A 49563-nucleotide genomic window follows, 5' to 3' on the forward strand; every position below is an offset into this window, starting at 1 on the left:
CCCAATTCGCCATTTCACTGAAATCACCAAACAGATATACCTAAAAAATGCTGATTTTTCAGTTATCTTCCATAGTTTATGGCCATTATTTATCATTGCGATAATCACCAGTTCAGTGGCTTATTATTTATTTAGGAAGAAAATAGCGTGATCATAAAGAAATAACATTACGCTTTGGAAGTGCAACTAAAAGTGCAGAAACTACCATTAACATCTTGAATTACAAACAAACTAATAATATTCAAATCATATTTTACGATAGTATTTAGATCAAAAAACCCTTGCTACCGAAGTAACAAGGGCTTTCAATTTTAACGACTGCTATCCCCTCATTTCATGGAGTAATGAGGAATGCCAACCAAATTAGCGGCGGTCACCAAAGATACGCAGTAACATTAAGAACAGGTTAATGAAGTCTAAATACAGAGATAATGCACCCATGATAGAGTATTTACGCATTGTTTCTCTGTCGTTTTCATCAATTTGTGAACCCATTTCTTTCAGTTTTTGTGTGTCATACGCGGTTAAAGCAGCAAACAGTAAAACACCACCGTATGTGATCACCCAATACATCATGGTGCTTTGCAGCCAGATGTTAACCAAAGAAGCGACAACAATACCAATCAGCGCCATAAACAGGAAGTTACCCATACCTGTTAAGCTACGTTTAGTGGTATAGCCGTAGAAGCTTAATGCACCAAACATTACTGCTGTAATGACAAATGTGCCCGCAACGGACTCACCGGTATACGCCGCAAGAATAACTGAAATCGTTAAGCCGGTGAGCAATGAATAGAGCATAAACATGCCCGTTGCTGCCATGCCACTAATTCTTTGCAGTAGGAATGAAATCCCCATCACTAAACCGAGCTCAGCAATGATCATTCCAAAAAAGAGAATTTTATTGGTTGCAATGGTGTAGTACAAACCACTGCTAACTGAATACCATGCAACAAAAGCTGTCAGCAGTAGACCGACTGTCATCCAGCCGTATACTTGCGACATAAATGCCTGAACGCCAGTATTGGCACCCTGGACAAGAGAATCATTACGTTGATCAAACTGACCCATGATGGTTACCCTTTCGCTAAAAGAAAAATCGACCCAGTAAAAATACTGCAATCGGAGAAATTAACCAAAGTCTAACACATTCTTTTGACAATACCATTCAGCAAATTCGTATTTTTCAGAGGAAAAAGTGCGATTACCAGCGGTTTGCAGACGCCTCGTCGGTTTCTTTCGCTTCCACCCAACGCTCATTCTCAGGTAGTGTTTCTTTTTTCCAAAATGGTGCTTTGGTTTTTAAGTAATCCATAATAAATTCAGCGGCTTGAAATGCTGCATTTCGATGGGCACTCGTCACCCCAACAAAAACAATTTCTTCGCCAGGTTGTAAGGTACCAATACGGTGGATCACACTGACTCGCTGCAATGGCCAACGCTCTTTTGCTTCTACAACTATATTTGTTAACGCTTTTTCTGTCATTCCCGGGTAGTGTTCGAGTGTTAATGCCGCAACACTGTCACCTAAATTATGGTTACGTACTTTCCCCGTAAAAGTCACAACTGCACCATCACTATCGCATTGAGCAAGCCATTGGTATTGCTCACCAACACTAAAATTTTCTGTTTGTACTGCAATATGGGTGTTTTCCATATCATCCCCCAGTGACTGGTGGGAAAAAGGCCACTTCGTCCCCTTCTGAGAGTGGGTGGTCAAGTGAAACAAATGATTGATTAACAGCGGCAAGTAATTTGCCATCTTCAAGTGCCAACGCCCAGCGATCGCCTTTTTGTGAAAGCGCTTGACGTAAGTCTTCAACTTTTTGATAAGTGTCAGTGAGTTCTAAGCGTTCTGTTCCGACTAGCTCACGTACTTGAGCAAAAAATAATACTGTGATCATTATTCCACCTTAAAATGTCCAGACTTACCGCCTGTTTTTTCTAATAAACGAACAGGGCCAATCACCATATCTTTTTGCACTGCTTTACACATGTCATAAATCGTCAAAGCAGCAACGGATGCAGCAGTTAATGCTTCCATTTCTACCCCTGTTTTCCCTGTTAATCGGCAACAAGTTTCAATACGAACTCGGTTATGCTCAGGTTCCGCTTTGAGTATCACTTCAACTTTGGTTAACAGCAGTGGGTGGCATAATGGGATAAGCTGCCAGGTATTTTTTGCCGCTTGAATACCCGCAATACGCGCCGTGGCAAACACATCTCCTTTATGATGGCTACCGTCAACAATCATCGTTAGAGTTGCTGGGTTCATAGTGACATAAGCTTCTGCGCGAGCTTCACGGACAGTTTCAGCTTTGGCTGAAACATCAACCATATGCGCCTCGCCCGACGCATTGAGGTGAGTCAGTTGGGACATATTTTCTCCTGAAATAAAAAAGAGTTAACCGCCGATTACGGATAAATTTGGTGTAATTCCGCTATCACCCATATGCAGAAAATGGGTTTCTCGTTTATGGTGTAAGCCTCGCTGAATACGGGCTTTTAACGCTTCGTTTTGGTCATCTGCCCCCAATAAATCACGCAGCGGAATACCATTTTCACCAAATAAACATAAATGTAGGTTTCCTAGTGAGGAAACTCGTAAGCGGTTACAACTTTGGCAAAAATCTTTTTCATACGGCATGATAAGCCCGATTTCGCCTTGGTAATCTGGATGACTAAAGACTTGAGCTGGCCCGTCACTACGAGAGCGAGGAAGCATATACCAGCCTTCTTCAATTAAGCGATCGCGAATGGTTTCGCCCGAAATATGAAATCGCTGGAAGATGTCACTGCCGTCGCCGGTTTCCATTAACTCAATAAAGCGTAATTGAATAGGACGATGTTTGATCCAGTTTAGGAATGACTTCAAAGCGATATCGTTGACATTTTTCATTAATACCGCGTTCACTTTGACTTTTTCAAAGCCAGCTTCAAAAGCAGCATCAATACCTTTCATCACCTGAAAGAATTTGTCTTGTCCCGTGATCGCCGCAAATTGGCGTGGATCTAAGCTGTCAACGCTCACATTGATCGCGTTTAACCCTGCGGCTTTCCATTCATGCACATCTCTCGCCATACGGTAGCCATTGGTTGTCACGGCGATTTTTTTGATCGATTCATTTTCATTGATGGTAGCAATAATATCACTGAAATCTTTGCGCATAGTCGGCTCTCCGCCCGTAATACGCACTTTTTCTGTGCCTAATTCTGCGAATGCCGTACTGATACGACGAATTTCATCTAATGTTAAGAATTCATTGCGACCGCTTGGCTTGTAACCATCGGGTAGGCAGTATGTGCAACGAAAGTTGCAAACATCTGTTATAGAAAGCCGGAGATAGTAAAATTTCCGGTCAAATTGATCGACGAGTTGCTGCATAATCACACCTTTCCAAGTACGGGAGATGCAGACATTTCTATCTTGCACCCTGGTGGCTCTAGGCCACGGCCAGTGCATCATATTCAGTCGTTCAAACTTAGACGCAAAGGCTAGGAGTTTTATTTGGAACCGAGTCACTGATTTTAAACTGTAAAATGCGTCACTCTGTTCACTTAATTTATGTAAGGATTCTAGCCGATAGAAATTGAAAAAGCGAATTACAATTCGATATATACTATTACATACAACGACTTACAAAAGATATTATAGAATCACCGAAGCTATTATTATCACTGATAATTTTGCATTTTAGATGGCTTTAAAAAGCATAATTTCATGCTAATTGATTAACATCTCTAACTATTTAATTAAACATTTATTGATATAGATCTAAAATGGGGAGCAAGCTCCCCATCTAATTGTTTACGTTATAAATATCAGCACTCAACGCTTATCAAACCGATATTTCAAACTGAATAATTGGCATATCAATTAAAAATAAATAGTAAGGCACAAAATTTATTAACCAAAACGCCACAGCGTAATGTATGACGTGTATTTAGAAACGGTACTCTATCCCGCCCGACACTGTTCGCCCTCTACCTAACGTATTGGCCAAGCTTTCCCCATAACTAACCACGTACGCCCGGTTGGTCAAATTTTCAACATTTCCTCGAATAGTTAAATTATCGGTTAACGCATAACTTGCGTATAAATCAATCAATGTATATTTAGGCCAGTCAGCTAAGTAAGGGTAATTTGATTCCGCTGAGTAGTCTTGAAAACCTGGCGTGAAACGAACGACTACACCACCATCGAGTTTTCTATCAAACGCTCGCCCCCCTAATGTAAAGGAACCACGGTCACCGGGTAGGTTCGCTGCACTACTAAAAATGGCGCTGCTGTCACAATCCACATGGTTGTTTGATGCCTCATTTGGCTCAACATACCAGTTACCGGGACCAACGTCCTCACCATACTTCAATACGCCGCCTAACCATGCGGGATGTGAACAGAATTTATTTTTGCCAATCATATGGGTAAAGGTCAGGTCTGCATACACAAAACCTGCGTCGTAATTTAGTTGATATTCAACCCCTCTAAAACGGGTCGCAACCAAGTTGTTGCTATAAGCCGCATTTCCAATATTAGGGCTAACCATCCCTGGCTTTTTACGGTCAATCGCTAAGTTAATGTAGTTATCTACACGTGTATCAAAATAGGCAATTTTCGCCACAAATCGGTCTTCTTCGATAAACAATTGCGGATAATTGATGTTCATACCCACTTCCCAAGCATTTGAACGCTCAGGTTTTAAATACGGATTGGGGAATTGAGTCGAACTACTGTGAGCACTTCCTGTGGTTAACGTTTCTGTAATCGCTGGCGGGCGCCATGACCGCCCATAACTGGTAAACAATTCCATCCATTCCAGATTAGGACGTACCGCTAAGCGAATATGGGGTGAAAATGCCCCTTCTGAGTTATCAACATCCCAATTTTCCGTCGTCATGACAACCTTGCAATCACGTAATCTTCTTCCTGTACATGGATTGTCTTTGGTATAAGGAAGCACTGCATAACTCATGCTAGTTTGGCCTTTGAGAGAATAATAGTCATAACGCATTCCCCCTTCTAATGTTAACCAATCATCGTATTCATAAGTTAAATTAGTGAAAAGTGAGCTCAATGAACGTTTTCCGTCCGGTGTCACTCCACTAGCCGCTTCACGTGTCGAACTACTACTCGCTTTGTCTTGGAACGTTTCCAAACCATAATGCGCTTTTAATACATTGTTATGGTTAAATTCAATTTCTGAATGATTTTCAAGCTGTATCCCTACCGTTTTGACTCGAGTGTCCATCTGGTAGCCATTATTATAAATTTGGCTAGTGGAATAGGTGTCTGTATTGTCTTTAGTATCAACAAAATACACTTTTCCTTTTAGCTCGGTGCTCCATGGGTTATCGCTAAATTGAGTGTAATCAAGGGAATAATTCTTGGCTGTTACATCACTGAAACCGCTACTTTTCCACCCTAGCTTATAAGGCCACGAGCTACCTAAGTTCGTTAACGTTCCTGCATTTGGTGTTGCCACTTTGGTTTCTAAGTAATTGAATTGCAAACGCTGCTCGTTGCTTATATTCCAGCCGGCCTTTGCCAAATAAGAGGTCATTCGGTAATTACTGTCATTTATACGAGTGTGTTTTAATTGGTGCGCAAGTTCATCATAATGCCCTGCTCCATTATTGACTCGAATATTACCAATATCACCGTGAGTTCCTGGTTTATAATCCCCAAGACGTCGTTCACTTGCCGCAAACAATAAATCCGCGTTTTCATTCCCTAATGCCAGCACACTACTGCCAATAAAGTGAGTATTATTTGACCCCGTACTCGCATGTAATTTTCCACCAAAGGTTTTATCTTTTGATAAAAAATCAGACGCGTTGACAGTATTGAAGGTTGCCACACCACCTAAGGTTCCACCGCTTCCCATTCCACTTGTATTGCCCTTTTGTATCTCCACACCAGAAAGCAGTTCTGAGTCGATATACATCGAACCATTGCGCTGGCCATGACCACTTTTTTGAAAATTTTGCCGCATCCCATCAATATTCATATTCACGCGGCCATAATCCTGTATTCCACGGATATTCACAGATAAAGAAGGGTCTTGTTGGCTAACACTCGAATAGACACCTGTCGTTAGCTCTAACACATCAGCTATGTGCTTTGGTGGGCGGTCATCAATTTGTTTTTTACTAATCACACTGACGGATGATGGACTGTTATATACCCAATCCCCTTGTTGGATCTGGCTTGCTGTGACAGTAATATTATCTAGCTTAATCACCGAATCACCAGTAGTAGGCGCGATACGCTCAATGGTTATTCGGTTATTTTGTAATTGATATTGCACAGGGTTTGAACCAATTAATCGACGTAATCCCTCCTGTAGCGTAAAGCTTCCTTTCAAGCCTTGACTTTGTAAGTCATTAATTTCTCGGCTCTGAATGATAATTTCTACCTTTGCTTGCCAGGCGAATTGCAGCAAAGCATTTTCAAGTGAGCCTGCAGCAACAGAAAATGTTATTTCCTGCTGTGCGGATGCTACCGCTGAGTTAGCCTGTGCTAGATTGAAAAATGAAAATGCAGGTAACGTAAATAATGCAAGGTGAACACAGAGTGTTGCTTTTTTATAGTGGTGCTTTTTTTGAGTCATTTCCCATCCCTAAAATGATAATGGTAATAAAAATCATAATCACTTAGATTAAGACGCAGAAATTAGGAAAACCCGTAAATAAATATTTATAAAATAATTTATTATTATTCGATATCTATATTAATTATTAATAATCAATATATTAAAGTGAAAAATGGAATTTCATAAACGGATAAGCCATACGATGACACCAAATTCGTTAGCCCACTATCAAGTGTATTAATTTGCAGTACACCACTAATGTGCCCTACTCTTTCCTCAGTCAATAAAATAATTTGCTTGTCACGGTATCGATTTATTTCAGCGATAACCTCCGGAAAGGTTTGCTGCTGAAAAATAATTTGTCCTTCTCGCCATACCGCAGAATGTGAGTTGACCATGGAAGTCATAGGCGTTATATCTGATTGATATTGAGTAAAATTGCCTGCTGGAATGACCATTTCCTGCCCTGATAATAGTGACACCTTTACACTGTGTTGATAAACGCTGACCGCCACTTTGCTATTTTCATTATCAACTGAAAACTCAGTGCCAAGTGCCTGAGTTATGCCATTTTTCGCCATAACCTGAAAAGGCCTTGGTTCCGTATCCGTTTTTGGTGCAACAGTAAAATAAGCACGCCCTCGTAATAAATTAACTTGCCGATACTGCGGGCTAAATGCTAATTGCAATTGCGCACCACTGTCGAGGTCAACACGGCTACCATCAGGTAAGGTAATATGCTGTATTTCACCGGTTTTCGCATAGTAATCCGCTGGCTGTGTATATTGAAAATACCAAATTGACATGGATAACACACTCACTAGTACAACCGCCGCTATTGATAAACCAATATAGCGAGGCTGCCTCTTCTTATTCATTCCCTGTTGATTATCTGCTGTTTGTTGTCGCGGTTTATTGGCCGTTAATGCCCATAATTGCCGTGCACGATAGTATGTAGACGTATGTTGCTCTGACGCATTCAGCCAAGACTGAAAGTCTTCATTTTCTTGCGACGTCAGCTCTCGTTGCGTGGTTTTAACAACCCACATTGCGGCTTTGTTTTCAATTTCAGATGGACTATCAGATGGCTTCATGACTAGTCTCTCCATTTATGAATTAGCATTGCCAATGCATTGGCTAAATGTTTTTCGACTGTGCTTAATGAAATATTTAAGCGCTGCGCCACTTCCGTTTGAGCTAATCCTTCTTCTCGATGCAAGCGAAATATCTCCTGAGTCCTGGGCGGCAAAGATTGAATAATATTCTGAATTTGTGCGAGTTGTTGATCATGAATAACAGTGGCTTCAAGGCCTTTTACCCGTGATGGGATCTCTTGCCATTGTTGGTCACTGATCGCCATTAATTGTTGTTTTTTCTGTAGCCGGAAATGGTCAATCATCAGGTTTTTCGCAATTCGATACAAATACGCGTCAACATCTTGAATAGTTGATGTTTTCATTAACTCTGCCATTCGAGCAAAGCTTTCCTGCGTGATATCCATACTTAAATTATGGTCTTTAAGATACATATTCAGATAACGGCATAACGACGATGAATGGCGAGCAAACAGGCGCTGTAATTCTGAATCAGACATATTGATCCATAAATAAACAATGAAAATGAGAATTATTTACATAATATAGATAATAATTTAAAATGAAAACTCCCTAGTGCATTTTTCCTTCTAAGACTCACATCAATACAGAATCGTCTCTTTTATTGTTTTTTGTCACAGTACTTAAGCTAAGAATGATGTTTTATGGTAGATTAACGCCCAATTTATTTTGGTCGCCATAAAACGGGCTTAGCGTAAAAAAACGCATTTCGTAACTCGCTGGTTTACTTGCTTTTATAAGTACTGAAAATTAACTGATATAGGAACACTATGCCGAATTGCAGTCTGGCGGATCTCAGGCATGTTGTCGCTCTAGGTGGCGGGCATGGACTTGGTCGCGTGATGTCTTCACTTTCTTCTTTAGGTTCTCGTTTAACGGGTATTGTCACCACAACCGATAATGGGGGCTCAACAGGTCGTATTCGTCGCTCTGAAGGCGGGATCGCTTGGGGGGATATGCGTAACTGTTTAAATCAGCTAATTACTGAGCCATCCATTGCTTCTGCGATGTTTGAATATCGTTTCAGCGGTAATGGTGAGCTTTCAGGGCATAATTTAGGTAATTTAATGTTAAAATCATTAGACCACCTAAGTGTACGCCCGCTAGAAGCCATAAATCTTATCCGTAATATGCTAAAAGTTGATGCGCAGTTGATCCCGATGTCAGAATCCCCTGTTGATTTAATGGCTATCGATGAAATGGGCAATGAAGTATACGGTGAGGTGAATGTTGATGCCCTGCATGAAATCCCGCAAGAATTACGCTTATACCCGACAGTAAAGGCAACGAAAGAAGCCTTACAGGCTATCCACCAAGCAGACTTAATTATTATCGGCCCCGGCAGCTTTTTTACCAGTTTAATGCCATTATTGCTTTTGGATGAAATTGCAGCTGCACTGCGCGAATGTAAAGCCCCGATGATTTATATTGGTAATTTAGCGAAAGAAATTAGCTCCCCAGCAGCAAACCTGTCTTTGCCTGACAAACTAAAAATGATGGAACATTATATTGGTTGCCAAAAAATTGATGCGTTAATCCTTGGTCCTCGCACACAAACAAGCAATATCAGCCCTGAACGCAAAATAATTCAACGGGTACTCGAAGCTGACGATATTCCCTATCGCCATGATAGAAAGCTGTTACTGCAAGCCATCGAAGAAACCATCAACTTGTTATAATCCCCAACCGCCATTCCGCTGCTAAATACCCGCAGCGGAAAACCTTCCCTAAAATTAGCCCTTTGTTTCCCGTATTTCCACAAAATCTATTTTCAAAATACTTTGCGTTGTGGGTAGGCGGCAAGTGTTGGCAGCTCGGGGAGCATACATAAATATGTGACCCGAGTGACTAAACGCAGCCAACACCCCCACAGCGTGAAGTATGAAGAAAATTATGAATTAGCGATAAACTGGGAGCGAATCTCCTGCAATTCATCTCGGACTCGCGCAGCCGCTTCAAATTCAAGATCTTGAGCATGCTTATACATTTGCGCTTCAAGTTGCGAAATCCGTTGCTCCAGCTCTTTTGTCGACATCGATTGGATATCAACCGAATTATTATTTTTACCATTGTCTTTCGTGCGGTTTTTTCCTTTACCACCCACTTTGTGACCAATTTGCAGAATATCACCGATTTTCTTATTCAAACCTTGTGGAACGATGCCATGCTCTTCGTTGAACGCCATTTGTTTAGCACGGCGACGCTCTGTTTCTGCAATCGCTTTTTGCATGGAGTTGGTTATCCTGTCTCCATAGAGGATTGCCTTACCATTTAAGTTACGAGCCGCACGCCCTATGGTTTGAATAAGCGAACGTTCTGAACGCAAGAAACCTTCTTTGTCCGCGTCCAAAATAGCCACTAGAGAGACCTCTGGCATGTCCAAGCCTTCTCTTAATAAGTTGATCCCAACCAGTACATCAAACTCACCAAGTCGCAGGTCACGAATAATTTCCACACGCTCGACTGTATCGATATCTGAGTGAAGATAACGCACTCGCTCACCGTGCTCTTCGAGATATTCCGTTAAATCTTCTGCCATGCGTTTTGTTAAAGTGGTGACTAATACACGCTCATTTTTCTGCACACGGATACGGATTTCAGACAATAAATCATCCACTTGGGTAGTAACTGGGCGGACTTCAATAATCGGGTCAAGTAGGCCAGTAGGCCTAACAACTTGCTCAATCACTTCATTGCCTGATTTATCGAGCTCGTAGTTACCCGGAGTAGCCGACACATAAATAGTTTGAGGGGCTAAGGCTTCAAATTCTTCAAAGCGCATTGGGCGGTTATCTAAAGCAGAAGGGAGACGAAACCCATATTCAACTAAGGTTTCTTTTCTTGAGCGATCCCCTTTGTACATCGCACCGATTTGCGGGATGGTAACGTGAGATTCATCCACCACCAGCAAGCCATCTGCGGGTAAGTAATCGAATAGTGTCGGCGGCGGCTCGCCAGGAGCACGACCCGATAAGTAGCGTGAATAGTTTTCAATACCTGAACAATAACCGAGCTCATTCATCATTTCTAAGTCGAATTGCGTTCGTTGAGTAATACGTTGCTCTTCAAGTAATTTATTGTTTTCTAGTAATACTTTTCGTCTATCCGCTAATTCAACCTTAATTTGTTCCATTGCTTCGAGAATACGCTCCCTCGGTGTGACATAGTGCGTTTTTGGATAAACGGTGAAACGAGGGACACGATGTTGTATTTGCCCTGTCAATGGGTCAAATAATGACAACCGTTCAACTTCGTCATCAAACAACTCAACACGTAAGGCATACTCGTCTGATTCCGCAGGAAAAATATCGATAACCTCACCACGAACTCGGAAAGTCCCTCGCGTAAAAGCTTGGTCATTCCGCGTATATTGCAAGTCTGCTAAACGCCTTAAAATTGAGCGTTGGTCGATAATCATGCCATCCGTCAGGTGCAGCATCATTTTTAAGTAGCTGTCAGGGTCACCCAAACCGTAAATAGCCGAGACAGAAGCCACCACAATCACATCACGGCGTTCGAGTAAGGCCTTGGTCGCAGATAATCGCATTTGCTCAATGTGTTCGTTTACAGACGCATCTTTTTCAATGAAAGTATCTGAGCTTGGGACGTAAGCTTCAGGTTGATAATAGTCATAGTAAGAAACGAAATATTCCACAGCGTTGTCTGGGAAGAAGGCTTTCATTTCGCTATAAAGCTGTGCCGCTAAGGTTTTATTATGCGCCATTAACATGGTAGGCCGGTTCTCTTGCGCAATAACGTTGGCAATAGTGAACGTCTTACCGGACCCCGTTACCCCTAATAGGGTTTGATGAGCAAGTCCATCTTGTAGCCCTTCCCTTAACTTATGGATGGCTTCGGGTTGGTCCCCTCCCGGCTGAAAATCAGAATACAGCTTAAAATCCTTACTCATATTAACGCCCCTTAACTAGTTTCTCCCATTATGATACTGGATAAAAAACCAGCTTCAAGTATTGAAGCTAAATTTTCTGTTATTCTCCGTTCTAATATGTTTATAGAAATGTTATCCCCAAAAAAGTGCTTGACCTTTTTGAAACTTTATATTTTATGCTATTGCATTTTTATGCCGTATCTCAAATACAAATTGAAGGCTTGATTTTATTTAACCACTTGTATTTATTATAAATTAATTTAAAGTCCAGAATCACATCAAATAAAGTCAAAGCCGCTTGTCGCCTAGCGTAGAACTTGTTTTATAACGTTAATACACAAGGTTATCCACAGAAATGGTGGATAACTCTTGAAGCCCTTTAGGCCCATGGATTCACAAGATCCCTAAGATTTGTTCAATAGAGGCTAAATGACAAAAAGATGGCAGTTTAATGAAAAAATTTTTACGTAGTAACTGCGATGAAAAACAGATTTTATATTTTTTATTAAGATCTGAGTGGTATTTTTACTGAAATACTTGACAGTATTTCAGTTGAGAACGTTAAAAAAGATCGGATCTCTATTTAACAATTGATCAGCCCCAAGCACTTGACTTACTTGGGGGGAAATATTTATAAATTTTATATAATCAAAGAGTTAATAAAGAAAGATCCAAATAGCTGCCTAATTCACCGTTAAGTGTGTCTTGATGTGGGATCACACCTAAACAAGGTGCCTTAATCATTCGATTAAGTGTCAACAAATATTGTGCTTGAAAACGACCAGCAGGTTCAACTTCATTGGCGACCCAACCAACCACAGGCAAACCTGAAGCTTCGATAGATTCCATGGTTAACAATGCATGGTTTATACAACCTAACTTAACACCAACCACTAAAATAACGGGTAACTGCTGCTCAATCACCCAATCTGCATACGTTTTTTCTACGGATAACGGGGTATACCAGCCACCAGCACCTTCCACTAATAACCAATCAGCTTGAGATTTCAAATAAGTCAACCCTTGATTGATTATTGAAAATTCAATAGGTTGATTTAGTTCTTCACTAATAATATGTGGCGAAGTAGGTGCTTCAAACACAATCGGGTTAATCGCCTGATAGGGTAATTTTACTCGGCTATAGGCTTGTAATAATAACGCATCGCTATTACGCAACCCATCCACCGTGAGTTCACTTCCAGATGCAACGGGCTTAAAGCCCACCGTATTCAAACCTTGATAACCTGCGGCTTGCAGTAAAGCACAACTTACAACGGTTTTCCCTACTTCTGTATCCGTTCCTGTTACAAAATACACTTTAGTCACGGTAAATCACTCCAAACACCGTATGATAAGTTAAAGGTAAGCCTTGCTCTGTCATTGGATAGAGCAAGGCAAGTTGCTGCAAATGCTGCCGGGTCACTAGCCCTGCTTTACGCCCAGTGCTCAAATGTGTCGCGCCAATTCCTTTCAATGAATGAAGCAGTGCTATTAACTCAGGGAAATAGAGTGTATCCTTCTGAAAAATAAGTTTATGTCTCCATGACTGGCAACTATTTCGTATCTGTTGAACACTGAGAAAGGAATTCACATGCGAATAGCCGTCAAGTGAATGCCAAGCTGAAGATAATTCGGTGAGAGAATGCTCTGCAAGCGTAGTGAACACCACAACTCCACCCGGTTTTGTCACCCGATACAATTCGCTTAATGCTTTACTCAGATCTTGGCACCATTGGACCGATAAATTTGAAAAAACCACATCAAAGGTTTGTGAATCTAATGGAATGGATTCTATATCCGCACATAAATAATGATCGGCCACAGCTTTCGTTTGTGCCATTTCAAGCATTCCCACAGAAAGGTCTAATGCGGTGATGCGATGTCCTTGATTTTTCAATTTATGGCTAAAATAGCCCGTACCGCACCCTGCATCTAAAATATGCAATGGCGCCGTTGATTGTGAGCAATTTAAGACTGAAGTCAGTTGATCAAGGAGTTGTGTTCCTGTTGATCGTTGATAACTTGCCACTGCATCATAACTCTTAGCTGCACGGCCAAATGCCGCTGCAATTTTATGCTTTTCACGACTGAGCGATAAAGTCATGTAAAGCCTCCAATAATTGATCGATATCTTGACGTTGGTGTGCAGCACTTAATGTGATCCGTAACCTAGCACTACCAGGCGGAACCGTTGGCGGCCTGATAGCTTGCACCCAAATATTTTTTTTGCGTAAAAAATTGGCTAACTGTTGGCTAGCTTGGTTTTCGCCAACAATTAATGGCTGAATAGCCGTCGTTGAATGGGTCAGTTGCATGCCATGAAAATCAGCATTATGTCTAAAATATTCAATATGTTGCTTAAGGTCTTCTCGTGCCTGATCTGCGAACTGAATTTGCTCAACGGCCGCCAGAAGAGCAACGGCCTGAGCCGGAGGCATCGAAGTGCTATAAATTAAATGGCGTGCAGATTGGATAAAAAATTCAGCCGTTGGCTCATCACACAGCACCGCTGCGCCACTTAAACCAAATGCTTTACCAAATGTCACGACTAAAATTTCAGGTTTAACCCCACTCGCAAAGCAGCTACCACGGCCTTGTTCTCCGATAACGCCAATACCGTGTGCATCATCAACCATCAGCCAAGCATGCTGATTTCTTGTTATTTCTTGTAATTGTTGAAGAGGAGCGCTATCACCATCCATACTAAAAACGCCTTCTGTAACAACAAGCGTTTTACCCGAAATAGGCTTGCGGATTAAGTTTTCGAGTGATAACGGGTTATTATGATGAAAGCGCCTTAATTGAGCCCCCGAATGAATTGAGGCTTCCATGATCGATGCATGGCTGAGCTTATCCGCTAAGATACGATCATTTTCCGTCATTAATGCCGTGATCACCGCATGGTTCGCAGCAAAGCCAGAAATAAACAATAAGGCTTTTGGGTAGCCTAGCCAACCCGCGAGCGCTTGTTCTAATTTATCATGTGCTTTGGTGAACCCTGTGATATGTCCCGATCCCCCACTCCCCACGCCATATTCATCGGCACCACGTTGCCAAGCGGCAACCACTTGGGGATGGTGAGATAACCCTAAATAGTCATTGGATGAAAAGTTGAGATATTCTTTTCCGGAAAAATAAAGAGACCGACCATTCGCATGATCAATGCACTGACGTTGACGCCAGATAGACGCCTGCTTACGCTGCGCTATCTGGTTTTGTATAAATGATTGCCAAGTCATTATACTGCAGCGTTATAAAATTGAGCGTTATCAGCAGTTAACAACGTTTCGGCTAACTTAGCAGCTTGATGGTTATCCCCTTCGTCGGTTTCAATACGCTCAGGGTTAATATTCAGTTTTCTAAATAGTGCCAAGTCTTTGTTTTCATCCGGGTTTGGCGTCGTTAATAATTTACACCCGTAGAATACGGAGTTTGCGCCGGCCATAAAACATAATGCCTGAGTTTGCTCATTCATGTATTCACGGCCAGCTGACAGCCTAACGTATGACGTTGGCATCATGATGCGTGCAACGGCAATAGTACGAATAAAATCAAATGCATCGACATCTTCGTTATCTGCCATTGGGGTGCCTTCCACTTTCATCAACATGTTGATCGGCACACTTTCTGGCGGTTTCGGTAAATTGGCTAATTGGACTAATAAGGCCGCTCGGTCACTAACTTTTTCACCTAAGCCTAAAATCCCACCCGAGCAGACTTTGATCCCTGCATCTCGTACATTTTCGAGTGTATTTAAGCGGTCTTGATAACTGCGAGTCGTAATAATATTGCCGTAGTATTCCGGAGAAGTATCAAGGTTATGGTTATAATAATCTAACCCTGCTTCTGCTAAGCGTTGAGCTTGGGCGTTATCAATCATTCCCAGAGTCATACAGGTTTCCATCCCGAGTGACTTCACTTCTTTCACCATCATTTCCAAATAGGGCATGTCACGTTCTTTTGGGTTACGCCATGCTGCGCCCATACAAAAACGAGTTGAACCTGCTTGTTTCGCTTTTTTCGCCGATTCCAAAACTTGCTGAACTTCCATTAATTTTTCAGTTTCTAGCCCTGTTTTATAGCGGGCGCTTTGCGCGCAATACTTACAATCTTCAGGGCAAGCCCCAGTTTTAATCGATAACAAAGTACTGACTTGCACTTGCTGAGGGTCGAAATGTTGGCGATGAATTTGCTGTGCCTGAAATAATAATTCAAAAAAAGGCATTGAAAACAGTTCATTAGCTTGTTTTATTGTCCACTGTTTTAATTGGCTCACGGAAACGCTCCAGTTGAAAAAGTTGTTGCCAGTTTAAATATTGCGATTATCATGTCAACTAAAATGATCTAAAAAAGTTGACGATGATAGCAAATGGATAACGTAGATATTCAATTTGATGCCAAACATATTTGGCACCCTTATACCTCGATGAGCCAGCCAATTCCGGCTTATCCGATTGTTGAAGCCCATGGAGCCGAGCTAATCATGGCCGATGGGGAAAAATTAATTGATGGGATGTCTTCATGGTGGGCAGCCATTCATGGTTACAATCACCCTGTATTAAACCAAGCGGTCACAACGCAATTAGCGAAAATGTCCCATGTGATGTTTGGCGGAATTACACACCCACCCGCAGTGAATCTATGCAAACAGTTGGTAGCAATCACGCCAGAGCCACTCGAATGTGTCTTTCTTGCCGATTCAGGCTCCGTGGCGGTTGAAGTTGCACTGAAAATGGCATTGCAATATTGGCAAGCCAAAGGGGAAAAGCGTCAACGGATCCTCACATTACGTCACGGATATCATGGTGATACCTTCGGTGCAATGGCCGTATGCGACCCTGATAATTCAATGCATGGCCTGTATAAGGGGTATTTACCTCCGCATATTTTTGTGGAAGCCCCACTATGCGGTTTTTACGATGAATGGGACAGTGCAGATTTGCACCCTCTTGAGGTACAACTTGCCGAAAATAGCCATGAAATTGCAGCGATCATCCTTGAACCGATTGTTCAAGGCGCTGGCGGAATGCGCATCTATCACCCTGAATATTTAAAGGGAGTTCGCCATTTATGTGATCAATATGGTCTATTATTAATTGCCGATGAAATCGCTACGGGGTTTGGTCGTACCGGCAAATTGTTTGCTTGCCAGCATGCAAATATATCGCCCGATATTATGTGTTTAGGAAAGGCATTAACCGGTGGTTATATGACCCTTTCTGCAACAATCACAACCCGCCACGTTGCAGAAACTATTAGCAATGGGGAAGCGGGTTGTTTTATGCATGGCCCAACCTTTATGGGTAACCCACTTGCCTGTGCCGTTGCGGATGCTAGCCTGACCTTATTGCTCAACAGCCCTTGGCAGAAAACAATTGCCACTATTGAACAACAACTTAAAGCTGAGCTAACACCATTAGCAGCCCATCCTAGCGTAGCAGATGTGAGAGTTCTTGGTGCAATTGGCGTGATTGAAATGAAGCAGCCAGTCAATACTGCTGTTTTACAGAAAGCATTTGTGGAAAATGGTGTTTGGGTTCGCCCATTCGGCAAACTGATTTATGTAATGCCACCGTACATCATCACCCCAGAGCAACTGAGCAAAGTGACGAATACGATGGCAAAAGTGTTGGGATAACTCAATAAATTCAATCTTAATCTAAGTCGATTTTTAACTAGATTTTTAACTAGATTTTTAACTAGATTTTTAACTAGATTTTTAACTAGATTTTTAACTAGATTTTTAACTAGATTTTTAACTAGATTTTTAACTAGATTTTTAACTAGAGAATCTTCTAAATAATTCGAGTTATAGCAAGGCGGCAATCGAGGATATCTTGAGGAGCATACACCAGTATGTGACCCAAGTAGCCGAGTGAAGCCAACACCGCTATAGCTCGAAGTATGACGAAGATTAAAGGATGGTGACCCACATAGGTCCTTTCCCTACCCCATAGCGTGCTAATAAACGCAATTTTCCCGTAATCGGGTCAATTTCAGAAACTGAAATGTGATCTGATTTTTGCCCACTGGAAATTAAGAAACGACCTGCCGTATCAATATTAAAGCCCCTTGGGTGCGTCTCTGTTGGGTAACGTGCTTCTAATGTTAGCTCGCAACCGTCATCAGAAACCAGATAGTGGCTGAGGTAGCTTTCAGAACGTTCACTAACATACAAATGGCGGCCATCTGGCGTAATATGGATATCGGCAGCCCAGCGCTGGCTTTCGTTACCTAATGGGTAATTTGCCAAGGTTTGCATGTTACGATAGCGAGTGAATTTACGATATACGCCTACCGTTGAATCTAACTCATTCACACAATAAATGACCTTTTCAGTCGGATGGAAGGCCAGATGGCGAGGACCAGATTTTTCAGCCGTAGTAATTTGGTCTGCAGTTGCTTCGGTTAAATAACCATTTTCATGTAAATCGAATAAACGGATATGGTCTTCACCTAAGCAAGGCACCCAAAGCTGTTGATTATCAACATCAACATGAGACGAATGTGGATTTTGCAATCCTTCAATCACTTGAACGACTTGGTTTGGTACACCTTCATCATTGATAGTCAGAACTGATAGATTATGTTGATGATATGAAGGAACAAATAAATATTTGCCCGTGTTATCCAATGATAAGTGAACTGGCGTTCCCGGAACGAATGTTTCTGCTTTTAAACGCAGTGTCCCTTTGCCTTCAATTTCATAGGTTACGACACGAAAATTCGGGCGCACACCAATATAAAGGTATTTTTTATCATGGCTTAATACCATAGGTTGCACTTGGCCCGGTGTTTTTACTGTTTGTAAAAGAGTAAGTTCCCCAACCTCATTCATCGACCATACGTGAATTTGCTGACTTTCGGGACTCGCAATATAAACAACCTGATTCATCCTGACTCCTTAATTCATGATAAAAATACAAAACCGCATCTATAGTCCACTACATTGGCTTCACTATACCCTATATTATGCAAATCACAGTGAGTAAATAGCGCCAAAGTTCAGCGTCATGAATTTAAAGCTACAATTAATTCATCCAATAACTCAGAGGAGGATGCTGACACCAAACTTCCCCCATTGATCACGTTTGTTTTATTACCATTAATATTTGCATAATAAACTCCAGCTTCAGTAAGGCAAGGTAAAATAGCAGCGATATCCCATGGTTTCATTAACGTATCAATAGCACAATCGATCCTTCCTGCTGCTACCATTAAATGCTGATAACAATCATTTATAAAAACCATATCTTGAGCAGAATTAACGACATTTGATAGATTGTAAGCTTTGTTACCTTCTCTGTTATCAAAATTGGTACTGTGTATACCTGATATCGAAACAACAGCTTCGCCTAATTTTTTCGTTTTTTTTATCTGAGTGCATATCCGTTTTGGTGCAAGATCACCTTTTTTAGACCAACACCCGTTCCCTAACGATGCATAATATATAGAATCAATAGCGGAAAATGATATAACTCCGACAAGGGGAATGCCACTTTCAACATAAGCAATTAACGTACTAAATAATGGAACGCCATACAAAAATGCTCGTGTTCCATCAATAGGATCTATTATCCATCCGGTAGAAAATTCACCTTCAATATTTGTTCCGAACTCCTCCCCTAAAATAGGAATATGTGGAGTTCTCGCCTGAAGTACTTCTCTTATCACATTTTCTACTTTAAGATCTGTAGCAGTAACAATAGTGTTATCTATTTTTCTGGTAAATGTACCAGCTTCGTAAAAACCTTTTAGTAAATATTTACTAGCAGTATTAGCGGCTTCTAAAGCAATATTTAACACTGTAGAACTCCTTAACTAGCTTTTTGGTAACTTTTTGAGCGTTCGAAATTTCAACTCTGCAATTTACTAAAAAAACTCCTCATTATCTTAAAATTTTAAAATCATAGTCGATATTGAGCTTTTCACATCAAAAGTATCTACCTAAACAATATGGAATATCTGTCTCTGACAGACAACCTCAACACCACTATATATATCGTGCCAAGAACAAATAATAGTGATACTAAAACGGTTCAGTTCGTTACTATTATCCGCTATGATGATAAAACAACCTTAGCTTACTAACATGAATATGGTAGTTTATAGCTGTGCTCAATATATCCTCATCTCCTATACTGATGCTGCCAATCATCGTATAGATAACTCTAAAATCACGTGGAGCCGTTTATGTCATACCGCGTTATTGCGCTCGATCTTGATGGAACACTGCTTGATCACCAAAAGAAAATTCTACCGGAATCTCTAGCTGTCTTACAGGAAGCCCGTCGCCAAGGCGTTAAGGTCATCATTGTGACAGGTCGTCATCATGTCGCTATTCATCCGTTTTACCAAACCTTAGACCTTGATACCCCCGCGATCTGCTGCAACGGAACTTATCTATACGATTATTTAGGCAAAAAAGTCCTAAAATCTAATCCAATGACTCTTGATTCAGTCACACAAATGATCGACAAACTGCGGGGTACTGATATTCAGCATTTAATGTATGTTGATAATGCGATGCTCTATAACGCACAAACAGAAGGTATTAAACGTACATTAAATTGGGCTGAATCCTTACCTGTTGCACAGCGTCCAACCATTGAATTTGTTGAAGATTACGCTAATGTGATGCATAACTATGATTCTATTTGGAAATTTGCTGTTAGCTCACCAAATACAGATCAACTTCACCAAGTCGTTAGTGAAATTGAAAATGACTTTGGTTTAGATTGTGAATGGTCTTGGATGGATCAAGTGGATGTCGGTCGTAAAGGTAATAGTAAAGGCCAACGCTTAAAGGAATGGGTTGAGTCCCAAGGGATGACAATGAATGACGTCGTCGCTTTTGGCGATAATTTCAATGACTTAAGCATGTTAACAACAGCTGGCTTAGGTGTCGCGATGGGCAATGCAGTTGATGAAATCAAACAGCAAGCCAAGCTAGTAACCCGCATCAATACTGAGCCAGGTATTGCGGAAGTGATCCGTAAATACGTTCTGTAACGTCCAATTATTTTATCAATTCAAGGAAAGCTCAGCTTTCCTTTTTCTGTTTTCTATTGCCACAGCGCCAAGGACGACGAGTAATTATAGATGACGTGATAGTGATACAGCCTTCACTTGCGCATACACTTTTCGCCCCTTGCGAATAGACAGCTCATCCCTTGCCCAGCGGGTAATACGCGCCCATAAATAATGTTCTTCGCCTAAATCTAATTTCACATCCACTTGTTCGCCGTTTTCAATCCATTCAACCACTTCTGCGGCTAAAATATTTCGAATACTGCTCACTTGTGGTTTTTCAAGCACCAAAGATACATCCGATGCATCAATACGTATCCGAACGTTAGTGCCTGGTTGTGCCTCAACACGTGGGATCCACAGCTTTTGGTTACCCACAACCACCGCTGTCATCTCATAATCAGGGTGCTGACTATGTACAGTTGCACTTACCACACTGCTTAACGTTTCTTGCTGTAACCAAGGGCGCAATGCACTACTAGCCCAAACCTCTTCAAGGGGCCCAAATGCCTTAACCTTGCCCTGCGCCATCACAATGACTTTATCTGCAAGGCGTAAAATTTCATCAAGACTATGACTGACGTACAAAATGGGAATTTTCACGTCTTGAGAGAGTTTCTCTAAATACGGCAATAATTCCCGTTTTCGGGGTAAATCCAAAGACGCTAACGGCTCATCCATCAGCAAAATTTCAGGCGCGGTAAGCAATGCACGTCCAATCGCGACTCGTTGTTTTTCACCACCAGAAAGGGTTATCGGGTAGCGATTGAGTAATTTTTCAATACCAAGCAGCCCGACGATATCGTCGAAGCGGGCTTTCATTTCAGGCGCCATGCCATAACGCAAATTGCTTTTCACCCGATAATGAGGAAATAACCGTGCATCTTGAAATACATAACCGATATGGCGTTGTTCCGGCGGTAAACAAATTTTCTTTTCAATATCCACTAACGTACGGCCATTGAGTACAATGCGCCCTTTATTCGGTTTAGTTAGCCCACCGATTACATTGATAAGCGAGGTTTTACCTGCACCAGAAAGCCCAAAAACCGCAGTAATACTTTCCGTTGGCAATTGCGTTTTAACTTCTAACTGTAAGTCGCCTAATTTTTGCGAAAAATCGAGTTCTAACATATTAGGCCACTCCCAAACGCTTTTTACCCCAGCGGGTTAGCCACTCGGAGATCAATAATGAAATCAAGGCTAAAATAATCGCAATGACACATAACCGTGCAGCGTCTACTTCCGCCCCTGGTGTTTCAATTAAGGTGTACATCGCTAATGGGATGGTTTGTGTTTCACCTGGTATATTCGAAACAAAAGTAATTGTGGCGCCAAATTCACCAAGTGAACGTGCAAATGCTAACACTGTTCCGACAATAATACCGGGAAGAGAAAGCGGGATGGTTATCGTGAAAAATACCCGTAATGGTGTCGCACCTAGTGTCCTCGCGGCTAATTCCAATTTTTGGTCAACCGCTTCAAGCGCTAAACGAATAGCACGCACCATTAGTGGAAATGCAACCACGGCAGACGCAAGCGCAGCACCCCGCCAACTAAAGGTAAAGCTAAAGCCAAACCAGTTATATAGCCATTCACCGATAAAACCGCGTTTACCCATACTGATCAATAATAAATACCCCACTACCACTGGTGGCAATACCAGTGGTAGATGGATAATACTATCAAGCAGTGTTTTTCCAGGAAAATTACAGCGAACCAATACCCACGCCATTAAAATACCTAATGGTAAACTGAAAATTACAGCTACACTGGATACTTTTAGACTTAGGTAAATCGCTTCCCATTCATAAGGACTTAACATCTGCAAAAAAATGCTCTCTTAACGTTTATTTAGTACGAGGTTCAAAACCGTAACGTTTGAATACTTCTGAAGCCGCAGGGGTTTTTAAGTATTCATAGTAATCACGCGTTGCTTGGTTATCTTGATCTTTAACAATTGCCATTGGGTATTCAACAGGTTTATGGGTATCTGCTGGGAATACACCAACAACTTTAACTTTTTGGCTAGCGACAGCATCCGAGCCATATACAATTCCTAAAGGGGCTTCTTGGCGCTCAACCAATGCCATACCACTACGTACGTTATTAGTACGTGCTAATAGTGGGTCAACCGTTTCCCATGCACCTAAGTTGCTTAACGCTTCTTTTGCATAAATACCAACAGGCACGTGATCAGGGTCACCGACTGCTAACCGACCACCATCTAACAGTTTTTTCCAATCAGTTTGTTTATTAATTTCGACTTTATCAATTTTTGCATCTTTCGGTGCGATTAACACCAATTCATTACCTAATAATGTATAGCGTGTATCTTCGACCATCAACTTTTTATCGATAGCATAATCCATCCATTGCTGGTCAGCCGAAATGAATAAATTAGCGGGGGCACCTTGCTCAATTTGGCGTGCCAACGTTGAGGACGATGCATAAGAAGCAACAACCTCAACCTGGGTGTCTTTCTTATATTGTTCTGAAATTTCATTCAATGCATTCGTCAAAGAAGCCGCTGCAAAAACCGTAATTTTATCTGCTGCAAAGCTATGGCTAGCTATAGATAACGTCAATGTTGCGCCCGCGAGAAGTGATACCAAACCTTTTTTCATTTTTATCTACCCTAGTATTAATCGACACGTTATATATAACAGGACACAGCGATAACTTAAAGTCAAACTCGCGATAAAAGTGTGCTGGCGCAAGAAATGATGCAATTTTGTTGCATGTTTTCCCTAAAAGATAAATTAACTGTTCAAAAAACACACAAACATTCAAATCGTTTTTCTATAGAAAACTTTCTATTCCCCTTATAACTTTATCGGCACAAGTTGTGCATATTTCAGTATTCCATTCCACTTTTACAAACCACATAGCAAAGGTAATTATATGGTGTCCTTTCCGACAAAGCTTAGTACGCACTTTATTGCAGAATTAACAGTCGAACAGTTTAATGGACTGTTTGATAAAGAAATAGCATCTGAAACCTTAGCTTCTTTAGCAAAATCGGCTAGTGATGGGAACTTAGAGAGTATCGATTTATTACACAATATCGCTCTACGACAAGACAGCGAAGGAAGAAAAGCAGAAAATATTCTGTTTGATTTATTTAGCGGAAAGCTGCCTGCAAAGAAAGGTGTAGATAAAGAAATACAAGAAACTAGCAAAAAATTATATCAATTACACCTTGATACAAAAATAAAAAAACACCTAAAAGACTCGAAACTAACGACCCCTTCTAAGCTGCTTTATATTGTCGGATCTGCAATAGAAAAAGTTATTGATAGACTTGGTTTAACAAAACTATTGATGAAAAATGAACCCACGGAGTCCACTCTTTGGGATAATAACAGGATGATAACAAGTGATGAGATTGACGCAAGCAATAAAAATAACCCAACTTTGCCATCAAATATGACAGTCAATGCCTCAATAGGCCTCATCCAAAGCGGATACAATTTATTAGCCGAAATAATTGAACAAAAAGTCTTAAATAGCAATACATTAAACCAATTCGAATTATTCCCTATCAATGTTAATGATAACCATTGGATCTTGTTTGTGCTCTATCAGGCAGATCCAACACATCAATCAGCGAATAATAAAAAAAAATGCACTCTATTTAATTCATACGATAACGTGAGTACCGATATTCGAAAAGAAATAACAGTGGCAGCCAAAAAGGCCGGTGTTACTGAAGAAGATATCACTTACATAGAAGGAAACATCCAACAGAACGTACCTAATGGTTGTGGATTATTTGTCCTTGCCGCAATGAAACAGTTAACTGAAAATATTCAGCACGATCCTGAGAAAACGCTCAAACAATTCCACCAAGATTTCTTAGATAAAACAATTCATGAACAAGAGCAATTTAATCTTCATGAACGTCGGCAATTATTTTCTACTTACTACGATAACGAATACCGACCATCATGAAATTCCTCTCCAATATGAAAAACCCCCTGACTGCATTTACAGTCAGGGGTCTATAATCAGTCAAACAATAAATTTTGTTAAAAATTACTTGTTTTCAGTGTTGTGATGATGAGGTACATGTGCTTTAGACAGTAAGTTAAAGAACGCGCCCAAACCGTAGATCAACCCCATGATCAAAAACATAACGACTGGAACCATCATCAGGGCAAAACCCAAACTTTTAATTAGTTCAAACATAGGAAAAAGCCTCTTCAGTGATACTGTGCCCACCAGCCTACAAGATACGCCGACGAGGGAAAACTTGACTCTCAGTACATTGAGTATAAATCAAATCAAAATAATAACGCACAATTACGTTATAATGGAGACTATTTTAGACAAAATATTATACTAACGACATACTAAACGTGCTTTTTACGTCTGTCATCACCAGCCACGCCGGAAGGGAGAAATTTATGCAGGCCGAAATTTTACTCACACTGAAACTACAGGGCAGTTTATTTGCGGATCCTCGCCGTATCGCGCTACTAAAACAAATTAAAGCGACAGGGTCAATCAGCCAAGGCGCTAAACTCGCAGGGATCAGCTATAAAAGTGCTTGGGATGCCATCAATGAAATGAACCAACTCACTGATGATATCCTTGTTGATAGAGCGACAGGTGGCAAAGGCGGTGGCGGCACCACACTCACTCACTATGGTGAAAGATTACTCCAACTTTATGATTTGCTTACACAAATTCAACAAAAAGCCTTTGATGTACTTAAAGAAGATAATCTCCCTTTAGACAGCTTATTAGCTGCTATTTCACGGTTTTCATTACAAACCAGTGCCCGTAACCAATTTTTTGGTACCTTAATTTCCCGTGACCATATGCAAGTTCAACAACATGTACAAATTCGCTTAGCTGATAACAGCACTGTGATTAATGCCGCACTAACAGAGCAAAGCGCTAACCGTTTAGGGTTAACGGAAGGGAAAGAAGTTCTCGCATTGATTAAAGCACCTTGGGTAAAAATTACTAAACAACCCAACCCAACAGGCTTTGATAACTACCTTGCAGGGAAAATTACTACTTTAGAGAGAGGTGATGAGAACAGCGAAGTAATAGTGACACTCACAGGCGGTGAAACTTTATGCTCAACCATGCCAAACAGTGAAATTGATAGCCAATCTTTGAAAATGAATAATAGTGTTACTGCACTATTTAATGCTGACCAAGTGATTATTGCCACCCTGTGCTAATTTGTCCTGCTTACTTACTATAAAAGTAAGTAAGCATTCACCTTTTTTTCCTGCCATGCTGTTCAGTTGTTGACTTTATCTTCAATCCTGATTATTTGTGATAGATGACAAGGTAAATAATCATGATAAGGAAGCTTGATGAGCGCAATAACAATACAACATGGCAACTTTAAGCTCAGCGAAATACAGACTTTAGACATTCAGCAACTTAACATCGAAAAAGGAGAAAGTTGGGCTTTTATTGGTGCCAATGGCAGCGGTAAATCTTCACTCGCTCGAGTGCTTTCCAATGAGCTCCCTCCTCTTTCTGGTGTCGTAAAAAATACATTCACCTCTCCAGTTCGTCTATCATTTGAACAATTACAAAAAATCATCAATGAAGAATGGCAGCGCAACAATACGGATATGCTCAGCGATGATGAAGATGACACAGGGTATACCGCTGCTGAAATCATTCAATTTAACCATAAAGACAATGAATATTGTCTCGAGCTGGCCGCACGCTTTGGTATCAGTGACTTACTTTCGCGTCGCTTTAAATACCTTTCCACCGGTGAAACTCGTAAGGTTTTATTATGCCAAACATTAATGGGCAATCCTGACTTGCTAATCCTTGATGAGCCATTCGATGGTTTAGATGTCTATTCAAGAAATCATCTTAGTGAGCTACTCTCTAGTTTGTCTGAAAAAGGCCTCACCTTGGTGTTAGTGCTAAATCGCTTTGATGAACTCCCTGACTTTATTGAAAATATGGGTGTCGTCGCAGACTGCAAGCTGACGATGGCGGGAAATAGAGAGTCAGTACTCGCTAACACGCTAATCACACAATTACAGCACAGCGAGAAAATTAAACAGCTTTCCATTCCTGAAACCGAAGACCCAACCACAGACGAAAAATTGGATGATACGACGCCTCGTATTATTTTGAGAAATGGGACCGTTAGCTACAATGACAAACCGATACTGCACGGTTTAAATTGGCAGGTAAATCCAAACGAACACTGGCAAATTATCGGGGAAAATGGCGCAGGAAAATCAACGTTACTGAGCTTGATTACAGGAGATCACCCTCAAGGGTACAGTAATGACTTAACCTTATTTGGCCTCCGTCGTGGGTCAGGAGAAACCATATGGGATATTAAGCGCCATATTGGGTATGTCAGCAATAGCATTCACCAAGAATACCGAGTCGCAACCAGTGTACTCAATGTCATTATTTCCGGTTTTCATGATTCTATTGGCTTGTACCAAACACCTTCTGACCGCCAAATACAATTAGCGTATGAATGGTTAGCTTTATTAGGTTTTTCAACGCAAACAGCTCAGCAACCTTTCCATAGTCTTTCGTGGGGGCAGCAGCGCTTAGTTTTGATTGCTCGAGCGCTAGTTAAACACCCTGCCATGCTGATTTTAGATGAGCCATTACAAGGCTTAGATGGTCTTAACAGATTATTAGTACTGCGGTTTATTGATGTAATGCTAAGCCAAGGTAACACACAACTCCTGTTCGTTACCCATCATCATGAAGATGCCCCTGCTTGTATTACGCATCGGCTCACTTTTGTTCCTGATAATGGAAAATACCGTTACGATATTGAAGCGATCTAATTTTTGACTTATTTGCCAATAGATACAGTGAAACTATTGGCAAATTTAATCTAATGTTTAATAGATGATAACTAAATTATATAATTACAACCATTTGATTTTGTTTAATTTATTATTATTCGGTTATTTTCAATTAGAAAAATCACACAAAATCATTACACTGCGCCTCTTCTAATAATTTAGACATTATAATGGATATTCTTTATGGCTTGGTTAATGTTAGCCTCTTCACTTGCTACACTTGCAACACATCGTTTAATTGCTCTTTTTTTACTCATCTGCACAATCATTACTGCAGCATTCACACACATTATTGATTGGCAAGCGATTCTACTCTTAGCCTGTATTACGTTAATTGCTATTATTCGTTTGCGTTTCCAACACTACCTACTCATAAAAATCATCAGTGAAATCACCTTACTAATTTGTGCGATCGGGTTATTTATTCACTTATTTCCTGGCTTTAACAACCTGAAATATCTAGATAAAGTCACAGTAGGAACACATAGTGTTCCCTTCACAATGTATTTTAATTTTGATAAGGCTCTCGTTCCTTTTATTTTACTTGCCTGCTTACCAACATTATTTATTTGCCGTCCAGCCAAACATGCAACTAAAGTTCAATGGGCACTATTAGTTATTTTTGTTCCACTTTTATTGCTGATTGCGACTGCTGCTGGTGGGTTAGCCTTTGAATGGCATTTTCCTAGTTGGTTACCTGCTTTTATACTCTGTAATCTATTTTTTGTTTCATTAGCAGAAGAAGCGCTATTTCGTGGCTATTTACAGCAACGCCTAACTCTTTGGTTAAAATCACCTTACCTCGCATTAGTTATTACTTCACTATTATTTGGTGTTGTACATTTTGCAGGTGGGCCGTTGTTAATCCTCTTCGCTACATTGGCAGGTTTGGTTTATGGTCTAGCTTGGATGTGGAGTGGCAAATTATGGCTTGCTGTATTGATTCATTTTGGGTTGAATTTAGGGCATCTGTTATTTTTTACTTATCCATTTAAGTTGGTTGCTAGTTAATATTAGCGAATTGAAAATTCATAATCCCCCATAAACTGGATAATTTTTACCATAAAAAATCACTAACACGAATAATGTTAGTGATTTTTCATTATTATAGCCGAGTTATCTATCGTTAATCTAATTACTAGTTTGATTAACATTCATTGGCTTAATTTCCCCGGACTCAATATTAAGATAAAAATCTCGACTCGGATTTCCTTGTAGATATTTATCAATTACAGTGAAAATACTGCCAAAACGTAATTTAAAAATATTTTCAAATGAACTGCCCGCATTAATTTTGTCAGTCTCATTTGGTAATGACGATAACAAGGTTCCTGTAAGGAACCGATACTGATTTAATCTTTCTACAGGTATATCTTGTAACGCAAGCTCGTCTGCATTACGTAAACGATAAAAATCCACAGCAAGGTCAAAACCATTCCATTTTGCAAAATCATTTAACTGATACCCTGTATTTTTAGCAAGAATAGCAGCTTTATCACTGGCTTTTTTCCATGCATCGGAGTCTTTCTTCAAATAGATTTCGGTGACATTAACAGTCCCAGGGTCCTTTGCACAGATTTCATGATTTTGGCTCAATGGTGCCGTTAATACTTCATTATAAGCTTTCTTTGTGTCTAATTGGCTTAAAATAAGCATCTCTTCACCATTCAAACTAAATAACATTTGACGAATTTCACATGGCCATTCCTCTGGAATAAAACGTAAACGTGTCAGTTCAGTAATATGCCAATTAGTGAAGTCATAATAATTATTTGCGCTTAAAATATCTTTATTCCAAAGATGTGACGAGTTGGTATTTTTGAGATGATCCCACTCTTGCTGATAGTGCTCAAATAACTCATCAAACCGAGGTACATCTTCTATTATAATGGTTTGCACATCAATTTCATTGGCATTTCTAAAATTCAATATTTTATAAGCGGGAACATATGCTGCCATTGAGGGAGCTTGAATATTAAAAAGTAAGCTACCATCCGAATACTTACGTACACCTGTATCATTAAAATGCATATGACCGCCAACGTGAACACCGATACCTGTTTTTGCCATCACATGGCTCGTATCTTCTTTTGGTGCCCTTTCTAACTGAAATTTACCTTTACCAAAAATAGTTTCAAGGTCATCTGCTGCGCCATTATCAAATTCAACCATCGGGAAATGGCTAAACGTGATTAATGTTTTATTTTGCTCTTTCGCGCGCTTTGCAACATCCGCCATCCACTCAACAGTCTGTTGTTTGTGTGTCAACATTTTGTTGTAACCCGCATTCCCCGACCCCGCAAAGTTTTTAGCCGCCTTAGGGTGATTAATATCTGCTTTTTCAGAAGGAACATAGACATTGGCATCAACGGCCATTAACCACAAACCAGGAGTAGGCTCAACAAGGTAACTACTGTCTGCAACATTAAAACAAGGCCCATACCCCTCCTGTTTATATTTACCGCCTGTTCCTTGAGTGCAAATTTCATACTGTCTTTGGTTAAAATCACTGGCTTTTAAGGCTGCTTCATAGCTGTAACCTTGGGAATCATAGTTTGAGTATGGCGTTTCCCAATAAATATCTTCTGGTAGTGGATTAATACCAAACGATTTCATTGCATCCATCACTCGACCATAACCACTATACACCATCTCTTCGGTACAAATTGTCGGTAACTCCGCTCCCGTTTCTATAACAGCCGTTTTTCCGTTATATCCCGTACACTCACTGGCCCCTAAACTAAAGATACGTTGCGTTTTACCATCAATCCCAAGAAAATCTTCCTTTCCTGCTGGCATATCAAATGGGCGGTTCGGATCATGATTTCCTGGCGTTGCAAAGAAACGCATACCATATTTTTGCTCGTACTCTTGCAAGACTTTCACTAGCCCACGTAAGTGAATAGGTTGGCCGTCATCGGTAAAATCGCCAGGTAACGCAATAAGTTTAATACCTTTCTTACCTGCATCATCAAGTGCAGCACGTAGAGCAAAATAGTTTTCATTAAATAAACGCGTAGAGGTTAATTGCGCATACATAGAACGAATAACGGCATTTTGACCACTTTTACTATTTTTTAATCCTTCAAATGCATTATCAGCAAACTGCCCATAGACATCATGAAAATGGATGTCGGGCATAAATGCAACGCGATAATTATAAGATTGAGCCGTAGGGTCATTTGCCATTGCGACAGTTCCAACGAACATTAATGCAAGGGCAAAACCATATTTTAATTTATTGTTCATATTTGTTCCCTTTAGATAATTAACTATTTCTATCAGAAGTTATATGCAATGCCAACACGATAACGCCACTGCCATGCATCACGGTAAGTTTGTCCATTTTTGGCGTATGAACCGTCATCATAGGAAACATACCCTAATTCAACATAAGGAACCCATGTCTTATTACCAATCCAAGACACATTCAGATTATGCGCATAATCCTTTTCTTTACCTTTATATGCGGGATAATCAGTATCAAATTTATATTCAAAGTCATAACTTAATGAGAAATCTTGCAACTTATAACCTAAATAAAAATTACTCTGCCAATAATGTTGATTATCTTTTTTAGGCTTATTAGAGTTATCATAATGCCTTACGCCATAACGTAAACGAGTTCCAATATTAAAATCATCTGTTAAATTATAAGCAGCTTTGACACTGAATTTATAAGCTGTATCCTTATCTCCCGAATCAAGTGCAAAAGAAGGAGTTAAAACAAAATCTTTTGTGGCTTTATATTTATAGCCGACTTCAACCTCATTTCCTTTTGATGATAGGTTTTCACCGAAACCACCATCTCGACTTCTCCATTTTCCTTCAAGGCTAAAATAAGTTCCATTTTGCATGCTATGGCCAATTTTGACACGATCTTCATGGCGATGTTCATCCCCTAACCATTCATGACGATAGTCAATATATGTCGCATTCGCTGCTGTGCAAAATAATAATGTAGAGATACCTAGAGTTAAGTTTTTCATAAACTGATTCCTATAATTAATATTTATTTTTTATTTAACGGTTAAAACAATGAGTTATTAGTTATCTTTTATTTATATATACCTCTTCTATTTTTTGAAAAAACCATTCCATCCTTTTAAATAACTTAAAAGAAAATTAACTTTATTTAAAATTTAAATTTATTTTATATTTTTATCTCACATCCCTAATTCCAACTTTAATAAATCAACAATACCTTCTGATTTTTCCGCATTTAACATTTCATTTCTAAAAGACTCATGCATTAATTTACGTGCGAGGACAGAAAAAATTCGCATATGCTGATTTTCATCTGAATCATTAATTGTTAGCATAATTACTAATTTAACATCAACATTGTCTCCCCACGCGAGCTCATTCGGTAAACGCAATACTGAAATACTACTATGTTTAACAAAAGGTGATTTACAGTGCGGTATTGCAATTGAGAAACCTAATGCAGTACTAAAAATTTCTTCCCTCTGCCATATTGCTTGTTCAACTTGTGCTCCTGAGTCAGCTCGGTGATGAATCTCTAAATTATCAGTTAATCGTTTAATGACCTCCTCTTTACTTTCCATTCTTTCATCAAGAAAAATTAAAGATGGGTCCAATACTGAATAATCAATTTTTGGTTTATTAGTCAAAATAGACAAATGAGATAATTTATCTTTTTCAAGCTTGAACCAATTGTCTGCATATACATCAGGTTCAATAATTAATAAATCGCATTGCGTATCTAATAATAAAACATGAGCAGATTGGATTGATTCAATCATAGAGGATGAAAGACATATTAAAGGAAGAGAGAAAGATTGCGCTAAAATAACGGTATGTGATGTTTCTGCGCCTGAAGCCATCACAATACCTTGCAAATATTCACCTCTCAATGCCAATAATTCGCTTGGAGTTAGTAATCCTTGGCAGATAATAATCGAGTCTTCTGTTAATTTAGGAAGTTGTATTTTAGATTGGATACCAAGATGCCTCGCTATACGCAATCCCAAATCCTTAATATCTAACTCACGTTGGCGTAAATATTCATTACTACTGCTTCGAAATGGTAAGCTGAGCTCCTCAATTGCCATTGATAACGCAGCAATCGCATTATGCGCCTCTCTTGGTTCAAGCAAGCACGCTTCAATATCCTCATCATTCAATAATTGGCTTTGTGCCTCTAGAATATCAACCGCTGCTTTATCAGCTTGCTGAATGTCTAGACTAAATTGCTGACGAGCACTTTGTAACGCAAGTTTTAGTATTTCAGATTGCTCTGATTGTAAACTTGATGGCTCTGACAATGAAATTTTTTGTAAATCAAAGGATTCCATATAAATAGCCCTACCTTTTGCAATACCTTTGCTAACACCGTCACCCTGAATAATTTGGGATAGTGTCCGGCTCAGGTATCTCGGGATCATTCCTTGTTCTGGTTTATCTTTTTTCGGCATTAATCCATCACAATGAATAAACTCTTGCTCAATAAATATCTTTAGTTTTTCATAAGCCAAACTTTCATCATTTCCACTGATTGCAAAATAACATTCATCACCAACAGCGACATCTGCACCAACAAGAGCCAGCACACTTTTCGCATTGGCTTGGCGTTGTTTGCTTTTATTAAAAAGTAAAATATCTGATTGAAAACAAGCTGTTTTTTGCTCAATTGCACTCGCTGGTCTTGCATGAATACCATTTGGTAACTCACAACGAAATGTAAGTAATTTCATTATTTTTCCTTATTAATTAATCAATTAACCAAGACACAGGTGTACAAGGGGCAGCTTTATCTGTATTTATGCATGTAGACTCCGATAAAGTAACTTGGTGTATCCGTGTATTCGACTTAGGCTCTGAATAAGTTTTGGTTTCGCTACTTGGGTTCCACCCGCGTAAAATAAGTGATTCTTGGTTCTGTGCCTTTTTCAAAGTGCTGAAATGCAGCTCGCTATCCCACGTCAGCAAACTATAAATATCAGGAAAAACAATATAATGAGGATTAGTTTTAAATTGAGACCAACCAGAATCTAGGTAACCAAATGCAGGTAAACGCCAATGCTCAATATCACGCCAAAGTTGGGCACTTTGACCATTGTCTATCGGCAGTACAGCAAAATGAAAATGATGGAGCCCCTGAATTTGTGACTCTGGTGATGGTAAAACCATTCCCGATGCACGCCCCGGCCGCCAAGTGAGATTGGCTTGGCCTAACCAACCCACACTACGCAATAGGGTTACGCGAATAATATCGGTTTGGTTTGCGGGTATCTCATACTCTCTGAGCCCTTCCGTAACAACACACATACCTTTTTTATCATCATATTGCATTACCAAACTTTGCATTGGATAGAGTGCCGTTGGTGCTTCTGTCCAATTTTCTTCTCGCCATATTTTCATGGCAGCTGGCTGATTTTCTCGCTGGATCAAACCAAAAGGTTGGTCTGCGAAATGAAATACCTGTTGAACTGCCGTAGGGATCTCTACCTGAATTCGATGGTCTTCGACCGTATTATTGATAGTGATTTCAACATCTAACCATGCCTTATCATGAGGCAAAGAAAGTTTCATGCTAGCTGCTAAATACGCATTAGCTTGCTTTTCTTGGCGAGCCGCCGCATTTTGAGGAACGGGTATCTGCCAATTAAGCATAAGCGAATCCATTAAAGACGCCCTGATACAATCAAATTGCTGTAAGTGGCCATCACTACTGATTAACCAATCATTTTCAGGTGGCGAATAGTTATAATTATCCCCTGCGTCCCCACCATCAATTAATCGAAGAATATTCGGATAATGCTGCTGGCTGCGTTTATCGGTTAGCGTCAACTGCCCTTGATGTATTTTGAGCTTCAACCATTCATTTTCTAATATATTTTCAGCCTGAATATGGGTAGGAGTGTCAAAGCCCGCATTTTCACCTTCAAGTAAATAAAAAGTCCGATAACCACAGGAAGGTAGGTCTTTCGCTTCAAGTAATATTTCACACTTCCGATACCATGTCGTTGTTGTACTATTTGCCAGTTCTTGTACGATCAGTGACATATCTTGTTTTTCTTCGCGAATAAGTTGCCAGCGGCAAGGTATCCCTGCATCGTCCTTAATACAAAATTGCTTTTCAGGTGTATAAAGTGTAATGCGAACCTGCGCATCTCTTTTATGTGGCAACGAATTGAAGATAATTACTTTTTTACCTTCTTGGGTCGCCTCTATTCCACGAGCAAGCATCTTCATATTCAAGTCAAACAGTTGATTCGCACTTTCTAAGCCGTCTTTTAAGCGCGCTTTTACCATGCTATTAACACGATCAGAGTTACACCCACCAATACTGTCGTGGGCATGCGACTGCATCGCTTTGCGCCAAATATTATCAATCGCGGTTTGTGGATAAGGCAAACCAAGCCGCCAATTAATCGCCAAAAGTGGCTCGAGTTGTTGGCTAACAAATTGCTCTAACTGCGCATTTAATAATTTGATATCCACCCGTGTAGAAAAAATACCACGGTGGACACGCATATATTTCGGGCTCAGTAATTCACCTTCAAATTCAGGTAATACCGAACTATTAGCTTGAAGCGCATCAAAAAATGCACTAAAGCTGCTTTTGACAAAATAATAGTCATTTTGTGCTTTGTTTAGCTGCTCAAGCATCCCGGGAACGGCATACTCGAATGGCGACTGGTCATTACCATTAGGTAACAATATTTGGTCCGAATAAGCAAACCGAGCCTGTTTTTCTAAGATTGCTGGTAAAACAGCTGACGCTTTTTCTGGGTTATCAGGCAACCATTTCGCACAACCATACCCCCAAGGTAATACCGCCGTAGTGACTCGATGGCCTGATTGAGATTTCCAAATAAATTCACTACTGGCAACATCATGTTCACACCAGCCGCGCCATACCACCGCATGGTTAATGCCAAACTCTTGTAAAAACATTGGAAGCTGTGCACTTTGTCCAAATGAATCAGGCACATAGCCTATTGACATATAGTTTTCCCATTGTTCACAATCGGCTTTGCCCAATAATAAATTACGCGTAATGGATTCGGCTCCCACCACTAAAAAATCCGTTTGTGTATACCAAGGCCCAATAAGAATTCGGCCTTGTTTAATTAATTTTAGTAGGCTCTCACGTTGTTCTGACGCAACCTGTAAATAGTCTTCCAACACGACAGTTTGCCCATCCAATACAAATGGTCCAAGGGTGGGATCTTCTGCTAAATGTTTTATTAAATCATTCATAAAATAATAAAGAATAATTTTGGAATCATTCTCCGTGAAATACCATTCACGATCCCAGTGTGTATGTTGAATTAAATGTACAGTTTTCATTATATAACCTTTGAATATTTTTTAGCCGAGCGAATCCATCACGTTATTCACGCTAATTAACACAGCACAATATTAATAATATAAAAATTCGATTAACGTCCGACTTTAAATTTAGGAGTCGCCGTCTCTGTTTTTTTAGTTTCTATCGGTTCATTACCACGAAATATTAATAAGGAACCAATGGTAATAATTGCGGATCCCACGGCAACAGACAATATATATATTGGCCATTTATCTACAGCCAACCAACCATAAAAACCTGAAATAGGTGCATGGTTTATCGCACCTAAACCAACTGCCATCGCCGCACCTGTTGCTGCACCAACTATATTGATAATAATAATTTTTGGATTTGCCAGCGCAAATGGAATTGCCCCCTCTGAAACACCAATTAACCCCATTAATGTCGACGCTTTACCAGCCTCTCGTAATGACTCAGGAAAACGTTTTGCCCAAATTAACGTTGCTAAGCCAATGCCAATTGGGGGAATAATAATAGCCACTTGAGCCGCAGTATTTGGCTCATAAATTTCCGATGCTAATAATGCCATTGCAGTAGTTACAGCCGCTTTATTAACTGGACCACCAAGGTCAAATCCAACCATTGCACCGATAACGGCAGCAAGAATAACTTTATTAGACCCCGACATTGATAAAAGCCATTGTTCCATACCATGATTAAGTGCCGCTAAAGGTGCACCAATCACAAATGCCATAATAATACAAGTGAGTAATGTACCCCCGACTGGCAAAATAAAAATAGGTCCTGCTGATGCAAGTGATTTAGGTAATTTCGTATACTTCGCTAATAAACGAACAATGTAACCCGCAATAAACCCTGCCGCTAACGCACCTAAAAACCCCGTCCCTAAATTGCTGGCCAATAGGCCACCGACCATGCCTGGCGCTAGTCCAGGTTTATTCGCAATCGCAAAACTGATATAACCCGCAACAATGGGTAACATGAGTGATAACGCTAACCCACCAAAGCCATCAAATTTATGAAGCATTTGCACCACAAAATTTGTCGCTTCCTGATGGCTTGCATCCCAAATATTATCAATACCATATAAAGATGCGCCAATACGCGCTATCCCCATAATTACCGCACCAGCAATCACAAATGGCAGCATCCATGACACACCTGTCATAATGGCATTTTTAATTTCCGTACCAATACCTAATTTAGATGTACCATTAAACTGCCCCATTCTTCATTTCCTCCTCGATGGCATCAATAATTGCATCGCCATGCTTAATTGGATCAGCAACGCTACATTCAAGCTTAATCATTCCATCAAATCGTTCCCTATTAATAACGGCGACATCAGCAGCCAAAATGACTGCATCTGCTCTTGCTAAGTCATCACTGGTAATTTCATTTTCAATTCCCATACTCCCTTGGGTCTCAACTTTGATTTCGTGACCGCGTTTTTTCCCTACGATATCCAATGCTTCCGCTGCCATGTAAGTATGAGCAACACCAGTAGGACAAGCAGCGACACAGATAATAAACATAACAACTCCTTAAAAATTTAATTCAGGTAATAAAAAAAGCACAATGGCGAAAACGCGCATTGTGCTTTTGAAAGACAATTAAAGTTAAATTAGCCAAATTTCCAGGTGCACCACTAGAATGACGGCAAGTCATCATGTGACGTAAACTAGAAACAAGGAACAAAAATAGCAATTCGTAACGCTTACGAATATTCAATGATATTAATGACTTAGCGTAACACTTTCTTTCTACTTTAATCACGTCACTAGCAAATACTGCGGTATAAAGCGTCTGTGCACTCAGCCATAATTGCGACCAATTAACTGAAAAATCGCTCTCTAATTGGTTAGGGTATTCGGATTCGTCTTTTTCTAAAGAGGTAACGGGAACAAACCAGCAAATTTTGCTCAATAAAGCCTTCATTTTGCTATCAAGTGACAGCAAAAATAAAATGCAGGCCTTAAAAAATGAAGCAAAATGTAAAGACATCGTGTTTCCCCTTTAGAAATTTATATCATTCTAATCGTATAAAAGAAAAAATTACTGTGATTCCACCCTCATTTATTAAAATAAATAAAAATTAAAACCATCAAAACCTTATTAACGGCTTTTGTTAATTAATAATAAATTGATTATTAATGGCTTAGATTAAATTTTAAAAATATTTTTTAGCCAAAAAGGTGAAAGAATAAAAAACTGTAAATTCCGCAATAATATGAATTATTAATCTGCATTTTTTATATTAATTCAAAAAAAGTATTTTTATGAGTTTTTATATAGAATGCGATTCAACCGATTGGCTTAATTAAAAGAAATTTAATGAAATAAAAAATTTAAAAAACAACAAATTTAAGATAGGTCAGAATAATGATACATTGAATAACCTTAACTCATTAAATTTATATTACTCAATAAGTGAAGATAATGCAGTTCATCAAAAGCTGATAACATTTTCAATTTTATCAGTTCATTAGACCATTACAAACTCACGATTTTAAACACAATGCTCAAACGAATCAGTGTACTTCAATCACCGAACAAAAAACTTATGGTGAAAAAACAAACTCGGTTTAAACAGCAATCGTCAGCAATTTGTAAAAAACAATCAACCGCCGGTTCTTTGCCTTAAAATTATTAGGCACTTTGCTTGATATCCATCATAAGAATGTACGAACCGTCATTTTATCGCTTGCTGTATCGATTCAATTCGAGTTAAATTTAGAGTATTCGCAGAATCTACGAAGCTAGAAAACAAGTCATTACCCTCATGTAAAATTTGTTTTTCACATAGATAGGGAGAAAACGCAAGTTGCTACTGGCGTTCAAGTTGACTATCCCTATAATGTAGGTCAGCAACAATTCATTTCTAATTAGAATGTACTGATAGGAGTTTTAGCTATGGCTGTAACTAAACTGGTTTTAGTAAGACACGGTGAAAGTGAGTGGAACAAAGAGAACCGCTTCACAGGTTGGACTGACGTAGAACTGTCTGATAAAGGCCGCGAAGAAGCAAAAATTGCAGGCCAACTGCTAAAAGACGAAGGTTTTGTTTTTGATTTTGCTTATACTTCTGTTCTGAAGCGTGCTATCCATACTTTATGGAACATCCTTGATCAAGTTGAACAGCAATGGTTACCCGTTGAAAAAAGCTGGAAACTGAACGAACGCCATTACGGTGCACTGCAAGGGTTAGATAAATCAGAAACTGCGGCAAAATATGGTGATGAACAAGTTAAATTATGGCGTCGTGGTTTTGCGATCACACCACCAGATCTGACTAAAGATGATGAACGTTACCCTGGCCATGATCCACGTTATGCAAAATTGTCAGACAAAGAATTACCTGTCACTGAAAGCTTAGCAACCACTATCGAGCGCGTTGTCCCTTACTGGGAAGAAGTAATTAAGCCTCGCGTTGCTAGCGGTGAAAAAGTCATCATTGCGGCCCATGGTAATTCACTACGTGCCTTAGTCAAATACTTGGATAACATGGGTGAAGATGAAATTCTGAACCTGAATATCCCAACTGCGGTTCCAATGGTTTATGAATTCGATGAAAACATGAAACCAATCAAACGTTACTACTTAGGTAACCAAGATGAAATCGCTGCTAAACAAGCTGCAGTTGCAAACCAAGGTAAAGCGAAGTAATTACTGACTTTATTTTTAATAAAAGGTTGGGCATAAGCTCAACCTTTTTTACACTGTAAAAAACTAGAGTGACAACTAAAAAGTTTCGAATTTAAGTCAAAATCTAGTTTCTACACTCCTTTCCTAAGTACTTGACTCTCTCAGGTTGGCCACTAAAGCCGTTGTATACCTCAACCTCAATGCACTTGTCGGTGACAGAAACCAATAAATAATCCCCTTTAAACAAGGCTCCACTGTCGTAATTTATTACTCCTCGAAGATAACCTACTGTAAAACCTGAAAGATGAGAATGTCCTGAAAAAATAGCTATCACATTATAATCTTTAATCATTTTTTCTAATTTTTCTTTCTCTTTATCTGATGTATATTTTTTTTCTGCAATGTGAGCATAGGAATCATGAAAATTTAAAATAGTCACCTTCCCTCTACGATATGCTTCAGATAAATCTTTATCTAACCACTCCGTTGATTTTGTCACCTTTACACTTCCCGAATTTTCAAAGTAAGTGGGGTAATTATTCAGTTGGACATAATGAATATCTCCCATATCCCATGAATAAGCGCCACTCCCTATCCTTTTTTTCTCATCATAGTCAAAATTAAAATTTTCTAATGTATATTTATAATTAACATTTATTCGTCTTATTAATTCTAAAAAAGAATTTCTAGCACAATTATTTCCCCAACAATCATTAAAATTATTTGCATAGTCGTGATTACCTAATCCTATGTATAATGGAAAATTAATGTTATTCGTATAAATTTCATCAAAGCTTGCCCACGTTTTTTGTCTACCAAATTCAGTGATATCCCCGTTCACAATCCCAAACTTTATCTTATGATGATCATTTAATATATTAATACTGTCCGATACCTTTTGGTTCACTTCTTCCCACTCTTTTCGATCTTTATTCGGGTCTATGCCATTTTCTAATCGCCAAGCTTGAGGGTCTGACATAATCAATATATTATAACTTTCAATTTCTTTAACTTGAGTAACATATACGCTAAATAGATTACTTCTATTACAATTATGGCATGATATATTATATAATCCATGTGGATCATTTACCTCTACCCAATTATGTCGATTTCCTGACTTCGTATACTTCCAATGAATTTTGAATGAACCTTTATAAATTGAATATTCAACATAACCTTCAGCACCTGCATTTGCAAACCAAATAGGCATAAACAAATCACTTCCATTAATTTTTATTTCTGGAGCGGGTTCTTTATGCCATCCTCCAATTATAATTTTCTTATCTATCACATTAATATTACTCCCACTGTTATTATAGACTGTAATTTGGTAATTTGTATTGTAAGCTCTTTGATTAGAGTTATTTGGCTTTACTTTATTAAACTGACTAACACACCCTGTTAAAAAGAAAGAAAAAAACAATACAACTATCAACGAGAAATAATTAAATTTCATTTAACCACCTTAATATTTAACTTGTTTTTTTTCATAAGTGTATTTAATGAGAATGTAAATTCACTATAATACTTATATATCCCACCAAAACATTTAGCATCAAAATTTATTATCTAAAAACAAAAATTGAAGTTGATATCACCAAATAATTGGTTGAATATAATGTTAAATAGCTATTTTAACATTAGTGTTAACTTACAAATAATTCTGGAGACATATGAAAACAATACAAGTAGTCGCACTCGCCTTTTTAATATTATTCAATACTTCAATACATGCCCGTGAGATAAAAAATATTGAGAAAAAAGGATTCGTTCAGTATTTACAAGTCAATATGGGGCAGCATGATAGCCAGACACAGATATCAATTAAAACAAATACTGGTGAAGAATTTTACTGTGAAGATATAGATGGCGCTGTTAGTAGTCGAGTATTATCATTTATTAACTTGGCAATATTATCGATGGAAAAGTCGTACGAAATATATGAATCAGAAAAGAATATAAGATGTTCAATCGGTGTTATTAAAAACTAATTACTGAAGAGAGGATATCATGAAAAGATCTATGTTAATAACCGCGATTGTGCTATCGACAGTATCAATTAAATCGCATGCTGCATTATATAAAAACTGCTCCTCATCTAAAGATAAATCGGGGTATATAAAATCGATTTCTGTTGGTGTTGATAATGGGGAAGATGCTAATGTCTCTATTACATTAAAAATTAATAGTACTGACACAACTCCAATTTCTGTTTATCGAAAAATTAATGATGAAAATGGAAAAGCAATGTTTGATTTATTGCTTTCATCTTATACCAAAGAAAATGCAATTACGATTACTCGCTGTGTAGATGATCAAATTGCGGGTGTAACATCAACAATACGTTATTAATTTTAGGAAAAAAATGAATCTCTATGCAGATAATAGAATATATCTTCCTGGCACTATGGCCATTATAAACATGACAGGAGATAGAAAAAAAATAAAAAGAGTAAAGATAGAATATTATAATGACCGAATGGTAGGTAAAACTTTAATCGTCGATAATCCTGAACCTTTAAAAGTAGTAGGACATACCAAATTTACATATACAGATAGTCACATTAGTTTTGATTATTGGCAAATTAGTGTTGAATGGACATGGTCTAACAGTGATGTCATTATTACTTCAAAGGGAAAAAATAATTTTTATTGTAATATATCCCCTAATGACAATGGTTTAGTTTTAATTTCATTACACTTAGACCCAACTGAGCTTGGTACTATTAATGAAGATAATTATGCAAGGGTGTTTTTTTCAAATAGTTTAGGTTGTTATGAATCTTTAATAAATTAAGCTAGTACTAAAAATATAAACAACTAAATGTTATAATTATTTATTAGGAAAAATAAATTCATGCCTTTATCAAGAAAAATAATTTCAGAACATAATAATATTAATTCAAGAACTACGACTATTCGTAAAGGACAACTGTCAATTACTAATATGTGTACATTTAATATAAGAAATATTGTTATTCGTCATAAAGCCTCCGGTTGCCAAAGAACCGATGTTTTGATTGGATCACTCTCTGTATTTCAAAGTTCTACCTTAATCGATTTTGAGTATTCTGTTTCTAAAACAATTGGTGAAGGCGCATCAGACTATTGGCATTTTTCATGCGTCATGCCCGATGATAACATTTATGAATCAAAAGAATATTTTAACCATAATATTAGATGGCTAGATAACGGTTTTTTATCTATTTGCATAATTCCTTCATTTGATATTTTTCTATTTGCCTCTTGGTCTAAACCAGAAACCTACACCTTAACCTATAAAGCTCCCAAGAAACCGCTGTAAATTCATTTTATTTGATGTATTTACACGAAATTACCAAAATTATAGTGTCAGCTATGTTGAAAATATAAATAACCGATTATCATATGGGGTATTGTCCACTCAGTTTATAGAATAAATAATGAACAAATTTAATATGTATGTTTGGGTTGGTCTTGTATTCAGCGCCAGTATTTTGGGTTCTCTGCTGTATATGATCCAAGGTGGCGAATTAGTCGTTGATGGTTCAAACGGTGCAGCGAATGCTGAGCTGATGAAAACCTTGATGATCATTGCTTGTGTCAGCTTTCCCGTACAAATTATTAGTATGATGATGATGACTTATAAACCTCGGTTATCCATTGTCCTTGCGGTATTAAGTAGCCTAGCATTAATGCCAATCACCATTGTATTTACCATGGGAATGATTTTCTCTGCGATCCGCTGGCGCTATCATCAACTAAACCAATTTGATACCTCTTTAAATGTTCAATTTGACCAACGTGTTGAGTTCAACAAACGTAATAACCGTATTTTAGTCGGTGCACTTGGTTTAATCAGTATCACTTTTATTATATTGAGCCAAAGCTTAGGGATGTTCTTGTTTGTTTTTACCATTTTTCTTGGTTACTTTGGTAGAAAGGCTAGTGACAATATCTATTTAGCGGTTAAAGACTCATATTTTTATATTCGCCCAAATATTTTTGCACATTGTTACCGTATACCATTAAAAGATGTCACTTACGTGAAAGGTGAAAAAGGAAAAGTGCATTTCGATGTTCAGACCGACAATGAAGTATTGCAATTAACGGCAACGCCAGCGAATGCAACACCTGAAGAGCAAGCTAAACTAGAAGAGTTATTAAATAGAATTCAAAAATAAATAAAATGATAAAGCCAGTTTAACGAGATTCTTTCATCGCGATAACTGGCTTTATTATGACTAAATCTTATCGATTACGACGGGCAATCACCGCATCAGATAATTGACGTAATACTTTTTCAGTATCATCCCAACCAATACATGCATCAGTGACACTTTTACCATAAACTAATGGCTCGCCCGATTCTAAGTTTTGGTTACCTTCAACAAGGTTACTTTCAATCATAATCCCTGTAATTGAACGGTCACCTTGGCTGACTTGCTTGCAAACATCCGTTGCGACTTCCATTTGTTTTTCGAATTTCTTAGAGCTATTTGCATGACTAAAGTCAATCATGATACTCGGTACAAGCCCTGCTTTTTCCAGCCCTTCACGTACTTCTTGTACATGTTTAGCACTGTAATTCGGCTCTTTACCACCACGCAAAATAATATGGCAGTCAGGGTTACCGCTCGTATTTACTATCGCAGAGTGGCCCCACTTGGTCACTGATAAGAAACAGTGGGCAGAACGCGCAGAGTTAATGGCATCAATTGCTACTTTAATCGTACCATCTGTACCGTTTTTAAAGCCAACAGGGCAAGATAAACCAGACGCTAGCTCACGGTGAATTTGTGATTCCGTGGTACGAGCACCAATGGCCCCCCAACTCATTAAATCTGCTACGTATTGCGGGCTGATAACATCTAAAAACTCACCCGCTGTTGGTAAGCCTTGGTTATTGATAGTCAGCAACAATTCACGAGCAATACGTAAACCTTCATTAATATCGAAGCTACAATCCATTTTAGGGTCGTTGATTAGCCCTTTCCAACCCACTGTGGTGCGCGGCTTTTCAAAATACACACGCATGACAATTTCCAAAGAACCTTTAAGTTCTTCACGCAATTTACCTAAACGTTCAGCGTATTCCAAAGCGGCTTTAGTATCATGGATTGAGCAAGGCCCGATGACGACAACCAAGCGGTCGTCCTTGCCTGCTAAAATGTTGTGGATAGCGAGGCGGGCTTCATGAACGGTAAACGCAGCTTTATCGGTTGCTGGAAATTTTTCAAGCAGAGCAATAGGTGGTAATAGTTCTTTTATTTGTTTTATTCTGACGTCATCGTTCTGATAATTCATACCCGTATATCCAATGTTTATTATTTTTTACTGTAGTTGATTTGCATGCTAGGTTTCTCCCAAGTTACTGCGCTTGAGTAAAGCGTTGAGCGGAGCGGTGAATGACTTCACTGGGCTTAAAAAAACTTACAAGATAATTAGCATCGAATTTTTAATCTAACTGTTCAACCGAAGTCTGTAAACAGGCAAACGCACGATAAAACCATGGTTTTATTAATCGTTAATTATAAAATGAGGTGAAAGGCTGATATTTAGCACAATAAACAGGCTAAAAACCCATTTGGCAGAGCAAAGAATAACTAAAACGGCTAAACAACGATGATGTCACTTTAGCCGTTTTATCGGATTTTTTCTGGCTAAACACGCGAAATTGGTGAGGAGCCATTCTCTTTAGCTGATTTTATCCAAAGTCTGGAGCCATTGACTGCGATACCTAACAAAATTAAGTATTCTAAAGACATCGCATAAACACCTTGAATAAAGAAAATAACAATACTAATTACGTTAATAATGACCCACAATAACCAGTTTTCAACATATTTACGTGTCATTAAAATCATTGCGACAACGGAAAGAATAGTCATTGCAGAATCCCAGAATGGGAATGCATCTGGTTCTATCGTAGGCATCGCAAGGTTGGCACCAAACAGATTTAATAATTCGACTGCCCATCTTGCAAGTACACCAAATACTGCATCAATATTAAATGTGAGATAAATAATAGCAACGACTGAAATAACCAGTGTTATAGCCGCTTTTGGTAAGCTCAACCAACGAATTTTTAGCTCTGCTTGCTGTGAACTGGTGACCCGACTCCATGCATACCAACCGTAGATATTGGCGACAAAGAAAAATATCTGTAGCAACAGGTTTGCATATAATTGAATTTGAAAGAAAATAACTGCAAATAGAGAAACGTTAATTAACCCAAACAGATAATTAATCGTTTTTTCTAGGCTGGCAAGTAAGATACAAAGTAAGCCGGCAATAGTCCCCACCGCTTCAATGTAAGATAAATCATAAACTGAACCCCATAGCGGGATCTGCACTAACGTATTGGCTGTACTAAAGAAATCCATCCCAAAATCCTTTATAAGTGATCGTTAATGTTGTATTGCCCAGTACTTCATTAAAATTGTATTTATTATTTTAGACTCTCTGCGAAATCTAGCATCTTATTTAATGGTCGTAATGCTTTTTCTCGTAATATCTCACTGACATGAATTTGATGATCTTGCGTATTCCCTTCTAAGGCGTCAGTAATCGCTTTTAAGCCATTCATTGCCATCCAAGGGCAATGTGCACAAGTACGGCATGTGGCGCCCTCACCCGCTGTTGGAGCGATGTAAAGCGTCTTCTCGGGGCAAGCTTGCTGCATTTTGTAAAAAATACCTTTATCCGTCGCCACTATCATCGATGGGTTAGGTAAATTTTGTGCTGCTTTAATTAGTTGACTAGTTGAACCAACCGCATCCGCTAGGTCGACAATCGCTTGTGGTGATTCAGGGTGTACCAATACCGCGGCTTCGGGATACAGTGCTTTCATTTTTTCTAATGACTGTGTTTTGAATTCATCATGAACAATGCACGCACCTTGCCAACACAAAATATCAGCACCAGTTTGCTGCTGTACATAACGACCTAAGTGGCGGTCAGGAGCCCAAATAATTTTTTCACCTAAGCTGTCTAAGTGTTCAATCAATTCCACAGCAATACTTGAGGTAACAACCCAATCAGCCCTTGCTTTAACCGCCGCTGAAGTATTTGCATAAACGACAACCGTCCTATCTGGGTGTTGATCACAAAAACGGATGAATTCTTCTTCTGGGCAGCCGATATCTAAAGAACATTGTGCATCTAACGTTGGCATTAATACATTTTTTTCAGGACTCAGTATTTTTGCCGTTTCCCCCATAAACTTGACCCCAGCGACAACCAATGTTGAAGCGGAATGCTTTGCACCAAAACGCGCCATTTCGAGTGAATCTGCAACACAGCCCCCAGTTTCTTCTGCAAGAGCTTGAATCTCAGGGTCGGTATAGTAATGTGCGACGATAACTGCGTTTTTTTCCACTAATAGCGATTTTATCCGCTCACGATAAAAAGTTTTTTCATCCGAGCTTAGTCGTGCAGGTTTTGCTGGGAATGGGTAAACTGACTGCTCAAAATCGATAAACACGCTCATTTCTTGCCTCTGTTTAGCATAAAGCGATTTTAATAGTTAAATAAAGCTAAAAACCGCCTAAATTTACAAAATTTGTTTTATATACTAAACACGATACGCTAGTTTGCTCAATAAGTCTTCACTATTTTTACTTATCTAGCATCACTTCCTCCCCTTTAGCGATTCACCTCAAAGGATATACCCTGCATGAAAGCAAAAGTTGATTGCTCTTTGATTTATCAATAGATGGTGTTTAATTAAGAGGTTAACTTGTATATGTAATAGGGATCGTACACGTTAATTTTATATCCTCCAATAATTCGAGTTGCGGGCAGGCGACAAGGAAAATAGGCGAGGTGCATAGGTAAATTCTGTGGCTTGGCGAGCGTAGTCACTTATACCTCAACGAAATACCCTGCAACTTGAATGGTTACGGGTATAAATGTCATGAAATAAAAAAGTTACAACCTGCCGACTTGTACTGTAGGCAGGTATGATAAATCAAAGGAAGATATGCAACTAATATATTGGTATAGGTAGAAGAATGGATTCTATAATATTATTCTGACTTACTATATTAGATAGAATTTGCTCTCTGCTATAAAACCCTGCAATATTCTCGGTTAAATTTCCACTCTCAATATGTAATTCAGATTTTATTTTATTTTCGTAACTGATAGCTCCTCCCTCTTTAGTACTATCTTGTATTAGTTTATCACTCGACATATCCATTTCTTGTCTATACTCAGTGACAATTTCAATCTCATCATTCTCAGCATTATTAATCTCTAATTCCTCATCCGATTGTTTATATTGCTGTAAACTCCCTATCGAATAAGATATATCATTTGCACTGTATCTTATATCCGCCAAGGAAGAGTGAAAAGTTAAAGTATATTCTTTAGCATCAGTGATCAACTGGCTAACCTTGGAGTCAAATGTGGATAATAACTGGTGTAATCTAGAGCTAATGTATGGATAATTACGAATACTTTCTGTCACATTGCCATAGCACTCAGCGATATTTGGTGTAATATTTTTTATCTCTTCTGGGTTTTTAATATAAAAGTTCAATTCATCTTGCAGTTTTTGATATTTACCTAGAGCATCCTTAACGGTATGAATATAAACTTTAACTCTATCAATATATATTTTAGATTGAATATATTCAACATATGTTAGTTTGCTTTCCAAATTATAATTTTCGGCAAGGAATATACTCTCGTGTTCAGTTTCTATTTTTAAAATTTGTTCAGTTAATGTATCTAGTTCTACATGAAGTTCTTTTATATTTCCATTTATGGATTCATGATAATCTTTTAATTCCAAAAAATATTTATCTCGTTTTGATACACTTATTTTCATTTTAATTCCCTTTAAAAAAACAAATAATAATTTGATAAGAAATAAAATACAAATTTTATTTTAATATATAATATATGGAAACAATAGTTTATAAATATAGCTACAGATAATAAAAAACAGCGTAAATTCAGGGGGCTTTCAAAAAAAGTAAAAATTACATTAAGTTTACATTAGCGATATCACCACGGTACTTTTTCCATCCCCATGTTTAACCTAATGTACTTTTCGCGATTAAGGCAATTTTGGTACTAACATAGTTTAATTTCTGTCACATCACCTATAAACGCTAACAATTTTCCTTCACTTCGGAAAAAACTTGGTCATTTAAGTACTCTTTTCATGTTTTTTACGTTTGAGGCTTCGCTTTTCTGCCTCTTTATCGGTATCTTAGCCATCCTTACTTAATTCATTAGGTCAGTTATGGAATCACCTGCATTATTAATCAATAAAATTATTTCAGTTTCATTGCTCGATCCAAGAATTGAAGCTGTGGTATTAACCGGCTCTCGAGGGCGAGATCAACATGTTGATAGTTATTCCGATATTGATATCGAGCTGATCGGCCACGGTACATCTGAAATATTCAATCAGAAGTCTTGGATAAATCAGTTTGGTGAACCTTTGGTTGCACTTCATTTGCTAAATCTTGAAGAGGATGCCCCTGATTGGCCAACTTGCTTGGTGATCTTTGAAGAAGGCCGCAAAGTGGATTTCACTTTTGCTGAGCCTGAGCGATTATCTAAGATGAAGCAGCAAGGTTTAGACGCGACATTTTCCCGTGGTTTTACTGTATTACTCGATAAAACAGGGATCACTGAAGGCTTACCTGAAAGTGCTAACCAACAAGTATTTGCTCCACCTCAATTAACTGTGGAGCAATTCACTGAGGTGGTCTCTGATTTTTGGCATGAAGCACATCAAGTTACCATAGCTTTAACTCGTGATGAATTGTGGGTCGCCTGGTCAAGAAGTACGGATATGAAGCAGTATTTCCTACAATTATTAGAACAATTAGTTTTTATCAAAAATGCTCCAATGTGCGATGTTTGGTATAAAGGACGTAATTATCATGAGTGGATGCCTAAACCCTATATTGAAGCGCTAGAAGTTATCTTTAATTGTGGGACTGCACAGAGCTCAGCATTGTCTCTTCAGTGCTTAATGCGTTGCTTTAGTGAAGTAACTACCGAGCTCGCGAGCCTTCAAGGCCGCAATAATATGCAGATTATGGCTGAGAAAATGCAAGAACTGCTCATTGGTATTTTGCAAGATAACGCCTTACTCCCAGAAACCGGTGAAATAAAATAAATAAAGTACAGCGAAGGAATGCAGTGCTTTCATTGT

46 protein-coding genes and 1 riboswitch (1 of these 47 running past the window's edge) are annotated in these 49563 nt (G+C 38.9%); of the genes, 15 read left to right on the plus strand and 31 right to left on the minus strand.

Going from position 1 to position 49563, the window contains the following annotated elements; all coding sequences use genetic code 11:
* On the plus strand, positions 1 to 151 hold the 3' portion of the coding sequence (locus PSE60_RS10670; protein ID WP_272665401.1) for an ABC transporter permease. Its footprint begins 956 nt before the window's first position; only the last 151 of its 1107 coding nucleotides appear in the window; the start codon falls outside the window, past its left edge; it ends in the stop codon at positions 149 to 151.
* A 212-nt stretch (positions 152 to 363) separates the two neighbouring features.
* On the opposite strand, the gene PSE60_RS10675 is transcribed toward PSE60_RS10670, so the two are convergent.
* From PSE60_RS10675 to PSE60_RS10710, 8 genes are all read right to left on the minus strand, one after another.
* Complete coding sequence (locus tag PSE60_RS10675; protein ID WP_210836063.1) at positions 364 to 1071, minus strand: Bax inhibitor-1/YccA family protein; 708 nt, start codon at positions 1069 to 1071, stop codon at positions 364 to 366.
* A gap of 133 nt (positions 1072 to 1204) precedes the next feature.
* Positions 1205 to 1657, minus strand: coding sequence for a molybdopterin synthase catalytic subunit MoaE (gene moaE, locus PSE60_RS10680; RefSeq protein WP_004909169.1), 453 nt, complete (start codon positions 1655 to 1657; stop codon positions 1205 to 1207).
* Between the two features lies 1 nt (position 1658).
* On the minus strand, positions 1659 to 1904 hold the full coding sequence (gene moaD / locus PSE60_RS10685) for a molybdopterin synthase sulfur carrier subunit (protein ID WP_004909166.1): 246 nt from the start codon (positions 1902 to 1904) through the stop codon (positions 1659 to 1661).
* Positions 1904 to 2380, minus strand: coding sequence for a cyclic pyranopterin monophosphate synthase MoaC (gene moaC / locus PSE60_RS10690; protein WP_109910974.1), 477 nt, complete (start codon positions 2378 to 2380; stop codon positions 1904 to 1906). The genes moaD and moaC overlap by 1 nt, the downstream gene beginning before the upstream one ends.
* A 24-nt stretch (positions 2381 to 2404) precedes the next feature.
* Positions 2405 to 3385 (minus strand): GTP 3',8-cyclase MoaA, encoded by a 981-nt coding sequence (moaA, locus tag PSE60_RS10695; RefSeq protein WP_272665402.1) that lies wholly within the window; start codon positions 3383 to 3385, stop codon positions 2405 to 2407.
* Positions 3375 to 3514, minus strand: a riboswitch (molybdenum cofactor riboswitch). Its footprint overlaps the gene before it by 11 nt.
* Before the next feature lie 430 nt (positions 3515 to 3944).
* Positions 3945 to 6611 (minus strand): TonB-dependent receptor, encoded by a 2667-nt coding sequence (locus PSE60_RS10700; protein WP_272665403.1) that lies wholly within the window; start codon positions 6609 to 6611, stop codon positions 3945 to 3947.
* Between the two features lie 134 nt (positions 6612 to 6745).
* Positions 6746 to 7687, minus strand: a complete 942-nt coding sequence (locus PSE60_RS10705; RefSeq protein ID WP_272665404.1) for a FecR family protein — start codon at positions 7685 to 7687, stop codon at positions 6746 to 6748.
* Positions 7688 to 7689: 2 nt separating this feature from the next.
* Entirely contained in the window at positions 7690 to 8187 is a 498-nt protein-coding gene (locus PSE60_RS10710; RefSeq protein ID WP_272665405.1) for an RNA polymerase sigma factor, read from the minus strand.
* Positions 8188 to 8478: 291 nt separating this feature from the next.
* Between PSE60_RS10710 and PSE60_RS10715 the strand changes: the two genes are divergently transcribed.
* Positions 8479 to 9387, plus strand: coding sequence for a gluconeogenesis factor YvcK family protein (locus PSE60_RS10715; RefSeq protein WP_004909155.1), 909 nt, complete (start codon positions 8479 to 8481; stop codon positions 9385 to 9387).
* 212 nt (positions 9388 to 9599) lie between these two features.
* Here PSE60_RS10715 and uvrB read toward each other — a convergent pair whose 3' ends face one another.
* The 5 genes from uvrB to bioB all read right to left on the minus strand — a co-directional run bounded on the left by uvrB (position 9600) and on the right by bioB (position 15873).
* On the minus strand, positions 9600 to 11618 hold the full coding sequence (gene uvrB / locus PSE60_RS10720; protein WP_115167709.1) for an excinuclease ABC subunit UvrB: 2019 nt from the start codon (positions 11616 to 11618) through the stop codon (positions 9600 to 9602).
* A 627-nt stretch (positions 11619 to 12245) separates the two neighbouring features.
* On the minus strand, positions 12246 to 12923 hold the full coding sequence (gene bioD / locus PSE60_RS10725) for a dethiobiotin synthase (RefSeq protein ID WP_272665406.1): 678 nt from the start codon (positions 12921 to 12923) through the stop codon (positions 12246 to 12248).
* A complete protein-coding gene (gene bioC, locus PSE60_RS10730) occupies positions 12916 to 13701 on the minus strand; it encodes a malonyl-ACP O-methyltransferase BioC (protein WP_272665407.1) in 786 nt (261 codons plus the stop codon). Before bioC ends, bioD begins: the two co-directional genes overlap by 8 nt.
* Positions 13679 to 14836: an 8-amino-7-oxononanoate synthase gene (gene bioF, locus PSE60_RS10735; protein WP_272665408.1), complete on the minus strand. Its 1158-nt coding sequence runs from the start codon at positions 14834 to 14836 to the stop codon at positions 13679 to 13681. The genes bioC and bioF overlap by 23 nt, the downstream gene beginning before the upstream one ends.
* The gene (gene bioB, locus PSE60_RS10740) at positions 14836 to 15873 is read right to left on the minus strand and encodes a biotin synthase BioB (protein ID WP_248445337.1); all 1038 of its coding nucleotides are present in this window, start codon (positions 15871 to 15873) and stop codon (positions 14836 to 14838) included. The genes bioF and bioB overlap by 1 nt, the downstream gene beginning before the upstream one ends.
* A 93-nt stretch (positions 15874 to 15966) precedes the next feature.
* Here bioB and bioA point away from each other — a divergent pair, with 93 nt between their 5' ends.
* Positions 15967 to 17235 carry an adenosylmethionine--8-amino-7-oxononanoate transaminase gene (bioA, locus tag PSE60_RS10745; protein WP_272665409.1) on the plus strand — a complete coding sequence of 423 codons (1269 nt, stop codon included), beginning with the start codon at positions 15967 to 15969 and terminating at the stop codon, positions 17233 to 17235.
* A gap of 276 nt (positions 17236 to 17511) precedes the next feature.
* Here the strand turns inward: bioA and pgl are convergent, their stop codons facing one another.
* Together pgl and PSE60_RS10755 are read right to left on the minus strand one after the other, a co-directional pair.
* On the minus strand, positions 17512 to 18492 hold the full coding sequence (gene pgl, locus PSE60_RS10750; protein WP_272665410.1) for a 6-phosphogluconolactonase: 981 nt from the start codon (positions 18490 to 18492) through the stop codon (positions 17512 to 17514).
* Positions 18493 to 18608: 116 nt separating this feature from the next.
* Positions 18609 to 19403 (minus strand): inositol monophosphatase family protein, encoded by a 795-nt coding sequence (locus PSE60_RS10755; RefSeq protein ID WP_109910963.1) that lies wholly within the window; start codon positions 19401 to 19403, stop codon positions 18609 to 18611.
* A gap of 387 nt (positions 19404 to 19790) precedes the next feature.
* Between PSE60_RS10755 and PSE60_RS10760 the strand changes: the two genes are divergently transcribed.
* Positions 19791 to 20609 (plus strand): pyridoxal phosphatase, encoded by an 819-nt coding sequence (locus PSE60_RS10760; protein ID WP_272665411.1) that lies wholly within the window; start codon positions 19791 to 19793, stop codon positions 20607 to 20609.
* 84 nt (positions 20610 to 20693) lie between these two features.
* Here PSE60_RS10760 and modC read toward each other — a convergent pair whose 3' ends face one another.
* The 3 genes from modC to modA are packed head-to-tail and all read right to left on the minus strand — an operon-like array spanning position 20694 to position 23254.
* Positions 20694 to 21761 carry a molybdenum ABC transporter ATP-binding protein ModC gene (gene modC / locus PSE60_RS10765; protein WP_272665412.1) on the minus strand — a complete coding sequence of 356 codons (1068 nt, stop codon included), beginning with the start codon at positions 21759 to 21761 and terminating at the stop codon, positions 20694 to 20696.
* A 1-nt stretch (position 21762) separates the two neighbouring features.
* A complete protein-coding gene (modB, locus tag PSE60_RS10770; protein WP_094962413.1) occupies positions 21763 to 22452 on the minus strand; it encodes a molybdate ABC transporter permease subunit in 690 nt (229 codons plus the stop codon).
* Between the two features lie 25 nt (positions 22453 to 22477).
* Positions 22478 to 23254: a molybdate ABC transporter substrate-binding protein gene (gene modA / locus PSE60_RS10775; RefSeq protein WP_371031488.1), complete on the minus strand. Its 777-nt coding sequence runs from the start codon at positions 23252 to 23254 to the stop codon at positions 22478 to 22480.
* Positions 23255 to 23531: 277 nt separating this feature from the next.
* Between modA and PSE60_RS10780 the strand changes: the two genes are divergently transcribed.
* Positions 23532 to 24581 carry an ElaD/SseL family deubiquitinase gene (locus tag PSE60_RS10780; RefSeq protein WP_272665413.1) on the plus strand — a complete coding sequence of 350 codons (1050 nt, stop codon included), beginning with the start codon at positions 23532 to 23534 and terminating at the stop codon, positions 24579 to 24581.
* An 84-nt stretch (positions 24582 to 24665) separates the two neighbouring features.
* On the opposite strand, the gene PSE60_RS10785 is transcribed toward PSE60_RS10780, so the two are convergent.
* Complete coding sequence (locus PSE60_RS10785; RefSeq protein WP_004909125.1) at positions 24666 to 24818, minus strand: AcrZ family multidrug efflux pump-associated protein; 153 nt, start codon at positions 24816 to 24818, stop codon at positions 24666 to 24668.
* A gap of 218 nt (positions 24819 to 25036) precedes the next feature.
* Here PSE60_RS10785 and modE point away from each other — a divergent pair, with 218 nt between their 5' ends.
* The 3 genes from modE (at position 25037) to PSE60_RS10800 (ending at position 28465) form a co-directional block, all read left to right on the plus strand.
* Complete coding sequence (gene modE / locus PSE60_RS10790) at positions 25037 to 25825, plus strand: molybdenum-dependent transcriptional regulator (protein ID WP_272665414.1); 789 nt, start codon at positions 25037 to 25039, stop codon at positions 25823 to 25825.
* Between the two features lie 138 nt (positions 25826 to 25963).
* Positions 25964 to 27433 carry a molybdate ABC transporter ATP-binding protein ModF gene (modF, locus tag PSE60_RS10795; RefSeq protein ID WP_272665415.1) on the plus strand — a complete coding sequence of 490 codons (1470 nt, stop codon included), beginning with the start codon at positions 25964 to 25966 and terminating at the stop codon, positions 27431 to 27433.
* A 204-nt stretch (positions 27434 to 27637) separates the two neighbouring features.
* Positions 27638 to 28465, plus strand: a complete 828-nt coding sequence (locus PSE60_RS10800; RefSeq protein ID WP_272665416.1) for a CPBP family intramembrane glutamic endopeptidase — start codon at positions 27638 to 27640, stop codon at positions 28463 to 28465.
* A gap of 120 nt (positions 28466 to 28585) precedes the next feature.
* Here PSE60_RS10800 and PSE60_RS10805 read toward each other — a convergent pair whose 3' ends face one another.
* The 7 genes from PSE60_RS10805 to PSE60_RS10835 form a co-directional block, all read right to left on the minus strand.
* Entirely contained in the window at positions 28586 to 30703 is a 2118-nt protein-coding gene (locus PSE60_RS10805; protein WP_272665417.1) for a metallophosphoesterase family protein, read from the minus strand.
* A 32-nt stretch (positions 30704 to 30735) separates the two neighbouring features.
* Positions 30736 to 31443 carry an oligogalacturonate-specific porin KdgM family protein gene (locus PSE60_RS10810; RefSeq protein ID WP_272665418.1) on the minus strand — a complete coding sequence of 236 codons (708 nt, stop codon included), beginning with the start codon at positions 31441 to 31443 and terminating at the stop codon, positions 30736 to 30738.
* Positions 31444 to 31620: 177 nt separating this feature from the next.
* Positions 31621 to 33171 carry a fructose PTS transporter subunit IIA gene (locus PSE60_RS10815; RefSeq protein WP_272665419.1) on the minus strand — a complete coding sequence of 517 codons (1551 nt, stop codon included), beginning with the start codon at positions 33169 to 33171 and terminating at the stop codon, positions 31621 to 31623.
* A gap of 16 nt (positions 33172 to 33187) precedes the next feature.
* On the minus strand, positions 33188 to 35773 hold the full coding sequence (locus PSE60_RS10820; RefSeq protein WP_272665420.1) for a glycoside hydrolase family 38 C-terminal domain-containing protein: 2586 nt from the start codon (positions 35771 to 35773) through the stop codon (positions 33188 to 33190).
* Between the two features lie 92 nt (positions 35774 to 35865).
* Positions 35866 to 36984: a PTS fructose transporter subunit IIC gene (locus PSE60_RS10825; RefSeq protein WP_210840287.1), complete on the minus strand. Its 1119-nt coding sequence runs from the start codon at positions 36982 to 36984 to the stop codon at positions 35866 to 35868.
* Entirely contained in the window at positions 36971 to 37291 is a 321-nt protein-coding gene (locus tag PSE60_RS10830; RefSeq protein ID WP_210840288.1) for a PTS fructose transporter subunit IIB, read from the minus strand. The genes PSE60_RS10825 and PSE60_RS10830 overlap by 14 nt, the downstream gene beginning before the upstream one ends.
* Before the next feature lie 22 nt (positions 37292 to 37313).
* Positions 37314 to 37760, minus strand: a complete 447-nt coding sequence (locus tag PSE60_RS10835) for a hypothetical protein (RefSeq protein WP_272665421.1) — start codon at positions 37758 to 37760, stop codon at positions 37314 to 37316.
* Between the two features lie 909 nt (positions 37761 to 38669).
* On the opposite strand from PSE60_RS10835, the gene gpmA reads away from it, so the two are divergent.
* Entirely contained in the window at positions 38670 to 39422 is a 753-nt protein-coding gene (gpmA, locus tag PSE60_RS10840) for a 2,3-diphosphoglycerate-dependent phosphoglycerate mutase (protein ID WP_210840485.1), read from the plus strand.
* Between the two features lie 103 nt (positions 39423 to 39525).
* Here the strand turns inward: gpmA and PSE60_RS10845 are convergent, their stop codons facing one another.
* On the minus strand, positions 39526 to 40860 hold the full coding sequence (locus PSE60_RS10845; protein ID WP_272665422.1) for a metallophosphoesterase: 1335 nt from the start codon (positions 40858 to 40860) through the stop codon (positions 39526 to 39528).
* Positions 40861 to 41077: 217 nt separating this feature from the next.
* Between PSE60_RS10845 and PSE60_RS10850 the strand changes: the two genes are divergently transcribed.
* From PSE60_RS10850 to PSE60_RS10870, 5 genes are all read left to right on the plus strand, one after another.
* Positions 41078 to 41395 (plus strand): hypothetical protein, encoded by a 318-nt coding sequence (locus PSE60_RS10850; RefSeq protein WP_272665423.1) that lies wholly within the window; start codon positions 41078 to 41080, stop codon positions 41393 to 41395.
* 19 nt (positions 41396 to 41414) lie between these two features.
* Positions 41415 to 41756, plus strand: a complete 342-nt coding sequence (locus PSE60_RS10855; protein ID WP_272665424.1) for a hypothetical protein — start codon at positions 41415 to 41417, stop codon at positions 41754 to 41756.
* A gap of 13 nt (positions 41757 to 41769) precedes the next feature.
* Complete coding sequence (locus tag PSE60_RS10860; protein ID WP_272665425.1) at positions 41770 to 42201, plus strand: hypothetical protein; 432 nt, start codon at positions 41770 to 41772, stop codon at positions 42199 to 42201.
* A 60-nt stretch (positions 42202 to 42261) separates the two neighbouring features.
* Positions 42262 to 42708: a hypothetical protein gene (locus PSE60_RS10865; protein ID WP_272665426.1), complete on the plus strand. Its 447-nt coding sequence runs from the start codon at positions 42262 to 42264 to the stop codon at positions 42706 to 42708.
* Positions 42709 to 42826: 118 nt separating this feature from the next.
* Positions 42827 to 43567, plus strand: coding sequence for a hypothetical protein (locus tag PSE60_RS10870; RefSeq protein WP_272665427.1), 741 nt, complete (start codon positions 42827 to 42829; stop codon positions 43565 to 43567).
* 67 nt (positions 43568 to 43634) lie between these two features.
* On the opposite strand, the gene aroG is transcribed toward PSE60_RS10870, so the two are convergent.
* The 4 genes from aroG to PSE60_RS10890 form a co-directional block, all read right to left on the minus strand.
* Positions 43635 to 44690, minus strand: coding sequence for a 3-deoxy-7-phosphoheptulonate synthase AroG (aroG, locus tag PSE60_RS10875; RefSeq protein WP_272665428.1), 1056 nt, complete (start codon positions 44688 to 44690; stop codon positions 43635 to 43637).
* A gap of 356 nt (positions 44691 to 45046) precedes the next feature.
* Complete coding sequence (gene pnuC, locus PSE60_RS10880) at positions 45047 to 45769, minus strand: nicotinamide riboside transporter PnuC (RefSeq protein ID WP_210840397.1); 723 nt, start codon at positions 45767 to 45769, stop codon at positions 45047 to 45049.
* 65 nt (positions 45770 to 45834) lie between these two features.
* Positions 45835 to 46875: a quinolinate synthase NadA gene (nadA, locus tag PSE60_RS10885; RefSeq protein WP_272665429.1), complete on the minus strand. Its 1041-nt coding sequence runs from the start codon at positions 46873 to 46875 to the stop codon at positions 45835 to 45837.
* 498 nt (positions 46876 to 47373) lie between these two features.
* On the minus strand, positions 47374 to 48219 hold the full coding sequence (locus tag PSE60_RS10890; RefSeq protein WP_272665430.1) for a hypothetical protein: 846 nt from the start codon (positions 48217 to 48219) through the stop codon (positions 47374 to 47376).
* Between the two features lie 420 nt (positions 48220 to 48639).
* On the opposite strand from PSE60_RS10890, the gene PSE60_RS10895 reads away from it, so the two are divergent.
* On the plus strand, positions 48640 to 49527 hold the full coding sequence (locus PSE60_RS10895; protein ID WP_272665431.1) for an aminoglycoside 6-adenylyltransferase: 888 nt from the start codon (positions 48640 to 48642) through the stop codon (positions 49525 to 49527).
* Positions 49528 to 49563: the final 36 nt, after the last annotated feature.

The organism is Providencia sp. PROV174 (genome assembly GCF_028480685.1).
In the GTDB taxonomy this organism is placed as follows: Bacteria; Pseudomonadota; Gammaproteobacteria; order Enterobacterales; family Enterobacteriaceae; genus Providencia; species Providencia rettgeri.

What these genes read in the sequence shown, in the direction of transcription:
- moaC (WP_109910974.1), bottom strand. Translation starts at nt 2,380, where the DNA reads ATGTCCCAACTGACTCACCTCAATGCGTCGGGCGAGGCGCATATGGTT.
- PSE60_RS10700 (WP_272665403.1), bottom strand. Translation starts at nt 6,611, where the DNA reads ATGACTCAAAAAAAGCACCACTATAAAAAAGCAACACTCTGTGTTCAC.
- PSE60_RS10845 (WP_272665422.1), bottom strand. Translation starts at nt 40,860, where the DNA reads ATGAAATTTAATTATTTCTCGTTGATAGTTGTATTGTTTTTTTCTTTC.
- moaE (WP_004909169.1), bottom strand. Translation starts at nt 1,657, where the DNA reads ATGGAAAACACCCATATTGCAGTACAAACAGAAAATTTTAGTGTTGGT.
- PSE60_RS10780 (WP_272665413.1), top strand. Translation starts at nt 23,532, where the DNA reads ATGGTGTCCTTTCCGACAAAGCTTAGTACGCACTTTATTGCAGAATTA.
- nadA (WP_272665429.1), bottom strand. Translation starts at nt 46,875, where the DNA reads ATGAGCGTGTTTATCGATTTTGAGCAGTCAGTTTACCCATTCCCAGCA.
- modE (WP_272665414.1), top strand. Translation starts at nt 25,037, where the DNA reads ATGCAGGCCGAAATTTTACTCACACTGAAACTACAGGGCAGTTTATTT.
- modA (WP_371031488.1), bottom strand. Translation starts at nt 23,254, where the DNA reads ATGAAAAAAGGTTTGGTATCACTTCTCGCGGGCGCAACATTGACGTTA.
- PSE60_RS10830 (WP_210840288.1), bottom strand. Translation starts at nt 37,291, where the DNA reads ATGTTTATTATCTGTGTCGCTGCTTGTCCTACTGGTGTTGCTCATACT.
- PSE60_RS10820 (WP_272665420.1), bottom strand. Translation starts at nt 35,773, where the DNA reads ATGAAAACTGTACATTTAATTCAACATACACACTGGGATCGTGAATGG.
- pgl (WP_272665410.1), bottom strand. Translation starts at nt 18,492, where the DNA reads ATGAATCAGGTTGTTTATATTGCGAGTCCCGAAAGTCAGCAAATTCAC.
- gpmA (WP_210840485.1), top strand. Translation starts at nt 38,670, where the DNA reads ATGGCTGTAACTAAACTGGTTTTAGTAAGACACGGTGAAAGTGAGTGG.
- uvrB (WP_115167709.1), bottom strand. Translation starts at nt 11,618, where the DNA reads ATGAGTAAGGATTTTAAGCTGTATTCTGATTTTCAGCCGGGAGGGGAC.
- PSE60_RS10760 (WP_272665411.1), top strand. Translation starts at nt 19,791, where the DNA reads ATGTCATACCGCGTTATTGCGCTCGATCTTGATGGAACACTGCTTGAT.
- PSE60_RS10850 (WP_272665423.1), top strand. Translation starts at nt 41,078, where the DNA reads ATGAAAACAATACAAGTAGTCGCACTCGCCTTTTTAATATTATTCAAT.
- PSE60_RS10675 (WP_210836063.1), bottom strand. Translation starts at nt 1,071, where the DNA reads ATGGGTCAGTTTGATCAACGTAATGATTCTCTTGTCCAGGGTGCCAAT.
- PSE60_RS10815 (WP_272665419.1), bottom strand. Translation starts at nt 33,171, where the DNA reads ATGAAATTACTTACATTTCGTTGTGAGTTACCAAATGGTATTCATGCA.
- PSE60_RS10705 (WP_272665404.1), bottom strand. Translation starts at nt 7,687, where the DNA reads ATGAAGCCATCTGATAGTCCATCTGAAATTGAAAACAAAGCCGCAATG.
- PSE60_RS10710 (WP_272665405.1), bottom strand. Translation starts at nt 8,187, where the DNA reads ATGTCTGATTCAGAATTACAGCGCCTGTTTGCTCGCCATTCATCGTCG.
- modC (WP_272665412.1), bottom strand. Translation starts at nt 21,761, where the DNA reads ATGTTAGAACTCGATTTTTCGCAAAAATTAGGCGACTTACAGTTAGAA.
- modF (WP_272665415.1), top strand. Translation starts at nt 25,964, where the DNA reads ATGAGCGCAATAACAATACAACATGGCAACTTTAAGCTCAGCGAAATA.
- moaD (WP_004909166.1), bottom strand. Translation starts at nt 1,904, where the DNA reads ATGATCACAGTATTATTTTTTGCTCAAGTACGTGAGCTAGTCGGAACA.
- PSE60_RS10805 (WP_272665417.1), bottom strand. Translation starts at nt 30,703, where the DNA reads ATGAACAATAAATTAAAATATGGTTTTGCCCTTGCATTAATGTTCGTT.
- moaA (WP_272665402.1), bottom strand. Translation starts at nt 3,385, where the DNA reads ATGCAGCAACTCGTCGATCAATTTGACCGGAAATTTTACTATCTCCGG.
- bioC (WP_272665407.1), bottom strand. Translation starts at nt 13,701, where the DNA reads ATGACTTTATCGCTCAGTCGTGAAAAGCATAAAATTGCAGCGGCATTT.
- PSE60_RS10825 (WP_210840287.1), bottom strand. Translation starts at nt 36,984, where the DNA reads ATGGGGCAGTTTAATGGTACATCTAAATTAGGTATTGGTACGGAAATT.
- modB (WP_094962413.1), bottom strand. Translation starts at nt 22,452, where the DNA reads ATGTTAAGTCCTTATGAATGGGAAGCGATTTACCTAAGTCTAAAAGTA.
- PSE60_RS10785 (WP_004909125.1), bottom strand. Translation starts at nt 24,818, where the DNA reads ATGTTTGAACTAATTAAAAGTTTGGGTTTTGCCCTGATGATGGTTCCA.
- PSE60_RS10855 (WP_272665424.1), top strand. Translation starts at nt 41,415, where the DNA reads ATGAAAAGATCTATGTTAATAACCGCGATTGTGCTATCGACAGTATCA.
- aroG (WP_272665428.1), bottom strand. Translation starts at nt 44,690, where the DNA reads ATGAATTATCAGAACGATGACGTCAGAATAAAACAAATAAAAGAACTA.
- PSE60_RS10895 (WP_272665431.1), top strand. Translation starts at nt 48,640, where the DNA reads ATGGAATCACCTGCATTATTAATCAATAAAATTATTTCAGTTTCATTG.
- bioF (WP_272665408.1), bottom strand. Translation starts at nt 14,836, where the DNA reads ATGACTTGGCAATCATTTATACAAAACCAGATAGCGCAGCGTAAGCAG.
- PSE60_RS10890 (WP_272665430.1), bottom strand. Translation starts at nt 48,219, where the DNA reads ATGAAAATAAGTGTATCAAAACGAGATAAATATTTTTTGGAATTAAAA.
- PSE60_RS10870 (WP_272665427.1), top strand. Translation starts at nt 42,827, where the DNA reads ATGAACAAATTTAATATGTATGTTTGGGTTGGTCTTGTATTCAGCGCC.
- PSE60_RS10860 (WP_272665425.1), top strand. Translation starts at nt 41,770, where the DNA reads ATGAATCTCTATGCAGATAATAGAATATATCTTCCTGGCACTATGGCC.
- PSE60_RS10810 (WP_272665418.1), bottom strand. Translation starts at nt 31,443, where the DNA reads ATGAAAAACTTAACTCTAGGTATCTCTACATTATTATTTTGCACAGCA.
- PSE60_RS10835 (WP_272665421.1), bottom strand. Translation starts at nt 37,760, where the DNA reads ATGTCTTTACATTTTGCTTCATTTTTTAAGGCCTGCATTTTATTTTTG.
- pnuC (WP_210840397.1), bottom strand. Translation starts at nt 45,769, where the DNA reads ATGGATTTCTTTAGTACAGCCAATACGTTAGTGCAGATCCCGCTATGG.
- PSE60_RS10800 (WP_272665416.1), top strand. Translation starts at nt 27,638, where the DNA reads ATGGCTTGGTTAATGTTAGCCTCTTCACTTGCTACACTTGCAACACAT.
- PSE60_RS10865 (WP_272665426.1), top strand. Translation starts at nt 42,262, where the DNA reads ATGCCTTTATCAAGAAAAATAATTTCAGAACATAATAATATTAATTCA.
- bioA (WP_272665409.1), top strand. Translation starts at nt 15,967, where the DNA reads ATGGATAACGTAGATATTCAATTTGATGCCAAACATATTTGGCACCCT.
- PSE60_RS10715 (WP_004909155.1), top strand. Translation starts at nt 8,479, where the DNA reads ATGCCGAATTGCAGTCTGGCGGATCTCAGGCATGTTGTCGCTCTAGGT.